34 protein-coding genes and 1 tRNA gene (2 of these 35 running past the window's edge) are annotated in these 57671 nt (G+C 38.0%); 26 read left to right on the forward strand and 9 right to left on the reverse strand.

Annotation, left to right across the window (positions count from 1 at the left end):
• The 4 genes from H5084_RS04095 to H5084_RS04110 form a co-directional block, all read left to right on the forward strand.
• On the forward strand, positions 1 to 279 hold the 3' portion of the coding sequence (locus H5084_RS04095; protein ID WP_259396674.1) for a hypothetical protein. The gene continues 693 nt to the left of window position 1, outside the view; the window shows 279 of its 972 coding nt (coding positions 694–972); the start codon falls outside the window, past its left edge; it ends in the stop codon at positions 277 to 279.
• Positions 280 to 495: 216 nt separating this feature from the next.
• Positions 496 to 586 (forward strand) — tRNA-Ser (locus tag H5084_RS04100).
• A gap of 66 nt (positions 587 to 652) precedes the next feature.
• Positions 653 to 1213: a bifunctional adenosylcobinamide kinase/adenosylcobinamide-phosphate guanylyltransferase gene (locus H5084_RS04105; RefSeq protein ID WP_028870042.1), complete on the forward strand. Its 561-nt coding sequence runs from the start codon at positions 653 to 655 to the stop codon at positions 1211 to 1213.
• A gap of 153 nt (positions 1214 to 1366) precedes the next feature.
• Positions 1367 to 1981, forward strand: coding sequence for an FKBP-type peptidyl-prolyl cis-trans isomerase (locus tag H5084_RS04110; protein ID WP_028870043.1), 615 nt, complete (start codon positions 1367 to 1369; stop codon positions 1979 to 1981).
• A 534-nt stretch (positions 1982 to 2515) separates the two neighbouring features.
• On the opposite strand, the gene H5084_RS04115 is transcribed toward H5084_RS04110, so the two are convergent.
• The gene (locus tag H5084_RS04115) at positions 2516 to 3502 is read right to left on the reverse strand and encodes a cobalamin biosynthesis protein (protein WP_028870044.1); all 987 of its coding nucleotides are present in this window, start codon (positions 3500 to 3502) and stop codon (positions 2516 to 2518) included.
• Positions 3502 to 4197 (reverse strand): 5'-methylthioadenosine/S-adenosylhomocysteine nucleosidase, encoded by a 696-nt coding sequence (gene mtnN / locus H5084_RS04120; protein WP_182689615.1) that lies wholly within the window; start codon positions 4195 to 4197, stop codon positions 3502 to 3504. Before mtnN ends, H5084_RS04115 begins: the two co-directional genes overlap by 1 nt.
• A gap of 154 nt (positions 4198 to 4351) precedes the next feature.
• Between mtnN and tyrS the strand changes: the two genes are divergently transcribed.
• The 9 genes from tyrS (at position 4352) to H5084_RS04165 (ending at position 14239) form a co-directional block, all read left to right on the forward strand.
• Positions 4352 to 5623 carry a tyrosine--tRNA ligase gene (gene tyrS / locus H5084_RS04125; RefSeq protein WP_182689616.1) on the forward strand — a complete coding sequence of 424 codons (1272 nt, stop codon included), beginning with the start codon at positions 4352 to 4354 and terminating at the stop codon, positions 5621 to 5623.
• Positions 5624 to 5634: 11 nt separating this feature from the next.
• A complete protein-coding gene (locus tag H5084_RS04130; protein WP_051369255.1) occupies positions 5635 to 6339 on the forward strand; it encodes a hypothetical protein in 705 nt (234 codons plus the stop codon).
• Between the two features lie 494 nt (positions 6340 to 6833).
• Positions 6834 to 7250, forward strand: coding sequence for a cupredoxin domain-containing protein (locus tag H5084_RS04135; protein ID WP_182689617.1), 417 nt, complete (start codon positions 6834 to 6836; stop codon positions 7248 to 7250).
• A gap of 3 nt (positions 7251 to 7253) precedes the next feature.
• Positions 7254 to 8135 carry an FTR1 family protein gene (locus tag H5084_RS04140; protein ID WP_182689618.1) on the forward strand — a complete coding sequence of 294 codons (882 nt, stop codon included), beginning with the start codon at positions 7254 to 7256 and terminating at the stop codon, positions 8133 to 8135.
• A gap of 86 nt (positions 8136 to 8221) precedes the next feature.
• Positions 8222 to 9553, forward strand: a complete 1332-nt coding sequence (locus tag H5084_RS04145; RefSeq protein WP_211235689.1) for an imelysin family protein — start codon at positions 8222 to 8224, stop codon at positions 9551 to 9553.
• Positions 9554 to 9783: 230 nt separating this feature from the next.
• Entirely contained in the window at positions 9784 to 11181 is a 1398-nt protein-coding gene (locus H5084_RS04150; RefSeq protein ID WP_182689619.1) for a di-heme oxidoredictase family protein, read from the forward strand.
• Complete coding sequence (locus tag H5084_RS04155; RefSeq protein ID WP_182689620.1) at positions 11178 to 12179, forward strand: hypothetical protein; 1002 nt, start codon at positions 11178 to 11180, stop codon at positions 12177 to 12179. Before H5084_RS04150 ends, H5084_RS04155 begins: the two co-directional genes overlap by 4 nt.
• Complete coding sequence (locus H5084_RS04160; protein WP_084296329.1) at positions 12163 to 13077, forward strand: sterol desaturase family protein; 915 nt, start codon at positions 12163 to 12165, stop codon at positions 13075 to 13077. Before H5084_RS04155 ends, H5084_RS04160 begins: the two co-directional genes overlap by 17 nt.
• A gap of 1 nt (position 13078) precedes the next feature.
• Positions 13079 to 14239, forward strand: a complete 1161-nt coding sequence (locus tag H5084_RS04165; RefSeq protein WP_182689621.1) for a cytochrome-c peroxidase — start codon at positions 13079 to 13081, stop codon at positions 14237 to 14239.
• 186 nt (positions 14240 to 14425) lie between these two features.
• Here the strand turns inward: H5084_RS04165 and ettA are convergent, their stop codons facing one another.
• Together ettA and H5084_RS04175 are read right to left on the reverse strand one after the other, a co-directional pair.
• On the reverse strand, positions 14426 to 16099 hold the full coding sequence (gene ettA, locus H5084_RS04170) for an energy-dependent translational throttle protein EttA (RefSeq protein WP_182689622.1): 1674 nt from the start codon (positions 16097 to 16099) through the stop codon (positions 14426 to 14428).
• 372 nt (positions 16100 to 16471) lie between these two features.
• Positions 16472 to 17434, reverse strand: a complete 963-nt coding sequence (locus H5084_RS04175) for a bile acid:sodium symporter family protein (RefSeq protein WP_182689623.1) — start codon at positions 17432 to 17434, stop codon at positions 16472 to 16474.
• A 363-nt stretch (positions 17435 to 17797) separates the two neighbouring features.
• On the opposite strand from H5084_RS04175, the gene fdhD reads away from it, so the two are divergent.
• The 9 genes from fdhD to H5084_RS04220 all read left to right on the forward strand — a co-directional run bounded on the left by fdhD (position 17798) and on the right by H5084_RS04220 (position 40936).
• Positions 17798 to 18643, forward strand: coding sequence for a formate dehydrogenase accessory sulfurtransferase FdhD (gene fdhD, locus H5084_RS04180; protein ID WP_182689624.1), 846 nt, complete (start codon positions 17798 to 17800; stop codon positions 18641 to 18643).
• 28 nt (positions 18644 to 18671) lie between these two features.
• Positions 18672 to 20975 carry an FdhF/YdeP family oxidoreductase gene (locus H5084_RS04185; protein WP_182689625.1) on the forward strand — a complete coding sequence of 768 codons (2304 nt, stop codon included), beginning with the start codon at positions 18672 to 18674 and terminating at the stop codon, positions 20973 to 20975.
• A 396-nt stretch (positions 20976 to 21371) separates the two neighbouring features.
• Positions 21372 to 22637 carry a serine hydroxymethyltransferase gene (gene glyA / locus H5084_RS04190; protein ID WP_182689626.1) on the forward strand — a complete coding sequence of 422 codons (1266 nt, stop codon included), beginning with the start codon at positions 21372 to 21374 and terminating at the stop codon, positions 22635 to 22637.
• A 1181-nt stretch (positions 22638 to 23818) separates the two neighbouring features.
• Positions 23819 to 25534 (forward strand): efflux RND transporter periplasmic adaptor subunit, encoded by a 1716-nt coding sequence (locus H5084_RS04195; protein ID WP_182689627.1) that lies wholly within the window; start codon positions 23819 to 23821, stop codon positions 25532 to 25534.
• 3 nt (positions 25535 to 25537) lie between these two features.
• Positions 25538 to 27694 (forward strand): peptidase M50, encoded by a 2157-nt coding sequence (locus H5084_RS04200; protein WP_182689628.1) that lies wholly within the window; start codon positions 25538 to 25540, stop codon positions 27692 to 27694.
• A 252-nt stretch (positions 27695 to 27946) separates the two neighbouring features.
• Positions 27947 to 28909, forward strand: a complete 963-nt coding sequence (locus H5084_RS04205) for an efflux RND transporter periplasmic adaptor subunit (RefSeq protein ID WP_182689629.1) — start codon at positions 27947 to 27949, stop codon at positions 28907 to 28909.
• A 159-nt stretch (positions 28910 to 29068) separates the two neighbouring features.
• Entirely contained in the window at positions 29069 to 37312 is an 8244-nt protein-coding gene (locus H5084_RS04210; RefSeq protein ID WP_182689630.1) for a BspA family leucine-rich repeat surface protein, read from the forward strand.
• Positions 37313 to 37315: 3 nt separating this feature from the next.
• Entirely contained in the window at positions 37316 to 40459 is a 3144-nt protein-coding gene (locus H5084_RS04215) for an EAL domain-containing protein (RefSeq protein WP_182689631.1), read from the forward strand.
• Between the two features lie 126 nt (positions 40460 to 40585).
• Positions 40586 to 40936 (forward strand): DOPA 4,5-dioxygenase family protein, encoded by a 351-nt coding sequence (locus H5084_RS04220; protein WP_182689632.1) that lies wholly within the window; start codon positions 40586 to 40588, stop codon positions 40934 to 40936.
• 124 nt (positions 40937 to 41060) lie between these two features.
• On the opposite strand, the gene H5084_RS04225 is transcribed toward H5084_RS04220, so the two are convergent.
• The 5 genes from H5084_RS04225 to H5084_RS04245 all read right to left on the reverse strand — a co-directional run bounded on the left by H5084_RS04225 (position 41061) and on the right by H5084_RS04245 (position 45598).
• Positions 41061 to 41366 (reverse strand): chaperone modulator CbpM, encoded by a 306-nt coding sequence (locus H5084_RS04225; protein WP_220485890.1) that lies wholly within the window; start codon positions 41364 to 41366, stop codon positions 41061 to 41063.
• Positions 41363 to 42316, reverse strand: a complete 954-nt coding sequence (locus tag H5084_RS04230; RefSeq protein ID WP_182689633.1) for a DnaJ C-terminal domain-containing protein — start codon at positions 42314 to 42316, stop codon at positions 41363 to 41365. The genes H5084_RS04225 and H5084_RS04230 overlap by 4 nt, the downstream gene beginning before the upstream one ends.
• A 1028-nt stretch (positions 42317 to 43344) precedes the next feature.
• Positions 43345 to 44034, reverse strand: coding sequence for a hypothetical protein (locus H5084_RS04235; RefSeq protein ID WP_182689634.1), 690 nt, complete (start codon positions 44032 to 44034; stop codon positions 43345 to 43347).
• Between the two features lie 897 nt (positions 44035 to 44931).
• Positions 44932 to 45234: a DNA-binding transcriptional regulator gene (locus H5084_RS04240; protein ID WP_160062604.1), complete on the reverse strand. Its 303-nt coding sequence runs from the start codon at positions 45232 to 45234 to the stop codon at positions 44932 to 44934.
• Entirely contained in the window at positions 45227 to 45598 is a 372-nt protein-coding gene (locus tag H5084_RS04245) for a type II toxin-antitoxin system RelE/ParE family toxin (RefSeq protein ID WP_182689635.1), read from the reverse strand. Before H5084_RS04245 ends, H5084_RS04240 begins: the two co-directional genes overlap by 8 nt.
• Positions 45599 to 46279: 681 nt before the next feature.
• On the opposite strand from H5084_RS04245, the gene H5084_RS04250 reads away from it, so the two are divergent.
• From H5084_RS04250 to recB, 4 genes are all read left to right on the forward strand, one after another.
• A complete protein-coding gene (locus H5084_RS04250; RefSeq protein ID WP_182689636.1) occupies positions 46280 to 48442 on the forward strand; it encodes an AAA family ATPase in 2163 nt (720 codons plus the stop codon).
• Positions 48443 to 48450: 8 nt separating this feature from the next.
• A complete protein-coding gene (locus H5084_RS04255) occupies positions 48451 to 50502 on the forward strand; it encodes a UvrD-helicase domain-containing protein (RefSeq protein ID WP_182689637.1) in 2052 nt (683 codons plus the stop codon).
• A 65-nt stretch (positions 50503 to 50567) separates the two neighbouring features.
• On the forward strand, positions 50568 to 54020 hold the full coding sequence (gene recC, locus H5084_RS04260; protein ID WP_182689638.1) for an exodeoxyribonuclease V subunit gamma: 3453 nt from the start codon (positions 50568 to 50570) through the stop codon (positions 54018 to 54020).
• A 2-nt stretch (positions 54021 to 54022) separates the two neighbouring features.
• Positions 54023 to 57671, forward strand: the 5' portion of a protein-coding gene (gene recB, locus H5084_RS04265) for an exodeoxyribonuclease V subunit beta (RefSeq protein WP_259396675.1). The gene runs 230 nt beyond the window's last position; only the first 3649 of its 3879 coding nucleotides appear in the window; its start codon is at positions 54023 to 54025; the stop codon falls past the right edge of the window.

A 57671-nucleotide genomic window follows, 5' to 3' on the forward strand; every position in this document is an offset into this window, starting at 1 on the left:
GAGCGGTTGTGGTTATTTGAAAATTGGCAAGGTGATGACTTTTTCTCAGGTGATGCCTATAAAATAAATTTAGGAATCGTTACTCAAAAAGAAGCGGTTACATTTTTTGATAATAATACGGTTATTTTTACTGATGAAGAATTCAATGGAATAGGGCGCAACTATTACATGATTCAACTCGATAACGTTAAGAAAGAGAAAATAATTAAAACTGAAGCAATTGAAAGCGATGGGAAAAATGAGCCTGTAAAAGATGAATCTGTAAAAATAGAAGAGTGAGTTGAGTAATAAATTACAGCCCTAAATCATCTAGTGTGACCACTATTTTTCCGAACTGCATTCTCACAAAAGTATCATGGCTGTTTTTTCTCATGGATAAAGGGCTTAATAGAGGATAATTTATTAATACTGTTGGTTTATTCGACAGTTAACCTTTTTTAAGGCTCAATTATTTTACACTCGAATTATTTTACTATATTATTCATTTCGTTCTGCGGAGGGGTGGCAGAGCGGCTGAATGCACTGGTCTTGAAAACCAGCGAGGGTTAATAGCTCTCCGAGAGTTCAAATCTCTCCTCCTCCGCCACATTTAAGAAGGCTTCTCATATGAGAAGCCTTTTTTCGTTACAGATTAAAATCAAACGAGGTAGCTATGATTAATTTATTTATTGGTGGCGTACGAAGTGGTAAAAGTGATGCCGCTGAAAACCTCCTCAATAAGATAATCACGCAACAACCCTCATTAAAACCTGCTTACATCGCCACCAGTGTTGCCTTTGGTGAAGAAACTATTTCACGGATTAAGAAACACCAACAAAGCCGTCAATCTCGTTTTACACAATCAATCGCAACTTATGAATTAGACTATCAGAAAACTGATTTATTAGATGTGTTAACTGAACTTAATTCCTCAGAACATGTGGTCTTGATTGAATGTCTATCAACGTGGGTAGGGTGGTATTTATCGGCTGATAGTACATTGCAACAAAACCTGAATAATTTTGAACAGCAACAATTAAAATTATTAGCATTTTTAGAGACAGCTAAATGCAGCATTATTATTGTCACTGGTGAAGTTGGCTGTGGTTTAATCGGTGCTACAACTTTACAAAGACGTTATGCGGATAAATTGGGAGAGCTTAACCAACAAGTTGCAGCCTCATCAGATCATGTTTATTTATTAACGGCAGGTATCACCCAAACACTTAAATAATTGAAAAAGGTTCATTCAATAATCGATTTAGCTTTTTTTTAAAATAAAATTAACTTTTTTTAACTTTTCCCTTTAAATCTTAGTATTGCTCCCCATATAATTAATTAACCAGAATGGGGAAACCCAAAAATTCATAATATTAAGAGAAAAAATATGTCTGATTATACTACTCAAGAGCAACAAGCAAGTTACGGTATTGGTTTACAAATGGGCGAGCAACTTGCTTCAAATCCTTTTGAAGGCCTAGAAATTTCAGCAGTTTCTGCTGGTATTGCTGATGCTTTTGCTGGCGCAGAAAGTAAAGTTTCTCAAGAAGATCTACAAGCAGCTTTCCAAGTGATTTCTGCACGTATGCAAGCAGCAGCGGCAGAGCAAGCTAAAGTATTAGGCGCAGCTGGCGAAGCATTCCTAGCTGAAAACGCAAAGAAAGAAGGTGTTGTAGTAACTGAATCTGGTCTTCAATATGAAGTTATTGCAGAAGGCGAAGGCGAGAAAGCTACTGCAGACTCTACAGTAAGCGTTCATTACCACGGTTCTTTAATCGACGGTACAGTATTTGACAGTTCAGTTGAACGTGGTCAACCTGCTGAATTCCCAGTTGGTGGCGTAATCGCTGGTTGGACTGAAGCACTACAGTTAATGTCTCCTGGTGGCAAAATGAAACTAGCTATCCCTGCAGATTTAGCATACGGCGAACGTGGCGCAGGTGCTGCAATCGGTCCGCATGCAACATTAGTATTTGAAGTTGAATTATTAGCAATCAAATAATTAATTGCTCGATAGTATTATTCTACTAGCATGCTCTGCTAGCTGAATCAGAAAAGCCCTTATCGGTTATCCGCTAAGGGTTTTTTTATAGGAGAATTTTATACTTTGGGCATCATACCAATCATATTAATTAGCGGATCTATTTTACTTGTTAAAATAACTTATTGCTTTGTTGTAACTTTCGCAAAGGGAACAGCCATTTAGCTTAATTTACGCCTTGAAATTAGTATATGAACTAATATGAACAGGAAAAATGAGTTGCTCTTTATCGAAATGGCATAATTTAATTGGGGAACGATCAAAGTACTTATAACATTCTACCTCGTTAAATATTTCTGTTTTCCTAATCACTAAACGCTGCTTTTTATATACTTATGCCGATAGAAAAACTTAAATTCTTATACCGCTAGAAAAAAATTTACATTAATACGTCCGTTAATTGCTGCAAGTTAACATGCTTGAAATTGATTAAGTTTAGTGATTGTCCATCACCAACTCATCCATTATTTTGTGTTTACTTTAGGTTAGTGACTGTTAATACCCGCCGCTAAAATAATCAAGCAATTGTGGTAAAAATTCATAGCCTGTTATGCAGAGCAGCCAGAACCACGCACTCAAACTTAAGCGCTGTGCTGCCAATGATAGTGTCTCTAAATCAGGTGTGCTGTTTTGAGCGTTATTATGACCTAGTTTAGTAAATGTAATTTTATCTGTTTCATAGATCCTTACCCCGCCTAATTGCGTTTGAATACTAAGTGCAAAACTACTAAGTAACAACCCAGAGGAGAAGTGATGCCAATCTGAGCTTTGTTTAAACTTAGTGACGATTCCGGTTAATGGTCTATCGTAGAGAGGAAACGTAAAACTTAATAATAGATGTACGGGCATCTGTAATAATGTGGTGATAACAGAAGGTATTTGCCCAAGTACTTTGAATTGAGCTAATTTACAATTCCATTGCTGAGCGCATATTGTGAGTAATTGGTAAAATAATGCGCCGTAAATACCGCTTGCTAAGTACCAAAAAATAACACCAAACCAACCATTAGCAAGACGTAATACCAAAGATTCAATCATCGCTTTGTAAACGCCTAATAGCGAAAGCGGTTTGGTATCACGTAAAGTAAGTTGCGCTAGTAATAACTTTGCTCTAGCTAAGTTATTACTTTGTAAATTTTGACTAATGCTTTGATAAATTTGTATTTTATCATGCCAAGATAACAGCACATAGATCACAACAAAGTCGATAATAAAAGGTTTATAAACCACTAAATATAGCTGACTTATGATCAATACAATGGGGAAAAAAATGATAGAAAATGCCAATAAACTCGCTAAGCGCTTATACCCATCATTGCGTTCCGGTAGATTCACTTTCTTACCTATCTCTTGAAAAATAAGTGAAAAAGCCGAAAGTGGATTAAGGTCGGTAGGCAGTGAAAAGAAAAACGAACACAGCGCAGCAAAAATAAAGCTGAAGTAAATGCTGTGTTGTTCAAATAGCGCTAAAGCGGTTTCCATTAATTCAATCTATCTACAATGGCTTCTACTAATGTAGAGGCGTTTTTAGCGGCAACGGGTAAAAACTCTTCAAAAGATAATTCTGATTTTTTACCTGCTATGTCAGACAATGAACGGATGATTACAAAAGGTACTGAGAATTGGAAACAAACCTGTGCAATCGCAGCGGCTTCCATTTCACAAGCGGCCATTGTAGGGAAATTAGTACGGGCAATCTCAGCTTTGGTCGGGTCGGCCATAAAAATATCACCGGTACAAATTAACCCTTTAATAATATTCAAACCAGGTAACGTGTTCGCGGCTTGTTCTGCTACATCAATTAATGCAGGTGTTGCTTCAAAAGCGGCAGGTAATTGTGCCATTTGTCCGATTTCGTAACCAAAAGCCGTTAAGTCTACATCATGAAAACGTACTTCTGTTGAAATGACGATGTCGCCTACATTTAAAGCAGGATCAAAACCACCTGCTGAGCCTGTATTAATGACAGTATCTGGCGAAAATTTCTCTAATAATAAAGTAGTGGCTACCGCTGCGGCTACTTTACCAATCCCTGATTTTGTTAAAATAACTTGTTTGCCGTTAAGGTCACCTTGGTAAAATTCACAACCAGCGACTTTTGTGGTGATTACGTTATTCATCGCAGATTTTAGGATGCTAACTTCTTCATCCATTGCCCCAATAATGCCTATTTTCATATGATTTTCTCTTTGTTATCTTAATAAAAAGGTAATGCTAACATATTGTTTGCTATATCTTCACTCTAAGGTTTTTTTGTGGCGACGAACTGTGTAAAATCTCGCATAATTATTTATATTATCAGCAGTAAACTAGCAAACTAGGAAAAAGTAAATGAATGCCTTACTCGAAGATTTAAAAGCGCGTGGCCTAATTGCCCAAACAACCGCAGACGAAGAACTACATGAACATCTATCCAGTGCGAGTCGTACTTTGTATTGTGGCTTTGATCCTACTGCTGATAGTTTACACATTGGTAGCTTAGTGCCTCTATTAATCCTTAAACGTTTCCAGCAAGCAGGGCACAAACCGTTAGCTTTAGTAGGTGGTGCAACCGGTTTAATAGGTGACCCAAGCTTTAAAGCGGCAGAGCGTAAATTAAACAGTGACGAGATTGTTGGTAACTGGGTTGATTCAATTAAAAAGCAAGTCAGTGCTTTTATTGAATTTGGTGAGCAAGAGAATGCGGCTGAAGTCGTTAACAATCTAGATTGGATTGGTAAAATGGATAGCATCTCGTTTTTACGTGATGTGGGTAAACACTTTAGTGTTAATGCGATGATCCAAAAAGAATCTGTAAAGCAGCGTATTGACCGTGAAGGTGCAGGTATTTCATTTACTGAATTCAGCTACATGTTATTACAATCTTATGATTTTGCAGCATTGAATAAAGAAAAAGCCTGTACCTTACAAATAGGTGGTTCTGACCAATGGGGTAATATTACCGGCGGTATCGACTTAACTCGTCGTATGAATCAAGAAAAAGTGTTTGGTATTACTATGCCATTAGTGACTAAAGCAGACGGCACTAAGTTCGGTAAGACTGAGTCTGGTACTATTTGGTTAGACCCAACTAAAACGTCTCCATATGCATTTTTCCAATTCTGGATCACCACCCTAGATGCTGATGTTTACAAATTTTTACGCTACTTTACTTTCTTATCGATTGAAGAGATTGCAGCAATAGAAGAGACAGATAAAACAATCAAAGGTCGTCCACAGGGCCAAGCTATTTTAGCGCGTGAAGTAACACGTTTAGTGCATGGTGAAGAAGGATTAGCATCGGCTGAGCGTATTACCGAAGCATTATTTTCTGGGAACTTAAGCAGTTTAAGCGAGTCTGATTTAGCGCAATTAGCGCAGGATGGACTACCAGCAACTGAAGTGGCAACAGACAGTGCTTCTATTGTTGAATTATTAACAAGTTGTGAATTAGCGGCATCGAATAAAATGGCCCGCGAATTTGTTAATAATGGTGCTGTAATGGTTAATGGTGACAAAGTCACCGATACAGAAGCAACTATTGGAAAAATAGATGCTTTATTTGCTCGTTACACATTAATAAAACGTGGTAAGCGTTTATTTAACTTATTTATCTGGAAATAAAAGTGAATAATATGAACTTTAAAAGCGATTCAAAAAAGAATATTAAACAGGCTTTTGTGAAAATATCAATCGGCTCATTAGTTAGTGCATTTTCTTTATCAGCGATCGCAGCTGATAATACTGATACTTGGGTTGATATGAGTGACCCGACCGCGGTTTACTCCAATGCGAGTATTGGTGGTGGTAATGAAGGTATTGATTTATCAGCTACATACGGAGGTTATTTAAGTGGTGTTTATAAACACAGCTTTACCGTTGCAGCCAAACAAGATTTTGATTTTTATGAAGTGAATTATCTGTTGTTAAATTCTGCCTCTAAATCAGGTGTTACTTTTGATAGCACATGGGATAAAGATATTCGTATAGACCATACAAATTATGATGATGTGAATGATACCTCTGCCGGCGTGTTTGCTAAGCTTGGTTACTTAAATAATCGTTTAAATTTTTATCCTAAAATAAGTGTGGGTTTTATGTGGGCAAACCACATGCAAGACACCACCTATGTAAAATTTGATGCGACAACCCGTTATAGCTTTGACCGCCGTTTTTGGGTTGGTATTACACCTACTTATGCGCACGGCATGAAGGGCGTTAATTTTAACCAGTGGACTGCAACTATTGATGCCGGTGCACAATTGTCTGATACATTTGGTGTTAGTTTAAGTGCTAATGATGATGAAGAGTTTACCGCTAACGTTACTTTTGCTTTTTAAAAACTAAACCATAAGTTATAAATTAGTTAAACAGTATCTTAAATGATAAGTACTGTGTAATTTACTGGTTAATTTAATGAGTAGATTACCTATAAAAAGCCTGAATTATTTTCAGGTTTTTTTTTGCTTTTTCTAAGCTCAATCATAGTAGATAGCATCACTATTTATCATGATAGCGCCACTACCTTCATGCTTAACGTCTTATTCCTTTTACAATAATCAATGTTTATGTCTCTAAAGAGCCACCTTAACTTGCCTCAACATTTTCCTTTTCCAGTTCACCTGCGCATTTAACGGTATCGGTGATTGATATTTAATCAATGTACTTTCAGGTGATTTACACAAATAAGAATGATTACTATTATTTATACAAATAGTAATGATAGTTATTATTGATTATGGTATTTTATTATTTTATACTGCGCGACATTAACAAAAATGACGAAGTTGAGGTTATTCACCTCATCTTTTAACCTGATATTTGGATATTATCAATGAAATTTTTTCGTAATTTATTTCTTTCTTCTTTTATCGCCGTGATCGCTGCTAACTCATTTGCTTCAGCAAGCGATATTTCAATTAGTTCACAAAAAGACGCCGATGGTTTTAGCGTTGAGTTGAATGATCCCCGTTATACCAAATTAAAAACTTACCTTGTTGAAATGAAAGATGGTGACTTAATTCCTGCTGAATTAGTGGTACCAGAAAAAACAAGATTTCGTATCGTAATTCGTAATATCGGTAATAAGCCGGCTGAATTTGAAAGTAATCAGTTACGTCAAGAAAAAGTCTTGTTTATGAAAGCAGAAACCAGCGTAGTTATCATTCCTTTAGATATTGGTACTTATGATTATTTTGACGACTTTGCACCAACAACGCTGGGTAAAATTATAGTAAAAGGTAAGGAATAAAAAATGGGCCAGACTATATTTGTCGTATGCAGAGAGAGCATTGAAGCGCTCTTAGTAATTGGAATTCTGTATGCTTGGATGAATGATAGGCAGGATGCCAAAACAGGAAAAAGATGGTTGTTTGCCGGAATAGTAGCTGGATTCGGGCTAGCAACATTGCTCACATTAACGTTGATTGGTGTGACAGATATTTTAGGTGGCGAAGCACGTACTTGGTTTGAAATTGGAATGTTGACCTTTGCGAGTGCGTTAATTGTCCAGATGGTTATGTGGATGCGCGTTCACGGTCGCACGTTAAAGCAAGAAATTGAAAGTGGATTAGAAACAAACTTGAGCGGTGAAAAGAATTGGTGGGGGGTGTTCTTCCTGGCGATGATCGCAGTAGGGCGTGAAGGCTCTGAAACAGTGATGTTCCTATATGGTTCTCTTTTACAACTAGATTCTTTTGCCTCTTATATGAGTTTCTTCATGGCGGCGTCTATTGGCTTGGCATTGGCGATGATTTTGTTTTATGCCTTGCAACTAGGCGGACGCTTTATTTCATGGAAGTGGTTCTTCAGAGTGACTGAAATTATGTTGCTTTTCTTAGGCTCTGCTTTGTTTTTAGCGGCTTCAGAAAAACTATTAAGTGGTCCTTTAGGGGCAACCGATTTACCTGGTTGGATGTATAGCAACATGTGGGATATGACCAGTGTGTTAAGTGATAGCTCAGTATTAGGTAATTTATTAGCTTCATTATTTGCTTATCGCTCACAACCTATTGGTTGGGATCTGATGATCTTAAGTGCTTTTTGGGTGGCCGTATTACTGTTACTTAAATGGCAGTCTCGTGAAAAGAATAAACCCTTTACACAAACCGTCGTTAACGCAGTTAGCAACAATTAATTAAATTGCAGGAAGCAAAAAATAAAAAGTTTTCTTAATTTATTAATCTAAAACTTATAATTTTTAATGTATCTAGGAGTATCAAAGTGAAAAGAACAATTTTAAGTACTATTATCGCTGGCGCTGTATTAGCTTTTTCTGTACCAAGCCAAGCAGCTGTTTCACAAAGTGATAAATTAGCGACGTTATCGACTTATGCAAGCATTGCATCTGTTAACTATTCAGACGCGGTAAAAGATGCAAAAGCACTACAAGTTGCGATCAGCAATTTTGCAAAAAAACCAACTAAAGCCTCGTTACAAGCTGCCAAAGATGCTTGGTTAGTTTCTCGCGAAAGCTACGGTACGACTGAAATATTCCGCCTTTCAAATGGTCCTATCGATGCAGAAAGTGGTTGGGTAGCTGAAACTTACGGTGGTGTTGAAGGCGAGCTAAATTCTTGGCCTTTAGATGAAAACATGATCGATTACACCATTGATGCAAACAACAAACGCACAAGCGGTAATATTATCGATACTAAAGGTACGTTTACACCGGGTGGTGAAGACGTGACTGCTGTTGATGTGACAACACTAACAGCATCAGTATTAGGTGAACTAAATACAAATGGTGGCGATGCAAATGTTGCTGCTGGTTACCATGCGATTGAATTTATGCTTTGGGGTCAAGACCAAGATTATAACAATATGATCGAAGATTCTGTCACTAACGGTGCGATGACAGCTGGTCAACGTCCACTTACTGATTTTACAACGGATAAGTTTGCTAAGCGTCGTCTTGATTACTTAAATGCGGTTGCTGAAAAAATGGTTGATGATCTATCTGTTGTATCGGGTGCTTGGGCTGATAACGTAAGTGGCGATAAAGGTCTATACCGTGCCGCTTTACTAGACAAGTTAACGGGTGACCAAAAATCTAAAAACATCGAAACAGCGACGTCACTAAAACAAATCTTTGCAGGTGTGGGTGTCTTCTCTAAATCAGAGCTAGCTAACGAACGTATTGCTGTTGCAGTATTAACGCCAAGTGAAGAAGATGAGCATTCATGTTTCTCTGATAATACACATCGTGATATTGCATTGAACTATCAAGGTATTAAAAACGTATTATTAGGTGAATACAAAGGCAAGAAAGTAGGCCCTGCTTTTATCGATAACGTATCTGATGAAGAGCAAGCTGAAATTGCTGAATTAATGGCTGATATCGAAACGCGTATTGCTACCATCAACAGATTAGCAACCACGACGATGCACTTTGATTACCAAATTCGTCCAGAAAACGAAGAAAGTGTACAAAATATTGTCACGCTTAAAAACCAATTACGTCGTTTAGGTGACCAAATGGTCATTGTTTCTAAAGCATACGGTATTTCACTAACAACAAATGATGTTACAGACGCTGAAGAAACACAACTCTAAAGCGGTATTACTGTAGTGATACAGTCAGTTGATCATTAAAAACGCCACTAACTGGGTTCGGTTAGTGGCGTTTGTCATTCCAACGATACCTTTAATGATAACGAACATAAATAACGTATATCGATAACGAACAAAGATAGGTGTAATTCATTTTGAAAGTGATTGATGAAAAGTGCTTTATAAAAAGTAAAAGCAGTAAGGTTGCGAAGTATTTTCTCCGGAGTATTTTTTTGTTTCTGGCCTCTAGTTATTTTGTGCATAGCGAAACGAACGTCAGTGCTAACAATACTACGGGCAACGCGACTAATAAGACGACAAGCAATATCAATGCAGATGAATTTACTCATGCGGGTGGCAGTAAACCTTTTTCTCATCCGATTAAGATGAATGATGCCGAATTTGATCAGTATATTCTTGGCCGCTCCTTTTTCACTATTCCATGGGTAGAAGCACCCAGTGCCACAACGGCACGAGATGGATTAGGCCCTCATTTTAGTTCGAATACTTGTGTCAGTTGCCACAACAATAACGGCAGTGCGCCAACCATTAGCGACAAAAACCAACCATTACGCAGTTTAGTGTTTAAGTTAACACAGCCGAGTAAACATTCATTACGTTGGTTAGTGAATAATATTGATACGCCAATGCACGATAGTGTGCCTGATCCCATTTACGGTGCCCAAGTCTCAATAAGAGGCAACGGCAAGGTAAAACCAGAAGCACAAACAAGATTAAAAACTGAATCTCATTCTTTTACCTATCCTGATGGTCAATCACTATCGTTAACTCGTTTTATTCCTTATTTGGAAAAATTAGCCTACGGACCATTAGCGAAAGATACCGTGATTGCATTAAGGCAACCACCTACATTAGCGGGTTTACGATTAATAGAACAAGTTTCAAATGAACAAATTCTTGCATGGGAAGACCCACTTGATGCAAACAAAGACGGTATTAGTGGTCGTGCAAACTGGTTAAACGCAGCAGATCAAGCTGAAAAAATATTAGGGCGTATGAATTGGAAAGCCAGTGCACCTAATATTGTTGGACAAACTGCCAATGCCGCTGCGCATGATTTGGGTCTAACCAATCCTTTTTTCCCTGAAGAACTTTGCCAACCAGCACAAGCTGACTGCATTGCTGCACCTCGAGGCGATCAAACAAGATTAGGTAGTTTAGATTTACCTATGTTGCGTTTACAAGCCATTGCTTCTTTTATTCGTGACCATAAAGCACCTCAATCTATTGCGTTAGATACCACCGCACGTCAAGGAAAAGCATTATTTGAAGAAGTCGGTTGTGGCGGTTGCCATCGCTCAACATTAACGACGACTAAAGGAGTTGAATTTCACCCTTATTCTGATTTACTCTTGCACGATATGGGTGAGGCACTACAAGATGGACGGCCAGAGTTTCTCGCAACTGAACGAGAATTTCGTACTGCGCCTTTATGGGGAGTAGGGGCTCGTGTTCGTGCACAACATCGTTTTTTACATGATGCACGAGCGAAAACACCGGAAGAAGCGATTCTTTGGCACGGTGGAGAAGCTGAAACAGCTAAATCAACATTTATTAAATTAGACCAAACTGAGCGTTTGGCCTTGTTACACTTTCTGGAGCAAATATGAAAATTTTTACCCCCCTGTCATTGGTTTGTTTACTGAGCGTACCTGCTCTAAGTTATGCAGACCAGAATAATACAGTGGTGAAAGACCCTTATGCTTCTATTTATGACAATGTTATTCAACACAATGCGAATAACGCAGTGCAATATTGTGCAGATTTACAAACGTCTTTAGAAAGCAAATCAAGTGATGTGCGCCACCAAGCATTTGTGCAACTGGCTGAAGGCTGGGGACGAGTCCAAGCAAGTTACATTCTTGGTGATTATGATATGAATGCCATGGATTACCCGTTGATGGTTGATTACTTTCACAGCGGCAATGAAGATATTCATGAAAGTATTGAACGTTTAATAGGGCGTGATTCAAAACCCTCGACCGCCTTGTATAAAAACTCTTATAAAACCATGGGCGCTATCGACTCGGTAATGTTCAGTGGAGAATGGTCTGAACGTAGAAAAGAGTTTGCTGAAGTAATGGTTGCCAACGTGTGTAAACGATTTACGCAGATTAGTGAGGGTTATAAAGCCAATCGTGATGCGTTTCTTTTCGATGTAGACAAAGGACTATCATTAGTGGTAAATGCTGAGATTGAACATATTTATAAAACACGAGATTGGCGTATTGCACAAGTGAGTGGGTTAACTAAAGCCAATCTTGGTGAAACTAAACCTGAGCATCAACAATACCCATACAGTGAAGCATCTTGGGCATTTATCGGTGGAATTTTAGAAACTAATAAGCAACTTTTAGGTGAAGATCAACAACCGAATGTAGCGACTATTGCTTATGAAAAGCACGGTAAAGAAGGTATTCATGCTGTGCAAGTGGCGTTAGCGTCTTCATTGGAAGCTTATAAAAATACACCTGTTGATCATAACTTTAATTTAAATGACATGATCCCAATATTTCAGGGATTGTTAGATGTTCAAAAAGCCTTTTACAGACACTTAGTGAGTCAAATTGGCGTATCGGCGAATTTAATTGATGCAGATGGCGATTGATACACCCTTAGCGTTATTCATGAATGGCAGTAGCCGCATATTCTGGGGTTACCTTATTGTCAGTACTGTCATCGCAATTGGTTGGTATGTCTTTAAAGTGGGGGCAATTTCAGCACCCACGTTAAAGGCTTATTGGTTTAATGCTGACTCAAAATTAGATTACCGTTATTTTGTATTCAATTGGATATTCAAGGCACTGTTTATTGTGCCTGTTCTGTTGTCAGCGAACACCGTTGCCCTATGGACATTGAATTGGTTGAATTCGGTATCGGAGCCTTTATTTTTATCTTGGTATTATCGCGATATTATGGTGGCGTATACCCTAAGTTTATTCGTGCTCGGTGATGTTAGCCGCTATTGGTTGCATCGCTGGCTGCATACCAATCGTTGGTTATGGAAGTTTCATCAGGTACATCATAGTGCTGAATCATTGAATCCATTGACCTTTTATCGTTTGCATCCGGTAGAAATTATGCTGTATGCATTACGTAATGCATTGGTTGCTGGTGTGGTGACGGGGATCTTTGTTTTTTGTTTTGGTGCACGGCTTAATCTTTATTCGGTATTAGGTGGGAATGCCTTTGTTGTCATTCTATTTTCTTTTACTGGTAACTTGAGACACAGCCATATTCGTCTGAGTTATGGGCGTTGGTTAGAGCGTTTATTAATATCGCCAGCACAACATCAAGTTCACCATCAACAGAAAAACATACACAAAAACTTAGGCAGTGTATTCGCTCTTTGGGACTGGGTATTTGGAACATTAAGGTTATCAAAAGACGTGCCTATAGACCAAAAATTTGGTTTAGGATGTGGTAAAAGGGAAAAATTTGATGGCATTATAAAAATTATTATTCAGCCATTTTTTGATATTTACAGAAGTATTAGACGGAATTGAAATGAAAAAAATATTGTATTGTTTATTAGTATTAGTCACTTGTACAAACGCAGCGAATGCTGCCAATCAACTCACCGAAGCTGAATTAGGACAGATATTATTTTTAGATACTGCCTTTTCTACTAACCGAACCATGTCTTGTTCGACGTGTCATGAACCTACAAAAGGGTTTACGGATCATCGTGTAAATGCATCAAAAAACATCGTTTCGCTAGGCGATGATAGTATGTCATTAGGTTCACGTAACACGCCGATGGCAGCTTATTCAAATACCTCACCGTCGTTCCATTTTGATGAGGTATTAAAAGAATATGTGGGAGGACAGTTTTTAGATGGTCGTGCCAATACATTAGCAGACCAAGCCATGGGGCCACCATTAAACCCTGTAGAAATGGGACTGCCTAATGCTGAAACATTAGTTGAACGGATCCAGGAAAATCCTTTTTATGTTGCTACGTTTAAGCGGCTGTACGGTGACAACGTCTTTGACCCATCATCGACAGAGGCTGTATTACCTGCTTTTCAAGCCTTTGCAAATGCAATACAAGCATTTGAAAATACTAAACAGTTTGCTAGTTACGATAGTAAGTATGATCGTTTTTTAAAAGGAGAATATGACTTAACAGTATTGGAAGATCTAGGACGTACTTTATTTTTCTCAAATAACAATGTGAATTGTAATAGCTGTCATTTATTGAAAACAGAAGACAGTAAAGAAGAACCTTTTACTAACCATCAATATCGTAACATCGGTGTACCTTCTAATATCGATTTAATAAGTTTAGGCCATTTAAAAGCTGATTTTATTGACCATGGTTTATTAGAAAACCCAGCAGTAGATGACCCTAAATATGATGGTAAATTTAAGAACCCATCATTACGTAATGTCGCCGTCAGTGGGCCTTATATGCATAATGGTGTGTTTAAAGAGTTACGTACCGTGATGGAGTTCTATGACCATTATAATAACGTCGAACGATCTATTAACCCTGAAACAGGTAAACCTTGGCGAGCGCCAGAAGTGCCTAATACGGTAGACAAAGAAGATCTTAGCGCACATGCATTAACTGATCGTAAAATCGATGCCTTGGTGGCTTTCATGAAAATATTAACTGATAAACGTTACGAGCCGCTTTTGGAAGAACAAGAAAAGAGTAAGTAAGCGTTAAGCGCCGAGCATAAGAACTAAAAAGTCACAGCCAAGCGTTAAGTTAGGCATACTCAAACTACAGAGTAGTTAGTGGTTTAAACTCTGTTAATCGCGTTAATTTTTAGTTATAAAAAAGCCCATTCAGAATGGGCTTTTTTTGTGCTTGTTAATTTTTGTACTTAATAAGCACCTGTCGATTTAACTAATACGTTTGTATTTAATACGTGTAGGTTCAACTGCGGCAGCGCCGTATGTTTTCTTCATCCATGCTTCATAATCACTGTAGTTACCTTCATAGAAGTTTACTTTACCTTCATCACGGTAATCAATGATGTGTGTTGCAATGCGGTCTAAGAACCAACGGTCATGCGAAATCACCATGGCACAACCTGCAAAGCCAAGTAGGGCATCTTCAAGTGCACGTAATGTTTCTATATCTAAATCATTGGTTGGTTCATCGAGTAACAATAAGTTACCGCCAGACTTAAGCAGTTTAGCCAAATGTAAACGTCCGCGTTCACCACCTGATAAATCACCTACGATTTTAGACTGGTCTGACCCTTTAAAGTTAAAGCGACCTAAATAAGCACGACTTGGTATTTCAATATTACCCACTTGGATAATATCGCTACCACCAGAGACTTCTTCAAATACGCTGAGTTTATCATCCATGTGGTCACGGAACTGATCAACACTGGCCATTTGCACTGATTCACCAATGATTATTTCACCAGAGTCAGGTTTTTCAGTGCCATCTAACATTTTAAATAATGTAGATTTACCTGCACCATTGGCACCGATGATACCGACGATCGCCCCTTTAGGAATGCTGAAACTTAAATCATCAATTAACACTCGGCCATCAAATGATTTAGTTAAGTTATTAACATCAATTACTTGATCACCTAAACGTTGACCTGTTGGAATAAATAGCTCATTGGTTTCATTACGTTTTTGGAAATCTTGATTATTAAGTTCTTCAAAACGAGATAAACGTGCTTTGCTTTTAGACTGGCGTCCTTTCGCATTTGAACGAACCCATTCCAGCTCTTGTTCAATTTGGCGCTGACGTGCTTTCTCTTGTCCTGCCTCTTGTTTTAAGCGTTCATCTTTTTGTTCTAACCAAGACGAGTAGTTACCTTCCCATGGAATACCGTAACCACGGTCTAATTCTAAGATCCAACCTGCTACATTATCTAGGAAGTAACGGTCATGGGTAATCGCCACAACAGTTCCTTCATAATCATGTAAGAAGCGTTCTAACCAAGCAACAGATTCCGCATCCAAGTGGTTGGTTGGTTCGTCTAGTAATAACATGTCTGGTTTTTCAAGTAACAAACGACATAACGCAACACGTCGACGTTCACCACCAGACAGTACTTTTATCGGTTGATCCCAAGCTGGTAAACGTAGCGCATCGGCAGCACGTTCTAATTGATTATCAAGATTATGTCCGTCATGTGCTTGAATAATATCTTCAAGTTGACCTTGGCGTTTAGCCAACGCATCAAAATCTGCATCTTCTTCAGCATAAGCAGCATAAACCGAATCTAATTCTGTTAAAGCGGATTTAACTTCAACAACGGCTTCTTCAACCACTTCACGTACATTTTTTTCAAGATCTAATGTTGGCTCTTGTGCAAGATAACCGATTTTAGTGCCTGTTAATGCGCGTGCTTCACCTTCAAATTCTTGGTCGATGCCCGCCATAATGCGTAATAAGGTTGATTTACCTGAACCATTCAAACCTAGTACACCGATTTTAGCGCCTGGGAAAAAGCTAAGTGAGATATCTTTTAAAATTGTTCGCTTCGGCGGAACAACTTTGCTGACACGGTTCATGGAGAAAATAAATTTATCTGGAAGAGCCATAATGAGACCTTTTTATCGAATGAATTTTATAGAGGGCTATTGTAGGGGCTTGCAATTAGCTGCGTCAATAAGATGCACGCGATATATTGAAATTGCTCGAGCAAGAGTTAGGGTAAGCCATTAATCGTGTATGTAATAGGTGTATTTCACCAATTAATGCCTATTTAACAGTTTATTTCTGAAGAGTTTATTTCTTTTAACATTAGTAGGGCTTTATTGATCGAGTTAAGGTTATGAACCCTATTATCAAATCATTACTAATATCGAGAACATTGACCAGAATACTACCTAAAAATGACGGAAACTTAACACCTAACATTAACATTAACACCTAACACTGAACATTAGGCGTTAATGCGTTTAATAATTAGTTTAAGGTTCAGTGACGACTGCAGCGGCTAATTTAGCCTCTTTATCAAGGTCTGTTTCAAACCCTTTTTGAGCCCAATACCCAGATAGAATAGATCCTGAAATGTTGTGCCATAGCGAGAAAACAGTGCCGGGAATTGCGGCAGCAGGCGAGAAGAACTTCATTGCTAAAACAGCTGCAAGACCTGAGTTTTGTAAACCTACTTCAAAGGCAATGGTACGGCTCGTTTTTTCATCAAACCCTAATAACTTGGTAATGAAGTAGCCAGAAAATAGGCCGATGCTGTTATGAATAATCACTGCTAGCATCACAATCGGACCGACATCTGTTAATTTACCCGCGTTTAGTGCAACCACAATAGCAATAATTATCACGATTGATAGCATTGAAATAAGCGGTAATAGAGAAGAGATAGCTTGTACTTGTTTATTTAAAAATGAATTTATCAAGATACCAATAGCAATCGGTAACACCACTATTTTAAGTAAACTAATAAAGATCGGTAACATAGGGAAGTCCACGCTTTGACCCACTAATAAACCACTGATGACAGGAGTTAATACCACGCCAACTAATGTTGATAACGCAGTCATGGTGATTGATAATGCAACATCTCCCTTTGCTAAATAACACATTACGTTTGATGATGTGCCACCTGCAACGCTACCCACTAAAATCATACCGACAGTTAATTCTGTGTCTAATTGCAAAAAGTAACACACTAAAAAAGCCGTAATTGGCATAATAGTAAATTGCAATAACATGCCAACACCGATTGCTGATTTTTTATTGATGACATTTTTAAAATCTTGCAGCGTTAATGTCAGGCCCATACTTAGCATGATCAACATTAGTAATGGAACAATATAGCTTTTTATCCCAACAAATAGGTGAGGAGAGAAAAAAGCAACGCCAGCAAAAAGAATGGCCCAAACGGGAAATAGCTTGATTAGTTTATTCAACATTTAAATCCTTTTATAATTAGTTAATTTTATAGTTAATGAGATAGGGAGAATAAATTTATCATAAAATGTAAAAACGTATATGTTTAGTTGTACACCAACAAAATTTTAAGTGCTTTTTGGAGGTTAATTAAATGTTAAAAAGCAAATTTTGTTGATGCTTTTTCAATGCTATAAATATTTTTAATAAAATAAATTTTATTGCTGAAATCATTATAAAAAATATGTTATAAAGACCTCCTCTGAATCGTTATTTACCTTTCAACTTGTAAAATATTTTACTTTTGAATGAGTTAGACGTCCGTCTCAACGTTTTCAATTATCAGCATATCAATTAACAAAAACAGCAATCGCTAAGGTGAATCAATGAGCACAAAACCATACCAAACTGTTAATCGGCAACGTTATCGATTAGCAGAGGGTGGTTCCTTTGAGATGCATTTGAGTCAAGATTTAGTGATCAGTGAAGAGCCTCTCAACATTGTATTGCACTGGACATGCCAGGAAACTGGTGAACTGCTTGAAAAAACCTTGATGGTCACCATGAGAACCCCCGGAGATGATGCTTCGTTAGTGACTGGATTATTATTATCGCATGCAGTTATCGAGCATGCAGAGCAAATTCAATCAATTATCAGTTCTGAACTTAATCAATGTGACATTACCTTAGCAGCATCGGTTGTGTTAGATTGGGAATCATTAACGCGACATTTTATTAGCCATTCAGGCTGTGGTATTTGTGGCACCAGTAATGTGAAGAAGCTAGCACATACTTTTAATGTCACTATCGATGAAACGCCACAGTGGGTACCAGTCTCTGCTTTACTTACATTCTCAGCGCAATTACGGCAGCAACAGTCTTTATTTTCTTTAACGGGTGGTGTTCACAGTGCTGGCATATTCTCTTTGCAAGCCTGCTTATCAGTGAAAGAAGATGTGGGTCGACATAATGCAGTGGATAAAGTGATTGGTGATTTATTGACACAGAGTAAGCTTGCTAATCAATCTATCTTAATGCTCAGTGGACGCATCAGTTTCGAACTTATGCAAAAAGCGGTTGCCGCAAAAATTCCTGTGGTCGTTGCGATAGGCGCACCTTCAAGTTTAGCGATAGCAGTAGCAAAACAATTTAACATCACTTTAATAGGCTTTGTCAGTGAGCATACTTTTAATGTCTACCACGGTGACTTTCGTTTACAAAAACAACATTAATAACCATTACAAATGATAGGTAGGCATTATGAGTGTTAAAAAATATACAGCAGCAGCTGGTGGTTGGGGTTCACTTGCAAGTACAGCCAAACATTTATTACACAGTGAGAACGTAGCAAAAAACGTCTTAAATTTACTCAAAACCAATCAAGATCATGGTTTCGATTGTCCCGGGTGCGCTTGGGGTGAAGAGGGAAAAAAAGAACGTTTTCGCTTTTGTGAAAATGGTGCAAAAGCGGTTAACTGGGAAGCGACTTCTCGCCGTTTAACACCTGAGTTTTTTGCTGAGAATAGCGTGTCTGCCTTACGTAAACAAAGTGATTACTATTTAGAAGATCAAGGGCGTCTTTCTGACCCGATGCTGTATCAGGCAGAAAAAGATTGCTATGTGCTAATTAGTTGGGATGATGCTTTTTCATTGATTGCACAACACCTTAATGGCTTAGAAAGCCCTAATCAAGCAGAGTTTTATACCTCTGGCAGAGCAAGTAACGAAGCTGCCTTTTTATATCAGCTAATGGTAAGAAAGTTTGGCACTAATAACTTTCCTGACTGCTCAAACATGTGCCACGAAGCCAGTGGTTATGCATTAAAACAAGCTATTGGTGTCGGTAAAGGTACTGTAACGCTAGAAGACTTTGACCATGCTGATGCCATTTTTGTGTTCGGTCAAAACCCAGGAACCAACCATCCTCGAATGTTACATACCTTAAGCCATGCTGCACAACGTGGTGCCAGTATTGTGACCTTTAATACCTTAAGAGAGAGAGGTTTAGAACGCTTTGCTAATCCTCAATCACCTGCCCATATGATGCTTGGTGGTGAAACGAAACTCACTAGTCAATATTATACGCCTAATTTAGGGGGCGATATGGCTGCCGTGCGCGGCATAGTAAAAGTACTGTTAAAGCGCCATAACCAAGCACTTGAAAACGGTGATCATGTATTCAATGTTAAATTTATTGAACAGCATACTAGTGGTTTAGATGCCTACTTAGAACAAGTAGATGCAACGCCTTGGTCATTAATTACTGAGCAATCAGGATTATCTAAAAAGCAGATAAAATCAGCAGCGGATATTTACCAACAAGCGAAACGGGTTATTTTCACTTGGGCAATGGGGATCACTCAACATAAACACTCAGTGCCTACGATCAATGAAATGACTAACCTACAGTTGTTATTTGGCAACATTGGCAATAAAGGTGCTGGTTTATGTCCTGTTCGTGGTCACTCTAATGTGCAAGGTGACCGCACCATGGGTATTGATGAAAAACCTAATGCCACGCTACTTAATAACATTGAAAAAACTTTTAATTTCACGCCTCCCGTAGAGCATGGCCATAATGCCGTACAAGCAGTGGAAGCGATGTTGCGTGGTGATAGCAAAGTGTTTATCGGTTTGGGTGGCAACTTTGTGGCGGCGATGCCTGACTCTGAAGTCACTCGCCAAGCAATGAGTCGCTGTGATTTAACCGTTAATATTGCGACTAAACTTAATCGAACTCATTTATACCCAGGCAAGTCCGCATTGATTTTACCTTGTTTAGGCCGAACAGATATCGATTTACAGGCGGGTAAATCTCAAAAAATCACAGTGGAAGATTCATTTTCCATGGTGCATAGTTCGCAAGGGGTAATAAAAAGTGACACAAGACAAATGCGTTCTGAGCCTGCGATTATTGCTGGCATAGCGCAAGCAACATTAGGTAGTTCTCCAATTAATTGGTTAGATACAGTTCGAAACTATGATCTTATTCGCGACTATATTAGCCAAACTATTCCTGGCTTTAGCGATATGAACCAACGTTTGCAAGCACCAGGTGGGTTCTATTTAGGTAATGCTGCCGGGCGAAGAGAATGGAATACCAGCGATCAAAAAGCACAATTTCATAGTGCACCTTTACCCGATGCAATTATTTCAGCCTCGCAACGAGCTTTAACTAAAAACCGTATTTTTGTTTTACAAACACTGCGTTCTCACGACCAATACAACACCACTATTTATGGCTTTACAGATAGATACCGTGGTTTGAGTGGAGACCGTAATATTATCCTTCTTAACGAAAGTGATATAACCGCATTAGGGTTAAAAACCGGTGATAAAGTGGATATCGAAGCACTCTGGGGAGATGAAGTGGTGAGGGAAGTGACTAATTTTACTTTGCTTGCCTATGATATTCCTACAGGTAACGCTGCCGCTTATTATCCAGAAGCAAACCCATTAGTGGCGTTGGCTAACTATGGCGACTTTACTTTCACGCCAAACTCAAAATCGATTGCGATTGTGATCTCCGCAGCTAAAAACCCGTTACCTGAGCGTATCGTATAAACTGTTTTTCCCGAATTGAGGGGCTGATAAAACAGCAAAAGGTTATTAGCGATACGTTAATAACCTTTTTTAGTACTTCTTACCTTACCTATTAATTTTATTACTTTTATTACTTAACCTTCACTTATTAGCATTAGTATTTAACGCCTGAATCTAATCTTGTCGCTTTCATAACTTTTACGCTTTGTCATAATTGTGAGAGAGAGAATATTGTGAGCACATATTTAAATAAGCGTAATTATTATCTTCACTTAACATAAATTAATTAGTATTACTTTTATGCAATTTGATGTTCGCAGCATTTCACACTATTTACTCTATGCAATAGCACAAAGATTGCGTAAAATGCGCAACTTCAAATTGACTTATACTTACAATTCCTAGCAGGAGATGCACATGTTTAACCGAGATATGAATATTGCTGATTACGACCCAGAATTATGGCAATCAATGACTGATGAAGTACAACGCCAAGAAGATCACATTGAGCTTATTGCGTCTGAAAACTACACTAGTCCACGTGTTATGGAAGCACAAGGTAGTCAATTAACAAATAAATACGCAGAAGGTTACCCTGGTAAGCGTTATTACGGTGGTTGTGAATATGTTGATGTTGCTGAATCTTTAGCAATTGAACGTGCTAAATCTTTATTTGCTGCAGACTACGCAAACGTACAGCCACATGCTGGTTCTCAAGCAAATAGTGCTGTTTACGCTGCATTATGTGCACCTGGCGACACGGTTTTAGGTATGAGCCTTGCACACGGTGGTCACTTAACGCACGGTGCATCAGTTAGCTTCTCTGGTAAAATTTACAATGCAGTTCAATATGGTATCAACCCAGATACAGGTGTTTTAGATTACGCTGAAGTTGAGCGCCTAGCTGTTGAACACAAGCCAACAATGATTGTTGCAGGTTTCTCTGCATACTCAGGCATTGTTGATTGGGCTAAATTCCGTGAAATCGCAGATAAAGTAGGTGCTTACCTGTTTGTTGATATGGCGCATGTTGCTGGTCTAGTGGCTGCGGGTCTGTACCCTAACCCTGTACCATTTGCTGACGTTGTTACAACAACTACGCATAAAACATTAGGCGGTCCTCGCGGCGGTCTTATCCTTGCTAAAGCTAATCCTGCGCTTGAGAAAAAATTAAACTCAGCTGTATTCCCTGGTGCTCAAGGCGGTCCATTAATGCACGTCATCGCTGCTAAAGCGGTAGCATTTAAAGAATGTGCTGAACCTGCGTTTAAAGAATACCAACAAAATGTATTAGACAACGCTAAAGCAATGGTTAAAGTATTCCAAGATCGTGGTTACAAAATCGTTTCTAACGGTACTGAAAACCACCTTTTCCTAGTTGACTTGATTGCTCAAGACATTACAGGTAAAGAAGCTGATGCTGCGCTAGGTCTTGCCCACATTACCGTGAATATGAACTCAGTACCAAATGATCCACGTTCTCCATTTGTTACATCTGGCCTACGTATCGGTACACCTGCATTCTCACGTCGTGGTGCAAACACTGCTGACGCTGCTGAACTAGCGGTTTGGATCTGTGACGTACTTGATGCGATTAAAGATGAAGAAAAACTAGCAGCAACAATCGAAGCTGTTAAAGTGAAAGTCGCTAAATTCTGTGCTGAACACCCTGTTTACTCGTAAACTAGATGCTTATCTGAATCGCTTTATCGGTTAGACTTTAAAAATAACTGACAAACGGCTTTTTTAAAATCCGCTCTTGTTAAACAAGTGCGGATTTTTTATTGTATTTTTAAAATGTTTAGCTGAGAATTAATTTTTAGTTGGGCATTGAAGGAATTGATTTATTCATTTCTTTATTATCTATAAAAAATAAGTTAGTAAATTGATTCAAAAGGAAAGTGCTGACATTTTCCTGCCAACGGAACAGACGTTTTAGGATTAAAAACTACGATACGTCCGTACTATGAATCACTACTTTATTTACAGTTATTTAACTGTTTTTAATTTTTCTTTCCGCTATTGCTTTAATTGTGATTCATTACTTAAATACTGTGGCATTGCTTCAACTGCTCTAGTCTGTGGATTAACATTCTCAAGGGGTTTAAAGGTAACAATTCAAATAATCACTTTACCATCCACCATGATTGGTAGGTTTATTTCTGTTGTTTCACTTAAAGGACAGACTCTTGATCTTTTATGTTCATATTATTTCTTATGTAATTTAATGTGTTGTAGCAAATAAATCAGCATTAATTATGCCTGAATTATTGTGGGATCATAAAAACGTTTTATTTATTTAATCAAGGTGAAATGGTAGGTGGGCTATTTAGGTGGGTATTCTAAATGCTGTTTGAGCTTATTATTTACTGCATACCCAACAATAGGTCTGCTATTTGTCAGATAAATATGTAACAAAATAAATAACACATTTTGTCTTTTTTAAAACAATTTCCTTGAACCCATTATGGAATCTATATTTATCATGTATTTGCATGTAAAATACCTATTAGTAGACAGGGAAGATTTTAACGTGTCAAATGGTAATTAATAAGTTTATGTTTTGTCATTTTTTAAGTGATCTATTTAATCGATAAAAATTAACTTTTTTATTCAAGGTCAATGTTTTTATTGAGCATATTACAATAATAAATCAAAGCGATTAGGCTGCTTAAAATAGATTCTTTTCTCTAAGGCTTTCAAAAAATAAAGCCAACTCACCCATTCCCTTCTAGGAAGTAAGTGGGTAAGAGTAATTATATTTTAATAATTTTAGATAATGTAGAGAAAATAGATTGACTAAACTTGCAACGACAACTGCGTTCGAAAATGAGACCTCACATTGGCTAGACTGGCAATGTAGCATGATCTCAAATGTAAAATGTGGAGGTATATTTCTAACAAAAGAAGAACAAGATGAGCTGCAAGTCATCGCACTTTGGCCAAATGCTAGCTCTCTCTCTTCAACGTTGACCACGGTTGCAATAAATACCATTAAAAACGCTTCAGGAGACGTCAATAAAACAGTTGATGATGGTTCGCAACTTATTGATTATATTTCTAATCCACTTGTCCTTCGAGGACAAGTGGTGGGCACTGTTGTTCTTGCTGTTGGCGCTCGTTCAGAGCAACAGTGCCAAGCTGTATTGCAATTATTACAGTGGGGGAGTGTTTTCCTAGAAAAAATGTTGGAACGAAAAAGTGCACAACAATACCACGATGCTACACTCGCACTGAATGCGCTTGCATTACTTGCTGTCAATGAGCCTTTAGCGGTAAATGGATACCATTTTTGTAATTTTATTGCGGATCATTTTGACTGTACCAGAGTAGAACTCGGCTTGGTTAAAGGTTTACAAGTGCAAGTGCTAAGTGTATCGCATCAACTCCATTTTGACCGTCGTATTGAGCGAATTAAACAAGTCGAATTTGCTATGGAAGAGTGTATCGAGCAAAATCAAAATATTATTTTCCCCGCTCTCTCAAAGCAAAAAAATTCTGTTATTCATAAACATACCCAACAGTTACTCAATGATCAAAATAGCGCAGTTTGTTCGATTATTTTACGTGATGACGAGAGCCCGATTGGTGTATTAACACTCGTTTGTGAGGAGAGTAATCGCTTTAATCCCGAAGTGATTAAACGACTGATGACTATTGCCGATAGTATCGCGCCAGTTATCCGTTTACATATGAATAATTCGTTACCACTTTGGAAAAAAGCAGCGAATAATATTAAACAGCAACTACATCGATTAATCGGCCCCGGGTACTTTCGTACTAAATTTATTGCGCTGACAAGTATCATTCTAATAGGGCTTTTAACGCTGTTGCAAACGGAGCATATTATTACTGCGCCAGCTTCGGTTGAAGGTAAAGTGCAACAGGCGATTGTTGCTCCTTTCAGCAGTTATATCGCAACAGCTAAGGTGAGAGCGGGTGACTTGGTTGAAAAAAATCAAGTTTTGGCAACGTTAGATGATAGAGATTTACAACTTGAATATGATAAGTGGTCTAGCGAACGAGACAAACAAGCGAAAGAATACCATCAGGCTTTAGCACAGCGAGACCGTGCTCAAATCAGCATACTAAAAGCTAGCATCGCACAAACTGATGCTCAATTAGAGAGTATTGAGGAACGACTGCTGCATACTCAATTAAAGGCGCCATTTAGTGGTTTATTAGTTAGTGGAGATTGGAGCCAATCGCTTGGCGCACCGGTTGAGCGAGGACAATTACTTTTTGAGGTGATACCGGCTAAAAATTATCGTGTAACACTACAAGTTGATGAGCATGATGTTGCTAATCTGATGTCGGGGCAAAATGCAAATTTACGTTTAACAGGTTTATCTGATCAATTAATTCAATTGCGCATTTCACAGATATTTCCCATCGCCTCAGTGACGCAGGGCAGTAATAATTTCCGTGTAGAGTCGGACATCATCGCCCCCCCCGAAGGGTTGCGTCCTGGTATGCAGGGAACCGCAAAGATCGTTGCTGGTCGTGGTAGTTTATTAAGTGTTTGGACTGATTCGCTAGTTTCTCGGTTACGCCTTTGGGCTTGGTCTTTAGGGTTCTAATCGATGAATAAACCACAGCAAACTTCATCCCTATGGCAATATGTAGCGGAGTTACGCCCTTATCTGCGCAAGCATGTGAAAATTCTTGTACAAGATTATCGTGGAGAGCGTTGGTACCTTCTGCATGATCAATCAGGTGGTAAATTTACTCGATTTAATGCCACTGCCTATGAAGTGATTGGCAGATTAAATGGTGATTTCTCAATGCAGGAAATCATGTACTTGGCCAATAAAAATCGCGAAAAAGATGAATTACTTGAAATTGAAGATATATTAAATATTTTGGCGCAATTGCAACGAGCAGAAGTCTTGCGTAACGGTCTTCCTGTTGGTAAGCAAGAGGTGCTAAACCGCTATTATCAATCACAAAATTCAAAAAAATCAGTGATAAGTAACCCACTAGCAATTCGAATTCCCTTGTTTGACCCAGACCGACTATTGAATTACTTAGCTCCCTTTGCAAGGTTTATTTTTTCAGTAAAAGGACTTTGGATCTGGTTGATAACAATCGTTGCTGCACTTCTTTTAGCGGTGGTCAATATGCAATCCATCGTAGCGGCTGTTGCAGATAAAAGCCTTAGTCCCTCTGAGTTATTAGCTTTTTGGCTGATCTATCCTGTGATTAAAATATTGCATGAGTTAGGTCATGGCATGGCGGTCAAAGCCGGCGGAGGCGAGTCACATGACACCGGCATTACACTGCTATTATTTATGCCCGTACCTTATATTAATGCATCTGCATCATGGGCATTTCGCGATAAACGTCGTCGAGCGATAGTTGCTGCTGCAGGTATTTTGGTTGAACTGTTTTTAGCTGCATTAGGACTATTTGTTTGGCTGCTTAGCGAACCTGGCCTTGTTCATGAAATTGCATTTAATACGATGCTTATTAGTGGTGTCTCTACACTGTTATTTAACGGTAACCCACTATTACGTTACGACGGTTATTATGTGCTATCCGACCTTATTGAAATTCCAAACTTAGCTTCTCGTGCAAGCCAGTTTTATCTCTACTTAATTCAGAAATATGCACTTGGAATAAAAGGTTCACAATCACCTGTCAGCGCGCATGGCGAGTCAGCCTGGTTCCTTTTTTATGGTTTAGCATCACCACTTTATCGTTTGTTAGTGTTGATAGGTATTGCGCTGTATTTACCCAGTGAATTTTTTATTATCGGAGTAATTTTAGCGAGCTGGGCGATATTTAAACAAATATTGAAACCATTGCTGCAAACACTTCATTTCCTGATCACTAGTCCGCGACTTGAAGCTCGCCGTGTTCGGGCTTTATCTACCTTAGGCTTAACTATCCTTATTTGTGGTAGTTTATTGCAAATCCCCGTGTCACTCACGACCCAAGCACAAGGTGTGATCTGGTTTGATGATAATGGGAAGATTTTAAGCCCTTCTAATAGTTTTGTTGAATCAGTTGTGGTTGACTCTGGCAGTGAGGTTCAAGCAGGAGAGCTACTGATAGTTTTAAAAGATAAATCATTGCTCACTGAACGTACTATATTAGAAGCTCGACTAAGAGAATTGAGCACAAAAAAACTATCTGAGAGAAATAACAGTCGGGTTCGTGGTGCGATGGTTGCCGACGACATTAAAGCCGTCACTGCAGAATTAAATAAAGTTAGAAAACAAGTGGATTCATTACAAATAATAAGCCCTGTTAAAGGTCGATTTATCTTGCATGATCCGCATCAGCTAAGAGGTCAATTTGTAAATCAAGGCAACATATTAGGTTACGTAATTCAAGATCAACAACCGATAGTACGTGCTGTAGTAAAACAAGAATATGCAGATTTATTACATTCAAAACCTGATTCCATTGAGGTCAAACTGCCCGGAAAAATGTCTGCTTCTATTCAAGGGATATTAATACGTGAAGTTCCTGCAGGTGGTTCAGCATTGCCTAGTATCGCGCTTGGTGCACTTGGTGGTGGTGAAATAAGTGTCGATATGCGAGATAAAACAGGCTTAACGGCCACAGAAAATGTTTTTCAATTAGATATTGCACTACCTGAAGGGACAAAAGTAACGGGTATTGGCGAGCGGGCTTATGTGCGCTTTAACCATGGTTCAGAATCTTTATGGGGACAATGGATGAGGGGCTTACAACGATTATTTTTAAGGTATTTAATCCCCTTAACGGCCTAAGTGCATTGCACTCTGTATTTTGTTTGATTGGTCGATTTAGTATCAAATGCTGAATAATACATCGATTATGTTTAGCATCATAACTTTGACAATTATTTGAATTAATAAAGTTATTTTATTTTTAATATACGTAAGGTTGAAATATAGATTTCAATTATTTGTTACTTTGCCGCTGTTTATATCAGCTCTCAATATGGCTTATGAAGGTCAGTGAGCAACAGCGTAATATCATATAAAAATGTGAGAATATTTATGAGTCGCATTAGACTTCAACATGGATTTTTATTATTAATTCTGCAGGTAACTTGGTTACCTGTCTTCGCGGCTGCGCAGGAAACTGATCCATTATTCAACGAGCTAGAGCTTTTAGATTGTGTTATCGACCCTAGTGAGACTGCTGAACTAGGTAGCCATATTCCGGGTGTATTACAATCAGTGAAGGTCGACCGTGGCGATTTTGTTAAAGCGGGAGACGTGATTGCAGTACTTGAATCAAAAGTCGATATGGCCTCACTTGAACTCGCTCGCACACGTGTCTCATTGACGGCTGAAATTGAATTAAGGCGTGCCAATGCAGAGTTTGGCGAACGACAAAGCAAGCGCATTGAAGATCTGTATAAACGTTCAATGGTATCTAGCAAAGAGATGGATCAAACGCAAACTGAAACTAAATTGACTCAACTACAGCTCAATCAGGCACTTGATAATCAAAAGCTAGCTGAACTGGAATATGCTCGCGCTCAGGCAGTCGTGGATCGTCATACCATTCGTAGCCCAATAACAGGTTTCATCATGGATCGCTTTAAAACGCTAGGTGAATATGTTGACGATCAACCTATTGTACGTATCGCACAACTCTCTCCTTTAAATGTTGAAGTTATTATTCCAGTAGAGCAAATGGGCAAAGTAGAAAAAGGAATGTTAGCAGACGTAAGATCAGATGCGGTCGATCAAACATGGCAAGCAACCGTTAGCCGTATTGATCGCGTTGCCGATGTCGCGAGTGGTACTTACGGCGTTCGTCTTACATTAGATAACCCAGATTATGAAATTCCTGCGGGTCTGCGCTGTAAAGTTAGTTTTATATCGCAAGGTAACGTAACGGAAACTCAAACTGCTAGCGTCACTCAATCTACTTATCACTCTATCGAGCAAGTGTCGGTTTCTAAAAATCTATCCGCAGAAGAGGAGCGCTCTTTTGTTGACCATCATTAAACCTATAGAAGGGTATATTGCGAATCTAATGTATTTATTACTAACGGGTTTCAAAGGCTCTACAAAATATGGTTTTCAGGGGAATCAACCTTATTCACTGTCTTATTTAATAGCCATTGCTATTACTAACTACTCCTCAAAATTAGGGCAGTAGTAGCGATGAAATTTGTGATGAAGAAACCGACATCGATTAAAAAACGTAAATATAACTCTCCTGTTATTGAAGGGCTTGAGCCGCGTATTTTACTGTCAGCTGATTTACCGGGGTTAGATCTATCTGCTGGAGATCTCGATTTACCTGATGACATGTCAACGGAAGATATTTTACGCGATGCGCAGGCAGAGTTCGATTATATTGACGCACAAGATACTGCTATTAATGATGCTAACCATTCCGAGTTATTGATTGATTCAAGGTCACAAACCACTTTCATCAATGATTCTAGTCAAAACAACAATCAATATGACCATTCCGAATTATTGATTGAGTCAACGTCACAAATAACTGATATTCGTCACGAACTGGTCATTATTGATGCCGGTGTAGAGGATTATCAGCAGTTAGTCGATACCTTACAATCGCAAACCGATGATGATGTTACTCTTGAAGTGATCATTCTAGACTCAAACCGGAATGGTATTGAACAAGTCAGTGAAATTTTAGCTGGTCAGGAAAACTTAGATGCGTTACATCTAATTTCCCATGGGTCATCAGGTTCAGTACAGGTTGGTAATAGTCAGCTAAGCCAAACTGAATTAACTCAAAACTCACAGGCAATTAGCCAGTGGAGTAATGCCTTTTCAGCAGAGGGTGACTTACTTATTTACGGCTGTGACCTCGCCGCCGATGCCCAAGGTATTGCGTTTATTCATACGCTATCAGAATTAACTGATGCGGATGTTGCCGCATCAGATGATTTAACAGGACACGCTGATCTTGGTGGTGACTGGGAGTTGGAATATCAATCGGGAACAATAGAAAGCAGTGTGGTTATTGATGCCGACACTCAGCAAGAATGGGGTTATTTATTAGCTGATACCGCCAATTTACTGAATGGTGATGAAGACACTCCGACTGCGAACTTAAATGCTGACATGCTTGCAGGGTATAGTGATGTTGCAACCATAACTGAGGTTAATGGAACAACACTAACGATAGGTACAGCACAAAGTATTTCGGTCACCAATGGTACTGTTAACGTAGATGCAGATGGCAATATTACGTTCACTGCTGCTGACAATTACAATGGTGCGGTTAGTTTTGATTACACTATCAGTAATGGGAGCGAGAGTGGTGCTACCGATACTGCTACCGTTAGTGGCACAATCTCTGCCGTTAATGATGCACCAGTGTTTAGCATTACAGGTGGATTTTCACTCTCAGGTATTCAAGAAGATGAACCCAATAATGTGGGTAATCTTATCTCTGAAATCATTCTGAGTGCTCCTGGAGATGCGATTACCGATGTAGATGCAGATACGCTAGAAGGTATTGGTATATTAGCAAGCTCAAGCAACAATGGTACATGGCAATATTATTTAGGATCTAATGAAACAGCTAACGATGATGATTGGATAGATCTTGGAAGCACAAGTATTAAAAATACACTGTTATTGCGTGACACTGACCGTTTGCGTTTTGTTCCCAATGACAACTTTTCTGGAACAGAATTCTCTCTACAATTAATCGCTTGGGATCAGACTTCTGGTGAGGCAGGGGAGCGAGTCGATACATCTTCTCATAGTAGTAGTACTGCTTTTAGTGCTGGGACTATTATTCCTTCCATCAAAGTTACAGCTGTCAACGACGCCCCTGAGATCACCTCTGATGCATCCGTTAGCGTGGAAGAAAATAGTGTTCTGGTCACGACGGTCACTAGCACAGACGTTGACGATGCTGCAACAGCGAGTTACTCGATTACAGGCGGAACAGATGAATCCCTCTTCAGCATCGAGGAGAAAACAGGTGAGCTGACCTTTAAAATTGCACCTGACTTTGAAAATCCAACTGATGACGGTGTTAACAATATTTATGACGTACAGGTCACGGTAGATGATGATAATGGCGGGGCTGATGTGCAAGATATTGCCGTCACTGTCGTTGATTATCAAGCAGATGCGGTCGCCAACGGTTTTGTCACTACTTGGCTAACGACTAGTGCAGATGAGTCTATTACCATTCCAATAGGAGCTGGCAAAACAAATTTCACCGTTTACTGGGGAGATGAAACGTCAACAAAGTACATAGCTGGAGAAACGGTTAGTCATACCTATACAGATTCAGGTATTTACACTGTTGCCATCGTTGGAGATTTTCCCGGTATTAACTTTAATGGTAACGGTGATGCAGATAAGTTATTAAGCATCGAACAATGGGGTAATATTGCTTGGCAGAATTTAGACGATGCTTTTGAAGGTGCGGATAACTTAGTTATTAACGCGACAGATGCCCCTGACTTATCCGCAATAACCGATCTTTCTGAGATGTTTAAGAACGCGACCAGTATTAATGCTGACCTCAGTGGCTGGGATACGTCTAATGTGACGAATATGTCTGGAATGTTTAATGGCGCAACCGCTTTCAATCAAGATATTAGTGCTTGGAATACTTCCAATGTAACTAATATGTCTAACATGTTCACAGGAGCTACGACATTCAATCAAGATATCGGTTCTTTAGAAACGGTTAAACTTGGTTATTGGGATACTTCCAATGTGACTGATATGTCAGACATGTTTAATGGTGCTACAGCCTTTAACCAGAATATTAGTGGCTGGGATACTTCAAATGTCACCACTATGTACCAAATGTTCACTAGTGCAAAAGAATTTAACCAAGATATAGGTGGTTGGGATACTTCTAGTGTTAATAATATGGCCCGCATGTTTTTAGGTGCCAGTTCTTTTAATCAAGATATCGGTAAATGGGAAACTGTTAACGTAAATAGCATGGCTTACATGTTTAACGGCGCTAGTGCGTTCAATTATGATATTGGTTCATGGCATACCTCTAACGTCACCAATATGCTAAATATGTTTAATAATGCGTCATTGTTTAACCAAAATATTGGTTCATGGGATACGTCTAGTGTCGAAAATATGTCTGGCATGTTCTCTGGAGCCTCCTCGTTTGATCAGGATATCAACACATCTACTCTAGCCAATGGTCAAATGTCATGGGACACCTCAAAAGTAATCACTATGGAAAGCATGTTTAGTGGTGCAGAGGCTTTTAATCAAGATATTAGTTCATGGAATACATCTAATGTCTCCAATATGCAAAGCATGTTTGCTGGTGCTTCTTTGTTTAATGAGGATATCAACACATCTACTCTAGCCTCTGGTGAAACATCTTGGGGCACCACAAAAGTTACCAACATGAGTAATATGTTTTACGGTGCGACTGCTTTCAACCAGGATATTAGTAGCTGGGATACCTCAAGTGTCACCACAATGTACCAAATGTTTAGTAAGTCAGTAAATTTTAATCAAGATATTGGCCTGTGGGATACTTCCAGTGTCGCGACTATGGCCCGTATGTTCGAAGGTGCGAGCTCTTTTAACCAGGATATAAGTACACAAACCAATTCAGATACAGGTGTTATTTCATGGGGCACGTCAAAAGTCACCAACATGGCATACATGTTTAATGGCGCTGAAAACTTTAACCAGGATATTGGAGATTGGAATACTTCAAATGTCACCAACATGCAAAGCCTGTTTAGTAGTGCTTCATCTTTTAATCAAGATATCGGTACTTGGGACACTTCAAATGTTACTAATATGCGGGATATGTTCTTATCTGCCGCTGTATTTAACCAAAATATAGGGGAGTGGGACACCTCCAATGTCACCACTATACATGGCATGTTCGCTTTTGCCTCTGACTTTAACCAAGATATTAGTGCATGGAATACCTCTAGTGTCACTAGTATGCAGTCTACATTTTTTGGGGCCACTGACTTTAACCTGGATATAGGAGCCTGGGATACCGCGAGTGTTACTACTTTGCAAAATATGTTCCGAAATGCTACTGCCTTTAATCAAGATATAGGGGGGTGGAATACCGCGAGTGTTTCAACGATGGCGCAAATGTTCAGGTTTGCTACTGCCTTTAACCAGGATATAGGAGCCTGGGATACCTCCAGTGTTACGACGATGGGAAATATGTTCCAAGGTGCCAGTGATTTTGATCAAGACATTGGCAGTTGGAAGATCAATAACGTAACTAATATGGGCAACATGCTAAGTTCATCAGGTTTGTCGATCGAGAATTATGATGCAACCTTGATTGGTTGGGCTGCACAGACCGTGAAGTCTAACGTCACTCTTGGAGCAAGCGGGCTGAATTACAGCCTATCTGATGATCAACGTCAATCATTGAACGATGATTATGGTTGGACAATTACTGATGCTGGTAGCGACAGTGTCGTCACTATTGAATTCACATCAGCCACGTACAGTGCAAATGAAGGTGATGGGGCGATAGCCATCAGCTATACGGTCACGTCTGATGTGGTTAGTACTACGGATAAAACGTTTACCTTTACCATTAATGGCGGAACAGCCACTTCTGGCGATGATTATACCTTCGCAGGACCTATAACTATTAAAGCTGACGATTATACTCGTTCAGTTGTGCAAATACAGACCATTACCCTTAATGATGACACAACCCCTGAAGATGATAAAACTATTTCATTCGCTTTTGAAAAGGTATCGGAAGAGCAAAATATCAAATTTGGTATTCAAGACAGTGCTGTAGCAACTATCCTTAATGATGACAACCATGCGCCAGTAATAGAACAGAATAGTGGAATTACCCTAAGCACTATTAGCGAAGATATGGATGAAGACATAATCGTTGGCAACTTGATTTCTGAGATACTCGCAAGTTCAAATACTAATCCTGATTCTATTAGTGATGCAGATAGCGGAGCCTTAGAAGGCATCGCGATTCGTGCTTTATCAAGCGAGCATGGTGACTGGCAATACAATATTGGATCAGGTTGGGTAACAATAGGTTCTGTTTCAAAAAGTGAATCACTTTTACTGGCTGAAAATGACGAAATACGTTTCGTACCCGACCCTGATTGGAATGGTACAGAGTTTTTAACCTACGTCGCATGGGATCAAACATCAGGTGTACATGGCGAAAAAGCGAATACTTCTAATTCTGCAGGTGATGGCGCTGGAAATACAGCGTTCAGCAGCGAGCGAGTGATTGCCAGTGTTTCTGTCGATGCAGTAAATGACACGCCAACAATCGATGTCACAATCAATAACTTTGTTGAAGATGCGGGTGGTTTAACTGCAAATGAGAGTATCGCTGGAAGCTACATGATCGATGATCATGGGGACAAGGACCAATTAAGCGTGACCTTCAATACGGCGAGCACACATTATGCTTTAGATACCGAAAATGGCCATGTATTACTGACTCAAACGGGTATCTATGTGATCAACGCTGGTGGCTCGCTAGATATTATCGACCTTAAAGTTATTGATAATAACGCTACACCATTGTTTAGCACCGCTTCCAATACGCCAATGGTTACCGCGGTTAATGACTTAACGATTGTCGCCAATGATGCAGTCACGACCGTTGAAGATACCGCGATTACTCTTGATGTTTTAGCGAATGATGATGATACAGCCGATGGCGAAGATGCTTCGATATCAGCTGTTGCTTCAGTAGTTCAAGGCAGTAACGGCGCGGTATCCATTAACAAAGATGGTACTATCAACTACAAACCAAACAGCAACTTCAATGGTACCGATAGCTTTACTTATACCAATGCTGAAGGCCAAACCGCAACGGTGAATGTTACGGTTAACAGCGTTAATGATCTGACCGTGGTTGAAAATGATAAAGCCGATACCAATGAAGATACGGCGATTACTATCAACGTACTTGGCAATGATACTGACTTAGCAGATGGTACTGATGCCGCCGTATCAGCTGTTGCTTCTGTGACGCAAGGTAGTAATGGCGCGGTATCCATTAACAAAGATGGCACTATCAACTACAAACCAAACAGCAACTTCAATGGCACCGATAGCTTCACCTATACCAATGCCGAAGGCCAAACCGCAACGGTGAATGTTACGGTTAACAGCGTTAATGATATCGCAATAGCAAATGATGATGCAGTGACCGTCGTAGAAAATAATATATTGAATAGCAATGTCCCTAAAGCGACTGATATTGATGGAACAGTAGTAAGTTATCAACTAGTTGCTGATGTAGCAGAAGGTAAATTGAACTTCAATATCGAGGGACGTTATATCTTTGATTCCGGTGATGATTTTGATGACTTAGCGGTAAATGAAACTCGTGAAGTAACGTTTACTTACACTGCAACTGACAATGATAATGGCGTTAGTGAAACGAAAACGATCACTATTACGGTGACGGGCACTAATGATGTACCAATTATTGAAAGTGCCATTGGCAGTACTCAAGTTGAAAATACCGCAATGGTTGGCGATGTGGTAGCAAGTTTTACTGCTAGCGATTTAGATGGTGACACTATCACTTATCGCATCAGTAGTAGCAATGAGAATGGTTATTTCATTATCGATGCTAATACAGGTGTCGTCACGTTAACCGATGCCGGCGAAACAGCACTAGCAAACGACGCTTTGATTGATACTAAGTTCAATTTGGGGGTCATAGCTAATGATGGTAATAATGATGGCAGTATTGGTACCAGTAGTGATGGTAGCAATGATTCAGTAGAAATGACTGCAAATATTACCTTTGTTGCAACCAATGATGCGGCCATTGTTAGCTCTGAATCAAAAATGGTTAATGAAACTAATAGCCCAATTATTATTAATGGCACATTAACATCCACCGATGTTGATAATGCAGATAATGTTTTTACAGCTAATAGCGTGATTGGTCGTTACGGCACGTTTAATATTACTGAATCTGGCGCTTGGACTTTCACCGCAAACGATGCTTTTGATGCATTGAATGAAAATGAAAACATATCTGAAACCTTCAGCGTCGCCAGTATCGATGGCACAGCCAGCACCGTTACTATACAAATCAACGGCACTAATGATGCGGCAACAGTAAGTAGTGCAAGTCAGGTGCTTGATGAAACTGATTCGGCTATTACCACCAGCGGTCAATTAACTGCTAATGATGTAGATAATGAGAATAATGCGTTTAAAGCTAGCACCTTAGTTGGCACATACGGCACATTTAATATTAATGAGTCCGGTGCTTGGGCTTTCACCGCGAACGATGCTTTTGATGCATTGAATGAAAATGAAAACATATCTGAAACCTTTAGCGTCGCCAGTATCGATGGCACAGCCAGTAACGTTACTATACAGATTAACGGTACTAATGATGCGGCGATAGTAAGTAGTCAGCGTTTAGAAGTAGGTGAAACAGATGCCCCGATCTCTACCGCTGGTCAATTAACAGCGAGCGATGTTGATAATAAAGAGAATACCTTTGCTTCAAATACCACTGTTGGCAAATATGGTACCTTCACCATTAATGCCTCAGGTGCATGGACTTTTACGGCAAAATCTGCCTTTAATCAATTGATTGAGGGCGAATCTTATGCAGAAACCTTTAACGTCAATAGTATCGATGGAACCATCAGCACTGTAACAATACAAATTAATGGAACAAGAGAAACAGAAACCAGCGTTACTGATAATGATCTAATAAACGAACCTGAATTACTTAAGCCTATGCCAACCCCCGATGACAATATAGACTCTCCTGAAGAGGTTGTAGATAACAAAACTGCGACAGGAACAGTTAACGATGATGATCTTACTATCGACATATTGGGCGAGCAGAGCCAATTCACGATCACTCCATTGGACGAAGGTATCTTCCTGAGTGTGCTCTCTGGGCATCCGGCAAATAATGACGATAATGATGCCTCCTTAGCTGAAGAGAAAAGCCAAACATTTCTTCAGGAATTAACCTCGATTTGGGTTGATGATGGTATACAAACAGAAACTATAACCCCGCTCAGTACAATGGTTGCTCATATTGGCTCACGTAGCCCTGAATTTTTAGATGACTTGGATAAAATGCAAAAAGACTTAGATGCTTCCGCAGAACAAAACCAAATCATTCAAGACCTGAGTGTTGGAACAGTAGCTGGCGTAGGCATTACTGGTACCGCTATTTTTGTAAGTTGGTTATTACGAGGGGGATCTCTGTTAGCTAGCCTTTTAACCGCAATGCCTGCATGGCGTTCGCTGGATGTTTTACCGATATTGACGGCCAGTGAGGCACTAACCCCTGCTGAATCAAGTGAACCTGATGCCGCAGGGGCTGATGCAGCAGCAGGCGCTAATATCGATGCATTATTTGAAGATCAAAATCTAGCACAATCACCTGATGATAGGATTAAAAAATAACCTATGAAAGTCCCTGTAATATCTCCTATTGTTCGTCTTGCTATTGGGCTTAGTATGCTCACGGTCAGTTTATTACTCGTTGCCGATTTTTTGGGCTTTATTCCAAATTCAAAATTAGCTGAATTCAATGCCCGTAAAATGATTGCAGAATCATTAGCGGTACAAGTTTCCGCAGATGTAATGAAAGGCGATATTCGCTCAGTTACATTATTAATGCATTCGCTTCAGCAGCAGAATACAAGCATTAACTCACTGGGTTTACGTACTTCCGATAAACAACTTATCTCTAGCGCGGGAGATCACCTTAACTCTTGGCATTTATCTGATAAAGGTGCTTCAACTGTTGCTAATATACTGGTACCTATTCACGGGAAAGAAGGACGGTGGGGATCGTTAGAGGTTAGTTTTAAACCGCTGAATGGTAACCCTACTATATTTGAGCAAGCCGGCTCTATCATTACCATTATTATATTTATATTAACTGTTGGTTTTCTCGTTTTTTGGTTATTCCTAAAACGGGCACTCAATGAATTAGACCCAAGTAACGTAATCCCTGACCGTGTCAGTTCAGCCTTAAATATACTGGCTGAAGGTTTAGTGATACTTGATAACAATGGGAAAATTGTTTTTGTTAACACCGCTTTTGAACAAAAACTAGGCCAGCCTTCAGCTAGCTTAATTGGTAAAAATCTATCAGATTTTGACTGGAACCCAACAGACAGTGAGAAAAACGATATACCTTTTTGCTTGCCTTGGAAGTTGTTATTAGATGGTTTTGTAGCAGATCCTTCAAACTTGAAATTATGCACTCAATTAAAAGAAAACCTTAGCTTTGCCGTTAATATTGCACCAATTCAAACCGCCGATGCTGATATTCGTGGTGTGGTTGTAACATTTGATGATATTACCGAATTAGAGAATAAAAATGTTGTGCTAGAGCGTGCACTAAACCAAATAAAACATAGTCAACAAGAAATAACACGTCAAAATAAAAAACTACAAGTGTTAGCAACACGCGATCCTTTAACCGGGTTACTAAACCGTCGCTCACTCTTTGAAGGCTTTGTAACCTTATTGAGTGAAATGGAAGATGACGAGACACTTAGTTGCATCATGCTAGATATCGATCACTTTAAATTAATCAATGATCGTTTCGGCCATACCACTGGTGATATGGTGATTAAATCACTGGCTCAGATATTAAATGAAACTGCACGTAGCGACGATTTAGTTTGTCGTTACGGTGGTGAAGAGTTCTGTATTGTGCTGCCAGGAGTCGATGAAAAACTAGCCGCAGATATTGCCGAACGTATTCGCTCAGTGGTTAATAATGATAAAACGGGTGAAGCGACTGGCATCATTCCATTTACCGCGAGTTTTGGTGTTTCGAGTGTTTTAGGAGGAGGGGTTACACCGGAGTTCATTATAGATATTGCCGATAAAGCACTTTATTCAGCTAAAAAGTCGGGGCGTAATCAAGTGGTTCGTTGGTCCGTCATCGAGCCTGCTGGCAAAGCAATGACTGCGTCTATCGAACCAAGCAGTGTAAAAAAACAAGGAATATCAAGCACAAGTAGCGAAACAGCAGTCTTGAATATTAATGATTCTAAGTTGGTGATGCTGCCCGTACCAGAGTTTAATCGAGCAGAACAAACGACAGTACAAAATTTACACCATCGTATAATAGAGCTAGAAGCCTTGATTTACGCACAAAAAACGAATCAGTTTGATTTAAACGACATTAGCGATTTCCCGAATCAAATAGTCTTGATTGACCGTATTAAACAAAGTATTGAACGTAGCCTGCGTTTAAATACTTTGTTCGCAATCTTAATCATTGATATTGATGCTTCACAAATCATTAAAAATACGCTCGGAAAGACTGCGAATAATAAAGTCATCAATATAGTCGCCAAGCGTTTAAAAAAGACACTACGATCTGTTGATTTAGTAATGATTGATAGCATTGAAAAAATGGGGTGTAATCTTTCTCGTACCAATAGTGGCGAATTTGTTGTGCTGCTCACAGACATGAAAAAACAGGAAGAAGCAACATGGATCATCCAACGTTTATTTAGTTGTATGTTTAAGCCAGTGGAAGTGGAAGATACTGAGCTCTTTTTAGATCCTCGCATCGGTGCCAGTGTATATCCAAGTGATGGTGAAAATACAGAGCTGTTACTTACACATGCAGGGATAGCATTACGAGAAGCTAAAGCAACCCTAGGTAAGGAAGTTTGTCTATTTTACAGCAAAGAAATAAATCAATATGCCAAGTCTCAATTATATATGTATGGGGAGTTACATCGCGCGATTGAACGTAACGAACTGTCTATAGAATACCAACCTGTTATCTCTCTAAAAACAGGACGTATTGATAGTTTTGAAGTCTTACTGCGTTGGTATCATCCAAAGCTGGGCTTAGTCTCCCCCGAAGAATTTATTTCAATCGCAGAGCATGTAGGGTTAATTGATGACATTGGTAACTGGGTCCTACAAAAAGCATGTACACAGTTAAAAGTATGGCATGATATTGGGCATAAACATCTAACCTTGGCGATTAATTTTTCAGTGGTACAGTTTCGAAAACCAGACTTCGCGAATAAAGTTTTGGCTACCATAAAGCAAGCAGACTTGATGCCTGATTCTGTAATCATGGAAATTACTGAATCAGCATTGATCCATAATATTAAAATGGCTGAGTTGCATCTTAATGAATTGAATAAAGCTGGTATGCGTATTTCGTTGGATGACTTTGGTACGGGTTACTCATCGCTTAGTTACTTAAAACTATTCCCCATTGATACGGTGAAAATTGATAAATCATTCCTAAAAGAATTTCCCGATCATGCACAAGATGCCGCAATAGTGAGTGCAATTATAGCCATGGTTCATCGTCTCGGTTTACATGTAATTGCAGAAGGTGTTGAATCTAATATTCAATTACATGTATTGCAAAACTTAAAGTGTGATGCCATTCAGGGGTACTTGTTTAGTAAACCACTTACACGTGAACAAGCAACTTCGCTGTTAGCAAACCCTGCCAATATTCGTCAAAGAGTGTGGGACAGCCGAACCATTGAAATGCCTCAAGAAAATGCATTATTAGCAGGCGTGCTTAATCACATCCCTAAAGAACGAATTTGATTAAGCCTCTATTTTATAGGCAGCATTATGTGCTGGCTTTATAATTAGTAACGGGTATATATTGATTGCATAATACGATCATGACACGGTACTAATAAGCAAAGCAAAAAAGAGGAAGTTAACAATATGAAGCAACCACAACGGCCTATTAATCTTCATGAAAATTATCATGCACATGTGTATTTTGACCTACAAACAGTAGAATTTGCGACACAATTATGCGAAAAAGCGGAGGATTTGTTCAATTTAAAAATAGGTAGAGTGCATCAAAAGCTGGTCGGTCCTCACCCTTGTTGGAGCTGCCAAATTCTTTTTACATCGAATGATTTTGAACAACTTATTCCTTGGCTTGAAGCGTCCCGCCAAAGTTTGAATATATTTGTTCACCCTTTAACAGGTAATAACCTTGACGATCATACTAAATATGCATGTTGGCTAGGGGATGAGTGTCAGTTAAATGTAGATATGTTTCGTTGATAGGCTCTATCGGTGCCATCACTTTTTGCCTGGCTTTTTCTCTGCTTTTTATGACCGCAATAGCAACTGTTGTCGGTTATAGTAAGAACGAGAAAGAAATAATTTCTCGTTCTTCATTGGTTTGTTAATGCTCAGTAAACCGCCTCAATTGTTGTTGAAAAAACTCTTTTTCTCTTTGTAACGAATCCCTTTGTTGAATTAAATCGATAAGTAAGGCCACCGCTAGCCAATCAATTTCTAAATCTTGGTGGAGTCGCACCGCTTTTTTTATCCAATGAACACTCGAAGTGTCAAACTCCCAGTCCTTACTGTTGGCATTAGCAATGGGTTTGACAATGCCATTTTCAACGATCTCAATAATATGATGACTTTCAATTCTCTCTAATTGACATAATTCATTGAGTGAAATCACCGTTAATCTGCGCATCATAGATATTCTCCCCATGAAACCCGTGGGTCAAAAGCTGAGTTTTTTGCAAGCTCTTGCCATAATTGGGTTGCTTTATCATTGCTGACAGGCGGTATGATCACATTAATAACCACAAACAGATCACCCAACTTATCTTTTCTTTTTAAGCCTTTACCTTTAACGCGCAATTTTGTACCTGACTGAGTATTGGCAGCGATTGTTAACGTCACTTTACCATCCAGTGTCGGCACCGTGACCTTAGTTCCTAGTGCCGCCTCCCAAGGTGCAAGCGGCAAGGTTAATACTAAATCATGTTTTTTAACATCAAAAAGGGGATGACTATTTACACGAATATGCAGATAAAGATCGCCCGGTTCACCACCGCCATAACCCGGCTTTCCTTGGCCTTTAAGACGAATACGTTCACCGTTAATTACGCCTTGTGGTATTTTTATATTTAATTGTTTTTTAATATGGTGCGTTTTTCCGCCTTCGGAAACAGGTAATTGAAAGTGAACGGTTTTAATTTGTTGATGCAGCGTCTCTTGTAATGACATAGCCAGTTCCGTCTCAACATCTTGGCCTCTAGAATGATGTTGCTGAGCTTGTCCGTGAAAATGCGATTGATCAAATCCACCATTAAAAATGGAATTAAAAAAATCTGAAAAATGTGCATCAGCGTTAGGATCACCTTGGTACGCATGTTGATTTTGTTGCCATCCCGGTGGAGGCTGAAATCCTTGGCTTGATTGATCCCCATACTCTAGGATCTCATCGAATTTTGCTCTTCTACCGGCATCCTTTAATACTTCGTAAGCTTCAGCGATCTCTTTAAATTTTTCGCCGACACCTTCACTAGGATTTAAGTCAGGATGATACTTGCGGGCAAGTTTTCGGTAGGCTGTTTTAATATCTTTAACATCAGCCTTTTTGCTGACACCGAGTATTTTATAATAATCTTTGAATTCCATAAAATAACCTAAAAATAAAATCACAAACACTGTGAGACATACGGTTAAGTCTACGCTTTAATTGTATTTTGACTATAAATTTATTAATTATTTAAATGCATAAAGACAAATTAATATCATGGCGAAGTTGAAAGAAATATGATTAAATTGATGAGTTTTGCATGTGATTTTTTGCTCAACTGTTTTGCTATTGATACACCTCTATGCCTAACACTAAAGAGCGAGATCTATCCAGTTTGGTTTTGTTAAAGGAATTTATTGTTTTGGAAAAATCAACAGTGAGGGAGTTGTAGCCACTTTTTATTTTAGCTCGTCTGCGCTCGCCCAGTCTGCTTGATATTTATTGGCAGTGTTTTCGCCCTGTCGGCGACCAAACTTTCTTTTATCAGAAAAGACCTATACCTACAAAGAACTCAAAGAAACTGACCACCGAATCACTTTCTGATCCAAATAATCAATTACTTTTATAACGCAGCGGCTCTTGCTGGCCATCCATGGCCAGAACGAGCCTAAACCAAACATCCTGTTTGGGTTTGCTAAAAGCAATGAATTATTTGGGAAAGTTCAACGGTGGGGAAGTTGTAGCCACATTTCAAGTTTCAGGATCAGGTTTTTCCTCTTGTAAGATTATTCAAAATGAAAGACTTGACCCCATTAGTTTTTAACTTAAAGGAAAAAGGCAATACTTGGCCCTATTTTTTACGTGGAAAGATAGAAAAATGATCCGTATTAACAGTGAAAATTTGGATCATATGAGTTTTGTTTTGCTCGGAATGTGGAATGCGATTGAGTATTTAGTTATGTTGCTACAAACAAGTAAGGGGGGAAGTGTTAGGTCTTATCTTTTGCGTTAAGTGGCAAAAAGAAAGACCCAGCTCCCTGAACCTTGAGTAGGGTTGGTTCAGTGAGCAAAAGATAATAACCCTCTCATTTTTTATACCTAGCTAATTTTGAATAGCTGTATCTGCGAAAGTTTGTGGGTGTCCAGCACCTTGCTGCACCTTGTTATATGGCAAACTTCGAAGCTGTTAAACTCTCTTTTGCTTGCAAGCTAATCTAAAACCTAAAAGCCCTATTACTAATATAGCTGATGTAGCTGGAGCAGGTACCATTATCCACGCTGAGTTTGACTTATTAGGGTAAAAACTTTCAACTCCACATGCACCCGGAATGCAATCCCAGTCATAATCAAGGTTATCGTGCCAGAACCATAGATTTACATACCCGTATAGCGTCATTCTTCCTACTTTAGCTCTCCCGTACTCATCAACGGTCCCTTCATCGAACCAAAATGTGAGTCCATCATCTTCACTTGGGTGTCCAAGCGTATAATCACCACAACCAACTTGCGGTTGGTTTGGTCCTGCACAATATGCCCCTAATTCTCCTGATAAAGTCACACTAAAAGACGAGTGTTGATCGCCCCGTTCAGGTACGGTAACACCTGTTGCCAAAGTGAAAAAATCGGCTGCTTCAGATCTATTTGCAATATAGAAACCTTCATACAAACCTCCAAGTTGTGTTAGTGCCTTTGTTTCCGCGTAACTGGAATACAATGTTTCACCCCATCCTGCATAAGTTTTTCCATTCGAAGCCGTCATTAAATTAGTACCGTTTTCATCAATGCTTAATTCGCCCATGATAATCGTTGCATTAATGGCAAATGAAGTTAGCGATAATACCGTTGTTATAGCTAATTTAGTAAATGAAAATTTCATCCTAGTTTTCCTTGTTACGTAACTATTTTTTTATAGGAAATAATTTTTACGGTAGCCTTACTTTGCAAAGAAGATATAGTCGATTCAGAATTCAGCTCATGCGAGCTTCTAGAGTAAACCACATCTAATCATAAGTATTTAACGTAAAATCATAATGTTATATATACAGTTGTGTATTCTTTCTGATAATTATTACGTTTTATCTCAATAAATAATGGTTGCATTATAAAAAGTAAAAAAACTGAAAAAAATAAGTAAAAATCATCAAAACGGCGCTTATGATAATCTAAAAAATATCAATAACTTTCTTTTGTTTGATTATTTTGTGACTAATAGTGTGTTTTTATTTCGTTTGTAAGAATCAGTAATAAAACGCTCATGTCATCTACATTTCGAGTGCACTTATTACTTCAATTCGAGAATGTTAAGTTAATTCTTTTGAAACGTTACTCGCTCCTAAAAACTCATTACTAGATAGATAAGGTTCACTTTTTAAGTGCAGTCGGCATTAATCCGTATGACAGAAAGTTGAATAACCCGCGCACCGACTCTTGCTGGCAATCCAGGGTCAGAACGAGCCTAAACCAAACGTCCTGTTTGGATTTGCCAAAAGCAAAGAAGGGTTTGGGAAAGTTCAACGGCGGGGGAGTTGTAGCTATGTTGAGTAAAATTTTGTTGTAGCTATCTGATATTGCTTGTTTCAATTGTTTTCGCTGCATTTCAAGTTGCAGGAGCAGGTTTTTCCTCTTGCAAGATGATTCAAAATGAAAGACTTGACCCCATTAGTTCTTTTATCTGTTGAGGTTTATGGGGCCCAGCACTTTTGTGTTTGATTGTTGAACCTCATTTGCGGGAATAGCACATCTTATTCAGGTTCCATTTTTAGATTACGTTGGATTAAGCGATGATATCGAGACCTTTTTTTTCAGCGAGTGATAGCATTTTCAATGCAGCACCTCTTGGCTTACTGTCTCCTTGTTCCCATTTTTTTACTAACTTGTCACTCACATTAAAATAACGAGCAAAGACGGGTTGAGAAAGTTTATTTTTAAGTCTAAGTGCTCGAACTTGATCTGGTGTAAACTCATGCACACTAGTTAAACAAAGTGCATCAAACTTACGCATAGTGGTTTTATCTATCGAACCAGATTTCTGTAGGCCTTTAGCTGTTTTATGTACTGCTTTTAAAATATCACTCATCGTTTTCTACCTTAATAAGTTCGCCATCATTTACAAGTTGGTTTAGCTCATTCTGATCAAACCCTAGAAACTCTTTAGCTAACTCTTTTAGTGCTAATTTCTCTTTAGAATTAATATTCGCTTTGTCACTCTTGGCAAAGACATATAAGAAAAAATATTTATCGTTGATAACAGCCCCAATAATGGTTCGATAGCCGGCACTTTTTCCTTTATTACCAGCAGCAATGCGTTTTTTATAAACACTACCACCTAAGTCTGCATCAAAAAGTCCTTGGCTCATTTCTTTACAGGCATTAATAAGATCATTATCAGATAAAGCTTCTTTTTTTGTTAAAGAAGCAAAAACCTTAGTTTTATAGATCAAAGTATACTCCAGTAGGGTATGTTTTCAATGTAAATAAACTTGTATAAAAATTGAATTCAATAAAAGTAAAAGTAGAACGATACCAAATTCGATTAAAGCTTTATCTCAATTTATTACCGATCTTGAATTCAGTAACATGTTCATTGGAATAATAATAGTTGAAATATATTTGATTTTTTTGATAACTTAGATTTGAAGAGTAAGTGCAGAGGTTTTGCTTTATAAGTACCCAGAAAGTAATCGCCTGATAATTACTTGTCTGAATACTCATTCAATTTTGGTAAATTGAATCCCTTCGTGGAGTTATTATTTCAGAGCCCAATAAGGTAGACCATTGTGCAAGATACAGTGATATTTTTGGCTATCAAAGTTAATGGGTGTCCAGCTCTTTATTCAATCCTGCTCCAAATAATCAATTGCTTTTATAACGCACCGGCTAAAAGCAATGAATGATTTGGGAAAGTTCAACGATGGGGGAGTTGTAGCCATATTGAGTGAGCTTTTGTTACACAATGAAAGACTTGACCCTATTTTTCCCTTCTATTTTTCCACTTTTACTTATAAAGGAGTGACAATTCAAGATTATTATAACTCATAGTTGCTTTACGTTAGAAAAATATGTGAACATGACAAATCCTTGATAATATTTATATTATTACATTGACGTTAAAGGTTTCCAGTATGTATCTAAAAAGTATCAAGCTTAATAACTTCCGTAAATATCAAACTGAAAATAATGAAGCTTCGTTTCAAAAGAGTACAATGATAGATAAAAATCCTAAAATTATTAAAGAAAATGATTCGACTGAAGAACAAGGAATATCAGATTCTATTACCCTGATTGTAGGAAAAAATAATGCAGGAAAAACAACTATTACCCATGCAATTAATTTGCTTCTAGAGCCATTAGGAAAGGTTAATCCTTATAATTTCAACTTATGTCATCTTAAAGGAAAGTATGAAAGCCTAAATACTATCGTTAACGCTTTTATACAACAAAATAATAAGAACTTCTTTTATGAAAACCTAAATAATTATTTAGATAGTTTTACCTCTGCTATTGAAAATAGTTTACCGAAATTTAGTTTTGAATTATCTTTCTTATGCGATTCAGATGATGAATCGTCAGGCGTATTAAATTCTTTTACTTCGCTGGATAGTTCTAACGATGAAATTAAGTTGATCGTTGAATATGGTATCGTGATTGATAAATTTTCACTCAATCTATTAAAGCACTTAGTTAGAACAACAGCGTCAAAATCAAGATGTGGTCCATTTCTTTTTAATGATTTTATCGATCTATTGCAACAGTCCAAGTTAACGCAAACTTTTCAGTCTGATTTAGCTGGTAAGATAGACTCTAAAGACATCAATTTAAATTCACTATTTAATATTAAGAAAATTGAAGCAAATAGAAATTTACATGATAAAAGTTTATCAAAATTATATGGGCAGATAATTAAACTTTTCTATGATAATGATCCAACTTTTAAAGATACTATTTTAAATGGAGTTGAATCATCTAATAATAATATAAAAAGTCTAGTTTCAGGTAAGCAAAGTAACTTCAGCGATGTATTATCTCAAATAGAATCAAGTCATTTTGATTTAACTCTAGGGGGAGGGATAACCGAAAGCAGTTTCTTAACATCATTAATAAAGTATACTTTTTTTGATGAAAAAAATGAAATCCCAGAGAATCAATTTGGTTTAGGCTATATAAGTTTACTTTATATTATTGGTGAAATAATTCACTTTATTGAGGATTATGATGAGTTTTCTGAATATTCAGGCACTAATCTCTTATTCATAGAAGAGCCTGAAGCTTTTATGCACCCTCATTTACAAGAGTTTTTCATTAATCGAATTAATAAAGCGGTTAATAAAATATTACTAATTACTTCTAATGGTACTGAGCCTAAGAGGCTTAAACTACAAACTATAATAACAACTCATTCAGCACATATTTTAAATAGTAAAATCCATACGAATAATACATTGGATAATATTATTTATTTAAATTCACAAAAAAATAACGGCCACATTATTAATTTATCAGATAATGATTTAAAAGGTCACTCTGAGAATGAAGCTGATAATTTAACTTTTTTAAAAACGCATATAAAGTTTAAGGCCTCAGAACTTTTTTTCTCTGATGCTGTTATTTTGGTTGAAGGGGTGACAGAGGAGGTGTTGCTGCAATATTATTTAAGTGAGAATAAAAATTTAAAAGATTATTATATTACTATTTTTAGAATAGACGGTGCTCATGCTTCTGTTTATAAGACTTTGTTAAATAAGCTTAATATACCTACGTTGATAATTACGGATTTAGATATAAAAAGGAGTTCTTGTGAAAAAGGGGAATGTAAAAAAGATTGTGAGTTATGTGATGTAAACGAAGCATATAAACAAGTAAAAGTTCTTACTGGTAAAAAATCTACTAATCACACTCTTAGTAGCCTTCATCTAGATAAAAATCTAGATGAATATGACTATGTTGAAGATAATAATATCAAGATCGTTTTTCAAAAAAAGATTGGAGATTTTTATGCAACTAGTTTTGAAGAAGCTCTTATATTATCGAGTCATGATAACTTATTACTTCAAACAGCATTAAAAAATACTCATCCTAATATATATAAAAATATTATTTCTAGTGGTGGTGTAAGTAATTTACCAAATAAGTCTTATTATTTTCAAGCAGCTATTTCTAGAAATAATTCAAAAAGTAAGTTCGCTAATAATTTATTATTAGAAATTATTAAAGCCCCTGATGATAAGCCTAACCTACCACAATATATTTTGGATGGGTTCGAATTTTTAATTGAGAAGCTGGGGTAAATGTTATTATGTTATTTATATCAAAAGCTCAAGTAGACTTAGAGATAGAAACTCAAAATCAGTTAAATGAGTACATAGAAAACAACACATCCTTTATATTTAATGCAGGGGCGGGAGCAGGTAAAACATATGCTTTGGTTGCAACTTTAAAACGAGCGGTACAACTTAAGTCAAAAAAATTACAACGGCTTAATCAACAAATAGTTTGTATTACTTATACTAATGTTGCTACTAACCAAATTCGTAAAAGACTTGGTAATAATGACTTAATTCATATATCGACTATTCATGAGTTTGCTTGGAAGTTAATCAAAAATCATCAGAATGAATTAGTACCAATTCATAAAGAACAAATAAAAAAAGAAATAGATAATCTAAATTATAAGATTGATGAGTACATTACAGGCAGATTAGATAAAAAAAATGATGTTGAGAAATTTCTTTTAAATGATCCCCATAATATTTTACAACTTGCCGATATCCTATTTGAAAATAAAGAAGAGTATTATCTTATTGACCGCCTTGGTTCAAGCGATTTTAAAGCGAAAATAGAGGAGTTAAAAGTAGATATTGGGTTAGTCGTAGCAGTTACTGAATTCAAAAAATTAGCTAAGTATTTAATTAAAAAACAAGATTTACAAAAATGTTTGATAAAAATTGATGCTAAAGAAGTTGGTTATACAAAAGTTAAATACCAGCATAAAATTAATAGAGATATACTATATCGAATGTTAATTAGCCATGATACTTTGTTAGTTTATATGGAGATTATGTTAAGTAAATACGACAAATTAAAGCAAATAACAGCCAATAAATACCCCATTATTTTAATTGATGAATATCAAGATTCTTCTGAGAAAGTTATTAACTCATTAAAGTATATCGATCTAAAAAACAAAAATAACTTTATGCTTGGGTTCTTCGGTGACCCAATGCAAAATATTTATGATACAGGCATAGGTAGCAGATTAAATAGTGTCTTTACTCATTTACAAAAAGTAGAAAAAAAGGTTAATCGCCGCTCTTCCAATCAAATTATTGATGTAGCCAACTCATTTCGAACCGACGGTATAATACAAAAAAGTATTTATGAAAATTTTAATTCAAAAGAAGTAAAGCTATTCCATACTGATTTAAGTTTATCGGTAGTTGTACCTAAGTTTATAGAAAAAACAAAAAAAGATTGGAAGTTAAATGATATTGAAAACATTCACTGCTTAGTTCTAAAAAACAAAACATTAGCGGAATTAAATGGTTTTGGTGAAATATATGAAGCATTTTATAATTCAAAATTAATTCACCACGATGAGCTAAATGGTAATTTATTAAGTCATGAGTTAACTAAATTGAATCCATGGGTAAGGCTCATATATCAGATTATGTCGCTATTTAGTATTTTTAAAATGGAAAATATTTCTATTGGAGATTTAGTTGGTAAAGAGAAAGTTAAAATATTAGTAGTTCGGAGGTTTTATGAAAAAATTAAAAAAAATATAGACAAATACCTGAATATTTCTGATTTTTTAATTGATTTAGATAAGCAAGATCATAGTTATCAAGAAATTATATCTTACTCTTTATCTAAACATATTCCAGAACTACAAGTAGATTCTGTTTCAAGTCTTTTAGTTGATTTTTTAAAAAACAAGGCCACTGATAGCTTTAAACTTCGGGGGGAAAAGGAAGAAGTTGCTCTTAAAGAGTTAATTGAAAAAATCGTATGTGTTGATATAAAACAATGGTTTAATTGGTTTACTTTTATATCCAAACATGAATCTTCAAACCAAATAAATTATCATACATGGCATGGAACAAAAGGTGAAGAATATGATAATGTAATTATTATCATGGAACGAAACTTTCAATATAAAAAACAAGAGTTTATTAGCTACTTTTCGGGTGATGAAATGGATAATAAACAAATAGAGAACTTGCTTTATGTTGCTCATTCACGAGCTAAAAAGCATTTACGAGTATTATTTATAGATAGTAAAAATGAAATACAAAGTATGCAAGCTAAGCTTAAATCTACATTTAATGAAATCGTCCCATACAACTAGCTCAAATTAGATATTTAAGTATTCGTTAGTAATGATTAAATAAATAGAAAGAAAGGATTTTATTAATGTTCCGTGTTTACCATTCCAATCAAATAAGCTTGCTGAAAGAGCTGGTGTTGGCGCTGATGAAGCAATCGCCATTAAGTCATCCTTTTGAAAATGAAACGGTTCTAGTGCAAAGCCCGGGTATGGCGCAATGGTTACAATTAGAGATTGCGCAATCAACGGGGATCGCGGCGAATATTGATTTCCCGCTACCGGCGAGTTTTATTTGGCAGCAATTTAAACATGTTTTACAAGATGTGCCGGATAACAGCCCCTTTAATAAACAATCCATGACCTGGCAGATAATGAAGTTATTGCCTGATTGTTTAGAAGATGAAGATTTCAGTGCTTTAAATGATTACTTAAAAGATGATACTCACCTGCGTAAACGCTTTCAGTTGAGTGGCAAAATTGCGGATATATTTGACCAATATTTAGTGTATAGACCGGAATGGATTGATAACTGGGAAACACTTGAAGATAACCAAGTGAGCTTAGAGCATTTACAACCCGATTGGTTAGACGCGCACCTTTGGCAAGCTAAGTTATGGCGTTTATTGGTCAGTAATATCAAACAAGGGTTTCAAGCACAGGGCAAAGCTTATCACCGTGCAGGTTTGTACCAAGACTTTTTAAGTACATTAGCAACTAAAACAACCGCAGAATTAAGCCATTTACCAAAACGTATTTTTGTTTTTGGGATCTCCTCTCTACCCGAATCTTACCTGCAGGCCTTATTAGGGTTGGCAGAACATTGTGATGTGCATTTTTTATTAACCAATCCTTGTCGTTATTATTGGGGCGACATTGTTGACCCTAAACTGCTTGCGAAACGTTTTGCGCAGTCGCGTCCTAAAGTCAGTGTTGAAGCTGGCGCAGTGGCGGAGTTAACGGCGACTAGCTGGCAAAAAGATGCTGCGCATTTAGCCTGGGCAAGCAGTGGTGATGTTGAAAGTGAAGTGGGTAATCCGTTACTGGCTTCAATGGGCAAAATGGGACGCGATTTTTTATACCAATTATATAGCCTTGAACAACAAGAGATTGATGCCTTTGTGGATATTGACCGCGATAGTTTATTACACAATATTCAAGCGGACATTTTAGACTTAACCGATAGTTCTGCACAAACCTTGATTGACCCTACGTTGCGTATTGAAATTAGCGATGATGATAACTCGTTGAGCTTACACGCTTGCCATAGTGTGATGCGTGAAGTGGAAGTCTTACACGATAATTTATTAGCGATGTTTGAGCAGGACAAAAAACTCACACCTAAAGATATTATTGTAATGGTGCCAAATATCGATGCCTATGCCCCTTATGTAGATGCGGTGTTTAGTCGATCAAGTAATAGTGTCACTATTCCATTTTCTATCTCTGATGTCAGTGCGCAGCAAGAGAATCCTATTCTGGCGAGTTTTTTACAGTTATTGAACTTGCAACAAAGCCGTTATACACGCGAAGATATTTTAGCCTTGCTAGAAGTACCGGCTATTTTAAATCGTTTTGCGATTAAGCAAGATGAGTTTGATTTGTTACAACACTGGATCACTGAAAGTGGTATTCGTTGGGGACTTAATGATAATTCGGCCACCCAATGGGAACTGCCAGCGTTAACGCAAAATAACTGGTTGTTTGGTTTAAAACGTATGTTGCTCGGTTATGCCATGAGCGACAATTTATTTGAAGGTATTGCGCCTTACGATGAAGTGCAAGGGTTACAAGGTGACTTGTTAGGTCGCTTTATTGAGTTTGTTGATACCTTGATTGTGTTAGAAAGTAATTTAAATCAAGAAGTGAGTTGTGCTGAATGGCAGCTCTTTATTAATCAACTTATTGATGATTTTTATCTCGAAGATGAAGATAATAGCGTGTTATTTAGCCAAATTCGCCAGCAAATGCAAGCACTGACAGAGCAAACTGAACAGGCAAAATTTGATCAACCCTTAGCCTTAATGGTGCTGGTGGAGTATTTACAAGAACACCTTTCTAGCCAGTCTAATAGCCAACGTTTCTTAGCAGGGCAGGTTAACTTTTGTACGCTGATGCCAATGCGTTCTATCCCATTTAAAGTGGTGTGTTTATTAGGTATGAATGATGGGTTATATCCGCGTTCACTCTTACCGATGGGCTTTGATTTAATGGTTGGGCATCGTAAACGTGGTGATCGTTCACGTCGAGATGAAGACCGCTACCTGTTCTTAGAAGCGTTGTTATCGGCGCAGTCGAACTTTTATGTGAGTTATATTGGTAAAGATATCAGTGATAACAGTGAAAAAATGCCCAGTGTATTAGTCAGTGAATTACTTAATTATATTCAGCAGAGTTTTAGGCTTGCTAGTCAATCAGTGAGTTTGATTGCAAGCGGTGAGTTAGAAAGTGGACAGCTTGAAAAAGCGTTATTAGCTTCATTAACGCATCACTATCCGATGCAAAGTTTTAGTGAACAATACTTTCAAGGTAAACACAAAACCTATCAACAATCTTGGTGGCAGGCATTAACGAAAGCGCCTGTGACAGACGATGAAATTAATCAACCCTTGCCTTTATTACAAAGTGACCACGTTGAGTTAACGTCATTGATTCGGTTTTTACAAAATCCTTGTCGTGCATTTTTTAATCAAGGCTTGAATGTGTATTTTGAGATTGATGAAATTGACCAAGAAAACGATGAACCCTTTGCGCTGGATAACCTACAACAATATATGCTTAAAAAGCAGCAATTTGAAAATGGGTTAGATGACCAAGCATTAACTGAGTTATATGTTGGCTTACAAGCACAGGGTAAGTTACCCGTGGGTGAGTTTGCTACCTTGATTTTTAATAAAGATTTGCAGGTAATGGTAGATCTAGCAGGCGTTTATAGCGGTTATTTCATTGGCGATATTGAGCAAATACAGGTTGATATTCCCTTTGATAAAAAACGCTTAATTGGCGCATTAGATGACCATTGTGAAAATGGGTTAGTGCGTATTAAACCGGGTAATATTAAAGGTAAAGATTTATTAAAACTCTGGGTTGAACATTTGAGTTATTGCATTGTGCACGGGCAGCACCTGAATGCGACTTTATTTGGTCAAACCAAAGGGCACTATTTTGAAGAGATCCCTGCGGATTATGCGCATAAACGTTTATCTGAATTGTTAGCGTTATATGAGCAGGGCTTACAACAAGCCTTACCCTTTTTTGTTGAAAGTGCTTACCAATGGTGCGAGGCCGTTTGTCAATTACAAGCCAATGTTTTTGTATTAGAAGAGCTAAGCTTTGATACTCGTGCCGCTGGGCAACAAGCTGCCTTAAAAGTATTTCATAATAATCGAGGCTATGCCGAAGCCAATGACCCTTATATTAATCGCCTTTTTGATAATATTGAAGATCATTGGCAAGCTTTTGAGTTCATCGCATTACAGGTCTTTATGCCGTTATTATGCAATTTAAATGATTTAATATATCAACAGTGGGGAGAGGAGTAATCATGGTAGAAGAAAATTTAAACCTCGACCTCGATATGGCTAATGATCAGAGCAATAGCGATATTTCTGTAACCCCTTTACAGGCGTTAACCTTTCCACTGTTTGGGCGTCGATTAATAGAAGCGTCAGCGGGTACGGGGAAAACCTATACCATTGCGAGTTTATTTATTCGCTTATTGTTAGGCCATGGTAAGCAAGGCGATGCCCCGTTAGATGGAGACAATACAAGTGCTGATATTGGTCAAACTAACAGTCAAACTGCACATCGTTCGCCATTAACCGTCGATAAAATTTTAGTGGTGACCTTTACTGAAGCTGCCACAGCAGAGTTAAGAAGTCGAATTAGAGAGCGTATTCGTGAAACACGTTTAGCGTTTATTGCAGGCAGCAGTAAAGATGATTATTGCCAACAATTAATTGCAGATAGTAGCAACCTTGAACATGATATTCGTTTACTGCGTTTTGCTGAATTACAAATGGATGAAGCGTCCATTTTTACTATTCATGGTTTTTGTCAGCGCATGTTGCAACAAAATGCTTTTGAGTCGGGTAGTTTATTTCAACAAACCTTATTAGAAGACGACTCTGAAATTTTAAGCCAAGCTTGTAATGATTTTTGGCGCGCACATTTTTATCAATTATCTACGCCATTAACGGAAGTTATTTATGGTTATTGGGCGAATCCCGCAGCGTTAAAATCAGAATTACAGCAATGGTTGTCACGCAATGATTTAACGTTTATTCCTGCTATTACTGATTTTGATTTTAAAAGTAAATATGAGAAAAGTTTGAATGCAATTGCTGAGGTTAAACAAGCCTGGAATGCTGATAAAGATGATTACCTAGATATTATTACCCATTCTGGTGTCGACAAGCGTAGTTATAGTAAACGTAATTTACCGGAATGGTTTAAGAATGTCAGTGAATGGGCGTTATCTACCGAACTGGACTTAACCTTGCCTAAAAGCTTACCTAAGTTTTCACAAGCAGAATTAATTAATAAAACTAAGAAAGGGGCTGCGCCAACGCATACAACCTTTGAACTTGTTGAAGCGTTACTTGAACAAGACATTTCTATTAAAAATACTTTGTTGATTAAAGCGACATATTGGATAAAAGAGAATTTACAAAACACCAAGCAACAGCATATGTTGTTAGGATTTGATGATTTATTAACACGCTTAGACCATGCGTTACAGGTATCGCCAGCAGGGCATTTGGGGCAGCAAATAAAGCAGCAATATCCAATCGCCTTGATTGATGAATTCCAAGATACTGACCCGGTACAATATCGTATTTTTGATACGATTTATGCGCAAGTTAGTGTTGATAATGATCAGCTTAATGATGCAATTGATGATGCGGCGAATGATATGCCGGATCAAATTAAAGACGGCACTAAAGTGCAAGGGAACAGAGATCAAGTCGAACCATTAACGCGCTTTGATCAATCTGGTTTATTTATGATCGGTGATCCTAAACAAGCGATCTACAGTTTCCGTGGTGCAGATATTTTTACTTATATGAAAGCGCGTAATGCTGTCACCGCGCATTATAGTTTAGATAATAACTATCGCTCCAGTGCGGAAATGATTGATGCGGTAAATGGCTTTTTTCAACATCGAGTCGCACCGTTTATCTATGATCAAGATATTCCTTTTCACCCTGTAAAAGCGCCACCGATAAAACGTAAAAAGCTGGTGGTTAATAACCCCGATGATGATCAACAGACTGCATTGCAACTCTTACACGTCAATGGTGGGTTAAGCAGTGATGCCTTTAGACATGCCAGTGCACAAGCAGCGGTCAATGAAATTAAAGCGTTATTGTTATTAGCGCAGCAAGAGCAAGCTTATTTAGAAGACTCTGAAGGTAATAAATCACCTATTTTGGCGAATAACATTTCGGTGTTAGTGCGTACCGGTAACGAAGCGAACATTATTCGTAAAGCGTTATTAGAAGAAAATATTAATAGTGTGTATTTGTCATTGAAGGAGAGTGTATTTGCAAGCACCTTAGCGCAGGATTTGTTGCGTTTATTAAGTGCCTGCTTGCATCCAAGTAATGAACGTTATTTACGCTCTGCGATTGCCTGTAAGTTATTTTCGCTAACACCTTATCAAATCCACTTTACCTTTTCTGACACCGCCAGTTGGGAAGCTAAAATTGCTGACTTTACGCGTTATAAAACCGTGTGGGAAGAAAGTGGCATATTGGTGATGTTGCAACAGTGTTTTCATGAGCAAGGTATTAGCGCCAATTTATTAGCGCAAAACCAGGGAGAACGTGCCTTAACGGATCTATTGCATCTGGCTGAGTTGTTGCAAAAAAATAGTATGGTGTATGAAGGGGCCTTTGCGTTATTACGTTGGTTTAGTGAGCAGATAAATAATGCTAAAAATGAGCAAGGTGAGCAGAAACAGCGTTTAGAAAGCGAAAAAGAGTTAGTGCAAGTGAGTACTTTGCATAAATCTAAGGGGCTAGAATACGATATTGTGTTTATTCCGTTTAGTGGTTTATATCGTGAACCTAAAGAGTGTTTGTTTCACGATCAGCAACAACGTTTAGTGTTTGATTTAAATGGCGAAGATGCGCATAGAGAAAGTACTGCCAAAGAATTGTTAGCGGAAGACATTCGACTGCTTTATGTGGGGTTAACGCGCAGTGTTTATCGTTGTTATTTAGGCATTGGCCCTTATAAAAAAGGACGCGCTAAAGTCTCACCGTTAACCAAAAGTGCGCTGGGTTATTTATGTGTTAAAGCGGGTGAAGAGTTACAAGCTGGTGATGACCAAAAACTTCAGCACTTATTAAAAAGTGTGTGTGACATGTCGGAAAATATTGGTATTCGCAATGCACCTAAAGCGTTACATGAAACTTATCAAGCGACCAGTCAATCTGCAGCTGAATTAATTGCACCACAGCAGTTTACTGGCAGCATTGAAAAAAATTGGTGGGTAACGAGTTACTCGGCGTTATCTCGTTTCCATAGCGCGCCGACTATTGAAGATAAACAGACTAAAAAAATTCCAGAGGAAAGTGCTCAAGTTACAGAGCTGCTATTGCTTCAGCAACCTTCGTTATTACAACCGTCTTCATTACCACAAGAGCAAGTTAATAATGTATTTAGTTTTCCGCGTGGTGCAAAACACGGTACTTTTTTACATGAGTTATTTGAAGAAATTGATTTTCAAGATAGCCCTGCAGATAAATTGATCCCTTGGTTAACGGACCGTTTAATTATTAATGGTTATGAACCAGCAGAAGAGTGGGCGCCGATTGTCAGTGAATGGATAACGCATATTTTAGCGCACCGATTAGCTGCTAATGAATACCCTGAGTTATCGCTGTCGCAATTAAATGAAGCGCAAAAGAAAGTAGAGATGCAGTTCTTTATTCCGATGCAACCGATTGAAGCGTCATCGGTGAATCAGTTGATCACACATTATGACCCTTTATCGGCACGTGCGGGTTTATTACAGTTCAATCAAGTGCAAGGTATGCTTAAAGGATTTATTGATTTAACCTTTGAATATCAAGGGCAATATTTTGTTTTGGATTATAAATCTAACTATTTAGGTGACAGTCTCACGGATTATAGTGAACAGGCTATGGCCGATGCGATTGTTGAGCATCGCTATGATTTTCAAT

Origin of the sequence: Psychromonas sp. SR45-3 (assembly GCF_014163575.1) — a bacterium.
GTDB lineage: Bacteria > Pseudomonadota > Gammaproteobacteria > Enterobacterales > Psychromonadaceae > Psychromonas > Psychromonas arctica.

Excerpts from the sequence above, each read along its gene's own strand:
- fdhD (WP_182689624.1), top strand. The coding sequence starts at position 17,798 with ATGAGCACAAAACCATACCAAACTGTTAATCGGCAACGTTATCGATTA.
- H5084_RS04115 (WP_028870044.1), bottom strand. The coding sequence starts at position 3,502 with ATGGAAACCGCTTTAGCGCTATTTGAACAACACAGCATTTACTTCAGC.
- H5084_RS04130 (WP_051369255.1), top strand. The coding sequence starts at position 5,635 with ATGAACTTTAAAAGCGATTCAAAAAAGAATATTAAACAGGCTTTTGTG.
- H5084_RS04225 (WP_220485890.1), bottom strand. The coding sequence starts at position 41,366 with ATGATGCGCAGATTAACGGTGATTTCACTCAATGAATTATGTCAATTA.
- H5084_RS04140 (WP_182689618.1), top strand. The coding sequence starts at position 7,254 with ATGGGCCAGACTATATTTGTCGTATGCAGAGAGAGCATTGAAGCGCTC.
- H5084_RS04255 (WP_182689637.1), top strand. The coding sequence starts at position 48,451 with ATGTTATTTATATCAAAAGCTCAAGTAGACTTAGAGATAGAAACTCAA.
- H5084_RS04110 (WP_028870043.1), top strand. The coding sequence starts at position 1,367 with ATGTCTGATTATACTACTCAAGAGCAACAAGCAAGTTACGGTATTGGT.
- H5084_RS04235 (WP_182689634.1), bottom strand. The coding sequence starts at position 44,034 with ATGAAATTTTCATTTACTAAATTAGCTATAACAACGGTATTATCGCTA.
- mtnN (WP_182689615.1), bottom strand. The coding sequence starts at position 4,197 with ATGAAAATAGGCATTATTGGGGCAATGGATGAAGAAGTTAGCATCCTA.
- tyrS (WP_182689616.1), top strand. The coding sequence starts at position 4,352 with ATGAATGCCTTACTCGAAGATTTAAAAGCGCGTGGCCTAATTGCCCAA.
- H5084_RS04175 (WP_182689623.1), bottom strand. The coding sequence starts at position 17,434 with ATGTTGAATAAACTAATCAAGCTATTTCCCGTTTGGGCCATTCTTTTT.
- H5084_RS04215 (WP_182689631.1), top strand. The coding sequence starts at position 37,316 with ATGAAAGTCCCTGTAATATCTCCTATTGTTCGTCTTGCTATTGGGCTT.
- H5084_RS04135 (WP_182689617.1), top strand. The coding sequence starts at position 6,834 with ATGAAATTTTTTCGTAATTTATTTCTTTCTTCTTTTATCGCCGTGATC.
- H5084_RS04230 (WP_182689633.1), bottom strand. The coding sequence starts at position 42,316 with ATGGAATTCAAAGATTATTATAAAATACTCGGTGTCAGCAAAAAGGCT.
- H5084_RS04195 (WP_182689627.1), top strand. The coding sequence starts at position 23,819 with ATGATCTCAAATGTAAAATGTGGAGGTATATTTCTAACAAAAGAAGAA.
- H5084_RS04105 (WP_028870042.1), top strand. The coding sequence starts at position 653 with ATGATTAATTTATTTATTGGTGGCGTACGAAGTGGTAAAAGTGATGCC.
- H5084_RS04205 (WP_182689629.1), top strand. The coding sequence starts at position 27,947 with ATGAGTCGCATTAGACTTCAACATGGATTTTTATTATTAATTCTGCAG.
- H5084_RS04220 (WP_182689632.1), top strand. The coding sequence starts at position 40,586 with ATGAAGCAACCACAACGGCCTATTAATCTTCATGAAAATTATCATGCA.
- H5084_RS04240 (WP_160062604.1), bottom strand. The coding sequence starts at position 45,234 with ATGAGTGATATTTTAAAAGCAGTACATAAAACAGCTAAAGGCCTACAG.
- H5084_RS04210 (WP_182689630.1), top strand. The coding sequence starts at position 29,069 with ATGAAATTTGTGATGAAGAAACCGACATCGATTAAAAAACGTAAATAT.
- H5084_RS04165 (WP_182689621.1), top strand. The coding sequence starts at position 13,079 with ATGAAAAAAATATTGTATTGTTTATTAGTATTAGTCACTTGTACAAAC.
- ettA (WP_182689622.1), bottom strand. The coding sequence starts at position 16,099 with ATGGCTCTTCCAGATAAATTTATTTTCTCCATGAACCGTGTCAGCAAA.
- H5084_RS04250 (WP_182689636.1), top strand. The coding sequence starts at position 46,280 with ATGTATCTAAAAAGTATCAAGCTTAATAACTTCCGTAAATATCAAACT.
- H5084_RS04200 (WP_182689628.1), top strand. The coding sequence starts at position 25,538 with ATGAATAAACCACAGCAAACTTCATCCCTATGGCAATATGTAGCGGAG.
- H5084_RS04160 (WP_084296329.1), top strand. The coding sequence starts at position 12,163 with ATGCAGATGGCGATTGATACACCCTTAGCGTTATTCATGAATGGCAGT.
- recC (WP_182689638.1), top strand. The coding sequence starts at position 50,568 with ATGTTCCGTGTTTACCATTCCAATCAAATAAGCTTGCTGAAAGAGCTG.
- H5084_RS04185 (WP_182689625.1), top strand. The coding sequence starts at position 18,672 with ATGAGTGTTAAAAAATATACAGCAGCAGCTGGTGGTTGGGGTTCACTT.
- H5084_RS04155 (WP_182689620.1), top strand. The coding sequence starts at position 11,178 with ATGAAAATTTTTACCCCCCTGTCATTGGTTTGTTTACTGAGCGTACCT.
- glyA (WP_182689626.1), top strand. The coding sequence starts at position 21,372 with ATGTTTAACCGAGATATGAATATTGCTGATTACGACCCAGAATTATGG.